49 protein-coding genes (1 of these 49 cut by a window edge) are annotated in these 46,858 nt (G+C 73.4%); 17 read left to right on the top strand and 32 right to left on the bottom strand.

Translation table 11 applies throughout. From position 1 onward, the window contains the following. On the top strand, positions 1-159 hold a 159-nt coding region (locus OO48_RS37270; protein ID WP_280842394.1), incomplete at its 5' end, for a carboxyl transferase domain-containing protein. Positions 160-215: 56 nt separating this feature from the next. Further along, complete coding sequence (locus OO48_RS08765; RefSeq protein WP_033213896.1) at positions 216-416, top strand: acyl-CoA carboxylase epsilon subunit; 201 nt, start codon at positions 216-218, stop codon at positions 414-416. A 65-nt stretch (positions 417-481) separates the two neighbouring features. On the opposite strand, the gene OO48_RS08760 is transcribed toward OO48_RS08765, so the two are convergent. The 7 genes from OO48_RS08760 to hemL all read right to left on the bottom strand — a co-directional run bounded on the left by OO48_RS08760 (position 482) and on the right by hemL (position 7,370). Beyond that, positions 482-886, bottom strand: a complete 405-nt coding sequence (locus tag OO48_RS08760) for a hypothetical protein (protein WP_033213895.1) — start codon at positions 884-886, stop codon at positions 482-484. Positions 887-940: 54 nt separating this feature from the next. After that, positions 941-2,062, bottom strand: coding sequence for a c-type cytochrome biogenesis protein CcsB (ccsB, locus tag OO48_RS08755; protein ID WP_033213893.1), 1,122 nt, complete (start codon positions 2,060-2,062; stop codon positions 941-943). Positions 2,063-2,065: 3 nt separating this feature from the next. Next, the gene (resB, locus tag OO48_RS08750; protein ID WP_033213892.1) at positions 2,066-3,802 is read right to left on the bottom strand and encodes a cytochrome c biogenesis protein ResB; all 1,737 of its coding nucleotides are present in this window, start codon (positions 3,800-3,802) and stop codon (positions 2,066-2,068) included. Between the two features lie 2 nt (positions 3,803-3,804). Next, positions 3,805-4,584: a cytochrome c biogenesis CcdA family protein gene (locus OO48_RS08745; RefSeq protein ID WP_033213891.1), complete on the bottom strand. Its 780-nt coding sequence runs from the start codon at positions 4,582-4,584 to the stop codon at positions 3,805-3,807. Then, entirely contained in the window at positions 4,581-5,180 is a 600-nt protein-coding gene (locus tag OO48_RS08740) for a TlpA family protein disulfide reductase (RefSeq protein ID WP_033213890.1), read from the bottom strand. The genes OO48_RS08745 and OO48_RS08740 overlap by 4 nt, the downstream gene beginning before the upstream one ends. A 151-nt stretch (positions 5,181-5,331) precedes the next feature. Next, the gene (locus tag OO48_RS08735) at positions 5,332-6,021 is read right to left on the bottom strand and encodes a histidine phosphatase family protein (RefSeq protein WP_033213889.1); all 690 of its coding nucleotides are present in this window, start codon (positions 6,019-6,021) and stop codon (positions 5,332-5,334) included. Next, entirely contained in the window at positions 6,018-7,370 is a 1,353-nt protein-coding gene (gene hemL, locus OO48_RS08730) for a glutamate-1-semialdehyde 2,1-aminomutase (protein WP_033213888.1), read from the bottom strand. Before hemL ends, OO48_RS08735 begins: the two co-directional genes overlap by 4 nt. Before the next feature lie 366 nt (positions 7,371-7,736). Here hemL and OO48_RS08725 point away from each other — a divergent pair, with 366 nt between their 5' ends. Together OO48_RS08725 and OO48_RS41145 are read left to right on the top strand one after the other, a co-directional pair. After that, a complete protein-coding gene (locus OO48_RS08725) occupies positions 7,737-8,225 on the top strand; it encodes a hypothetical protein (protein WP_014136448.1) in 489 nt (162 codons plus the stop codon). A gap of 401 nt (positions 8,226-8,626) precedes the next feature. Continuing rightward, entirely contained in the window at positions 8,627-8,947 is a 321-nt protein-coding gene (locus OO48_RS41145) for a DUF4262 domain-containing protein (RefSeq protein WP_425338520.1), read from the top strand. Positions 8,948-8,967: 20 nt separating this feature from the next. Here OO48_RS41145 and OO48_RS08720 read toward each other — a convergent pair whose 3' ends face one another. Together OO48_RS08720 and OO48_RS08715 are read right to left on the bottom strand one after the other, a co-directional pair. Continuing rightward, the gene (locus tag OO48_RS08720; protein ID WP_157845406.1) at positions 8,968-11,058 is read right to left on the bottom strand and encodes an ATP-dependent nuclease; all 2,091 of its coding nucleotides are present in this window, start codon (positions 11,056-11,058) and stop codon (positions 8,968-8,970) included. Positions 11,059-11,265: 207 nt separating this feature from the next. After that, entirely contained in the window at positions 11,266-11,934 is a 669-nt protein-coding gene (locus tag OO48_RS08715) for a response regulator transcription factor (RefSeq protein ID WP_033213884.1), read from the bottom strand. Between the two features lie 102 nt (positions 11,935-12,036). Between OO48_RS08715 and OO48_RS08710 the strand changes: the two genes are divergently transcribed. Then, entirely contained in the window at positions 12,037-13,437 is a 1,401-nt protein-coding gene (locus OO48_RS08710) for a DUF2079 domain-containing protein (RefSeq protein WP_051731909.1), read from the top strand. Here OO48_RS08710 and OO48_RS34970 read toward each other — a convergent pair. Further along, positions 13,380-14,945, bottom strand: coding sequence for a sensor histidine kinase (locus tag OO48_RS34970; protein ID WP_157845405.1), 1,566 nt, complete (start codon positions 14,943-14,945; stop codon positions 13,380-13,382). The genes OO48_RS08710 and OO48_RS34970 overlap by 58 nt on opposite strands. A gap of 37 nt (positions 14,946-14,982) precedes the next feature. Next, positions 14,983-15,873: a LysR family transcriptional regulator gene (locus tag OO48_RS08700; RefSeq protein ID WP_033213883.1), complete on the bottom strand. Its 891-nt coding sequence runs from the start codon at positions 15,871-15,873 to the stop codon at positions 14,983-14,985. A 64-nt stretch (positions 15,874-15,937) separates the two neighbouring features. Between OO48_RS08700 and OO48_RS08695 the strand changes: the two genes are divergently transcribed. Then, complete coding sequence (locus OO48_RS08695; protein ID WP_033213882.1) at positions 15,938-16,720, top strand: NAD(P)-dependent oxidoreductase; 783 nt, start codon at positions 15,938-15,940, stop codon at positions 16,718-16,720. 350 nt (positions 16,721-17,070) lie between these two features. Here OO48_RS08695 and OO48_RS08690 read toward each other — a convergent pair whose 3' ends face one another. Together OO48_RS08690 and OO48_RS08685 are read right to left on the bottom strand one after the other, a co-directional pair. Then, positions 17,071-18,882, bottom strand: a complete 1,812-nt coding sequence (locus OO48_RS08690; protein ID WP_033213880.1) for an alkyl/aryl-sulfatase — start codon at positions 18,880-18,882, stop codon at positions 17,071-17,073. A gap of 164 nt (positions 18,883-19,046) precedes the next feature. Further along, positions 19,047-19,805 carry a GntR family transcriptional regulator gene (locus OO48_RS08685; RefSeq protein WP_033213876.1) on the bottom strand — a complete coding sequence of 253 codons (759 nt, stop codon included), beginning with the start codon at positions 19,803-19,805 and terminating at the stop codon, positions 19,047-19,049. A gap of 168 nt (positions 19,806-19,973) precedes the next feature. Here OO48_RS08685 and OO48_RS08680 point away from each other — a divergent pair, with 168 nt between their 5' ends. Continuing rightward, entirely contained in the window at positions 19,974-20,468 is a 495-nt protein-coding gene (locus OO48_RS08680; RefSeq protein ID WP_051731907.1) for an ATP-binding protein, read from the top strand. A gap of 22 nt (positions 20,469-20,490) precedes the next feature. Here OO48_RS08680 and OO48_RS08675 read toward each other — a convergent pair whose 3' ends face one another. From OO48_RS08675 to OO48_RS08665, 3 genes are all read right to left on the bottom strand, one after another. Then, a complete protein-coding gene (locus OO48_RS08675) occupies positions 20,491-21,441 on the bottom strand; it encodes an N-acetylglucosamine kinase (RefSeq protein WP_033213874.1) in 951 nt (316 codons plus the stop codon). Between the two features lie 479 nt (positions 21,442-21,920). Then, entirely contained in the window at positions 21,921-23,585 is a 1,665-nt protein-coding gene (locus tag OO48_RS08670; RefSeq protein WP_245194562.1) for an RICIN domain-containing protein, read from the bottom strand. A gap of 243 nt (positions 23,586-23,828) precedes the next feature. Beyond that, on the bottom strand, positions 23,829-24,068 hold the full coding sequence (locus tag OO48_RS08665; RefSeq protein ID WP_033213872.1) for a chaplin: 240 nt from the start codon (positions 24,066-24,068) through the stop codon (positions 23,829-23,831). A 450-nt stretch (positions 24,069-24,518) separates the two neighbouring features. Between OO48_RS08665 and OO48_RS08660 the strand changes: the two genes are divergently transcribed. The 3 genes from OO48_RS08660 (at position 24,519) to OO48_RS08650 (ending at position 25,659) form a co-directional block, all read left to right on the top strand. Continuing rightward, the gene (locus OO48_RS08660; RefSeq protein WP_014136468.1) at positions 24,519-24,761 is read left to right on the top strand and encodes a chaplin; all 243 of its coding nucleotides are present in this window, start codon (positions 24,519-24,521) and stop codon (positions 24,759-24,761) included. A gap of 89 nt (positions 24,762-24,850) precedes the next feature. Beyond that, positions 24,851-25,162, top strand: coding sequence for a chaplin (locus tag OO48_RS08655; protein WP_033213869.1), 312 nt, complete (start codon positions 24,851-24,853; stop codon positions 25,160-25,162). 113 nt (positions 25,163-25,275) lie between these two features. Further along, on the top strand, positions 25,276-25,659 hold the full coding sequence (locus OO48_RS08650) for a hypothetical protein (protein WP_051731906.1): 384 nt from the start codon (positions 25,276-25,278) through the stop codon (positions 25,657-25,659). Between the two features lie 69 nt (positions 25,660-25,728). Here the strand turns inward: OO48_RS08650 and OO48_RS08645 are convergent, their stop codons facing one another. Then, positions 25,729-26,436, bottom strand: a complete 708-nt coding sequence (locus OO48_RS08645; RefSeq protein WP_033213861.1) for a hypothetical protein — start codon at positions 26,434-26,436, stop codon at positions 25,729-25,731. 269 nt (positions 26,437-26,705) lie between these two features. Here OO48_RS08645 and OO48_RS08640 point away from each other — a divergent pair, with 269 nt between their 5' ends. The 4 genes from OO48_RS08640 (at position 26,706) to OO48_RS08625 (ending at position 28,727) form a co-directional block, all read left to right on the top strand. Further along, positions 26,706-27,050 carry a hypothetical protein gene (locus OO48_RS08640; protein WP_033213859.1) on the top strand — a complete coding sequence of 115 codons (345 nt, stop codon included), beginning with the start codon at positions 26,706-26,708 and terminating at the stop codon, positions 27,048-27,050. A gap of 146 nt (positions 27,051-27,196) precedes the next feature. Next, on the top strand, positions 27,197-27,541 hold the full coding sequence (locus tag OO48_RS08635) for a hypothetical protein (protein ID WP_033213857.1): 345 nt from the start codon (positions 27,197-27,199) through the stop codon (positions 27,539-27,541). A 205-nt stretch (positions 27,542-27,746) separates the two neighbouring features. After that, entirely contained in the window at positions 27,747-28,004 is a 258-nt protein-coding gene (locus OO48_RS08630; protein WP_033213855.1) for a hypothetical protein, read from the top strand. A gap of 159 nt (positions 28,005-28,163) precedes the next feature. Next, the gene (locus OO48_RS08625) at positions 28,164-28,727 is read left to right on the top strand and encodes a hypothetical protein (protein ID WP_033213854.1); all 564 of its coding nucleotides are present in this window, start codon (positions 28,164-28,166) and stop codon (positions 28,725-28,727) included. Between the two features lie 22 nt (positions 28,728-28,749). On the opposite strand, the gene hemB is transcribed toward OO48_RS08625, so the two are convergent. The 7 genes from hemB to OO48_RS08590 form a co-directional block, all read right to left on the bottom strand. Next, a complete protein-coding gene (gene hemB, locus OO48_RS08620; RefSeq protein ID WP_033213852.1) occupies positions 28,750-29,730 on the bottom strand; it encodes a porphobilinogen synthase in 981 nt (326 codons plus the stop codon). Between the two features lie 68 nt (positions 29,731-29,798). Further along, complete coding sequence (locus OO48_RS08615; RefSeq protein WP_033213851.1) at positions 29,799-31,418, bottom strand: bifunctional uroporphyrinogen-III C-methyltransferase/uroporphyrinogen-III synthase; 1,620 nt, start codon at positions 31,416-31,418, stop codon at positions 29,799-29,801. Further along, on the bottom strand, positions 31,415-32,389 hold the full coding sequence (gene hemC / locus OO48_RS08610) for a hydroxymethylbilane synthase (RefSeq protein ID WP_033213849.1): 975 nt from the start codon (positions 32,387-32,389) through the stop codon (positions 31,415-31,417). The genes OO48_RS08615 and hemC overlap by 4 nt, the downstream gene beginning before the upstream one ends. 41 nt (positions 32,390-32,430) lie before the next feature. After that, entirely contained in the window at positions 32,431-33,846 is a 1,416-nt protein-coding gene (locus tag OO48_RS08605) for a glutamyl-tRNA reductase (RefSeq protein ID WP_033213847.1), read from the bottom strand. 31 nt (positions 33,847-33,877) lie between these two features. Further along, positions 33,878-34,735, bottom strand: a complete 858-nt coding sequence (locus tag OO48_RS08600; protein ID WP_051731912.1) for a redox-sensing transcriptional repressor Rex — start codon at positions 34,733-34,735, stop codon at positions 33,878-33,880. Between the two features lie 107 nt (positions 34,736-34,842). Then, complete coding sequence (locus tag OO48_RS08595) at positions 34,843-35,517, bottom strand: 3'-5' exonuclease (protein WP_033213840.1); 675 nt, start codon at positions 35,515-35,517, stop codon at positions 34,843-34,845. Between the two features lie 137 nt (positions 35,518-35,654). Next, positions 35,655-35,927: a glutaredoxin family protein gene (locus OO48_RS08590; RefSeq protein WP_245194561.1), complete on the bottom strand. Its 273-nt coding sequence runs from the start codon at positions 35,925-35,927 to the stop codon at positions 35,655-35,657. A gap of 83 nt (positions 35,928-36,010) precedes the next feature. Between OO48_RS08590 and OO48_RS08585 the strand changes: the two genes are divergently transcribed. From OO48_RS08585 to OO48_RS08575, 3 genes are all read left to right on the top strand, one after another. Further along, positions 36,011-36,916: an HAD family hydrolase gene (locus tag OO48_RS08585; protein ID WP_033213838.1), complete on the top strand. Its 906-nt coding sequence runs from the start codon at positions 36,011-36,013 to the stop codon at positions 36,914-36,916. Between the two features lie 487 nt (positions 36,917-37,403). Continuing rightward, positions 37,404-38,282 carry an ECF subfamily RNA polymerase sigma factor, BldN family gene (locus OO48_RS08580; protein WP_051731905.1) on the top strand — a complete coding sequence of 293 codons (879 nt, stop codon included), beginning with the start codon at positions 37,404-37,406 and terminating at the stop codon, positions 38,280-38,282. A gap of 303 nt (positions 38,283-38,585) precedes the next feature. After that, a complete protein-coding gene (locus OO48_RS08575; RefSeq protein WP_033213834.1) occupies positions 38,586-39,785 on the top strand; it encodes a DUF5667 domain-containing protein in 1,200 nt (399 codons plus the stop codon). An 82-nt stretch (positions 39,786-39,867) separates the two neighbouring features. Here the strand turns inward: OO48_RS08575 and OO48_RS08570 are convergent, their stop codons facing one another. The 8 genes from OO48_RS08570 to OO48_RS08540 all read right to left on the bottom strand — a co-directional run. Beyond that, the gene (locus OO48_RS08570) at positions 39,868-40,872 is read right to left on the bottom strand and encodes a lysophospholipid acyltransferase family protein (RefSeq protein ID WP_033213833.1); all 1,005 of its coding nucleotides are present in this window, start codon (positions 40,870-40,872) and stop codon (positions 39,868-39,870) included. Further along, entirely contained in the window at positions 40,869-41,924 is a 1,056-nt protein-coding gene (locus OO48_RS08565) for an NAD-dependent epimerase/dehydratase family protein (RefSeq protein ID WP_033213831.1), read from the bottom strand. The genes OO48_RS08570 and OO48_RS08565 overlap by 4 nt, the downstream gene beginning before the upstream one ends. A 200-nt stretch (positions 41,925-42,124) precedes the next feature. Beyond that, a complete protein-coding gene (locus OO48_RS36020) occupies positions 42,125-42,274 on the bottom strand; it encodes a 30S ribosomal protein bS22 (protein ID WP_425338519.1) in 150 nt (49 codons plus the stop codon). A gap of 72 nt (positions 42,275-42,346) precedes the next feature. Beyond that, the gene (locus OO48_RS08560; protein WP_014136488.1) at positions 42,347-42,556 is read right to left on the bottom strand and encodes a helix-turn-helix domain-containing protein; all 210 of its coding nucleotides are present in this window, start codon (positions 42,554-42,556) and stop codon (positions 42,347-42,349) included. A 118-nt stretch (positions 42,557-42,674) separates the two neighbouring features. After that, positions 42,675-43,514 carry a phosphatase gene (locus OO48_RS08555; RefSeq protein WP_033213829.1) on the bottom strand — a complete coding sequence of 280 codons (840 nt, stop codon included), beginning with the start codon at positions 43,512-43,514 and terminating at the stop codon, positions 42,675-42,677. Next, entirely contained in the window at positions 43,511-44,698 is a 1,188-nt protein-coding gene (locus tag OO48_RS08550) for an acetoin utilization protein AcuC (RefSeq protein ID WP_033213827.1), read from the bottom strand. Before OO48_RS08550 ends, OO48_RS08555 begins: the two co-directional genes overlap by 4 nt. A 126-nt stretch (positions 44,699-44,824) precedes the next feature. After that, positions 44,825-46,153, bottom strand: coding sequence for an MFS transporter (locus OO48_RS08545; protein WP_425338518.1), 1,329 nt, complete (start codon positions 46,151-46,153; stop codon positions 44,825-44,827). 99 nt (positions 46,154-46,252) lie between these two features. After that, positions 46,253-46,858, bottom strand: partial view of an HAD family hydrolase gene (locus tag OO48_RS08540; RefSeq protein WP_033213914.1) — the 3' portion only. Its footprint extends 48 nt past the window's final position; only the last 606 of its 654 coding nucleotides appear in the window; its start codon lies off the right edge, out of view — the gene reads right to left on this strand; it ends in the stop codon at positions 46,253-46,255.

The raw sequence follows: 46,858 nt of genomic DNA, 5'->3' as shown, positions 1-46,858 counted from the left end.
AGCGAGCTGATGCACCCGTACTACGCGGCCGAACGCGGCCTCGTGGACGACGTCATCGACCCCGCCGAGACCCGCGCCGTCCTCGCCTCCTCGCTCGCCATGCTCCGCACCAAGCACGCCGACCTGCCCAGCCGCAAGCACGGCAACCCGCCGATGTAACCAGCGGTCGAGCTCGCCGAAACCTTTCAGACTCAAGCTTGGGGGAGAACGGAACCATGAACGAACCTCTCGTCCGCGTCGTCCGCGGCTCGCTGACCGCCGAGGAACTGGCCGCGCTGACCGCGGTCCTGGCCGCCAGGGCCGCGGTGGCCGCCGCCACCGTCGCCGCCCCGGCGGTCGAGCCGGTCGCCACCTGGTCGCGCCTCGAGCGCCGCCCGGCCTACTTCTCCCCCGTCAGCTGGCAGCAGGCCGCCTGAGCGACGCGGAGGGGCCCGGAGCGAATCCCTCGCTCCGGGCCCCTCCGCGTTCCCCCGCGGGGCGGCTACGCGGCCGCCAGGGCGGCCGGGCGGCCGGCGTGCATGGTGGTGAGGTTGGCGGCCAGGCGCTGCGGGTCCTGGGCCAGCCATAGGCGCACCGCGGCTCCGAGCATGATGCAGGAGGAGCCGAGGCGGACGCCGGTGGACTGGGCGATCCGCGCCGTGGCGATGGTGAGCAGGTCGGCCAACTCGGTGGGGAGCCAGACGGTGAGCGCGCAGGGCGCGGGCGTGGTGATGGCGGCGAGCAGCCGGTGGGCGTCCGCCGGGCAGTGCAGGGTGGGCAGGACGTCCAGCAGCCCGTCGGCGACGACTTCGGAGACGTCGCTGTGGTGGCCCTGGGCGAGCCGTCGCAGCAGCGTGCGTTCCGCTGCGGTGATTCGGACGGTCATGATGACCTCGTCGCACTCCATGGTGCGGCCCTCCTCGCGGCTTCGTGGAGCGTGGGTGGTAGGGGTGGCGGGGCGTCAGACGCCGGCGTAGGAGTGCTTGCCGGTGATGAAGATGTTGACGCCGTAGAAGTTGAACAGCCAGCAGGCGAAGGCGAGCAGGGCCAGGTAGGCGGCCTTGCGTCCGCGCCAGCCGGCGGTGGCCCGGGCGTGCAGGTAGGCGGCGTAGGCGACCCAGGTGATGAAGGACCAGGTCTCCTTCGGGTCCCACTCCCAGTACTTGCCCCAGGCGGCTTCGGCCCAGATCGCGCCCGCGATGATGGTGAACGTCCAGAGCGGGAAGATCACCGCGTTGATCCGGTAGGAGAGCTTGTCCAGGGTCCCGGAGGCGGGCAGGCGCTCCATCAGGTTGGCCGCGCGGACGGTGAGGCCGGCCGCGAGGCGGTGCTCGTAGCGGTCCTTGAGCAGGTAGGCGAGGGTGGTGACGAACGCCGCGAAGAACGCGCCGCCGCAGATGGTCGCGGTGGAGACGTGGATGCCGAGCCAGTAGGAGTGCAGGGCGGGGACGAGCTGCTCGGAGTCGGTGTAGAGGACCGCGACGGCGATGCCGAGGATCAGCAGCGCGACCACGGTCACCGGCAGGCCGAGCCAGCGGACGTTCTTCTTGGTGGCGAGCAGGATGACGTAGGCGGCGACCATCATCAGGGCGAAGGCGCACGAGAACTCGTACATGTTGCCCCACGGCCAGCGCATCACGGACAGGCCGCGGGCGATCACGCTGGCGGCGTGCAGCAGCATGCCGAGGACGGTCAGCGAGACCGCCATCCGGCCGACCAGGTCGGCCTTCTCGTTGGTGCCGGCCGGGCCGACGCCGTCGGCCGGGCCCCCGTCGCCGCGGCCGCTGGTGACGGTGGTGGCCCCGGCGTCGGCGAGCGCGGTGCGGGTGAGCGTGGTGGTGCCGCCGCCCTGGGCGGCGACGGTGACGGTGACCTTGCGGACGCCCTTGGCCGCCTCCGCGGACTCGGTGACGGTCTCGGCCAGGCTGCTCTGCCGCGCGGAGCGGACGGCGACGCCGCCCTTGGCGCCGAACGTCCACTCGAAGATCTGGGCGAACATGGCCAGGGTGTAGACGGTCATCGCCGAGTAGATGAGGTAGTTGGAGATGTTGGCCAACTGGGTGTCGACCTGCGCGAGCAGCACCGTCTACTCCTTGGTTTCCGGGGCGGTGGGGACGGCAGCGGCCGGGGAGTCGGCTGCGGCGGGTACGTCGTCTGCGGGGCCGTCGGGCCCCGGGGGTTCGTCGGCGGCCGGGGCGTCGTCCTGCAGCTCGACGGCGATCTCGGCCAGTTCCTCGGCGGTGCGGGCGGACTCGCTGCGGCCCAGCCCGGCCACCTCGACCAGGGTGCGGCCGTCGGGGGCGGTCACCGCGCGGACCCAGATCCGGCGGCGCTGGATGAACAGCGAGCCGATCAGGCCGAGGATCGCGGCGACCGCGCCGAGCAGCGCGACGGAGTTGCCGGGGCGGTGCGAGACGGTGAAGTTGGCCCACTGCTGGTAGCCGTCGAAGGTGACGCTGCCGTAGCCGTCGGGCAGGTCCCAGCCCTCGCCGACCTTGAGGTTGACCGCGGCGGGCTTCCCGTCGACCTGCAGCTGGGTCATCGCCTTGTTGTCGAGCTCGTACACGTTCTGCGGCAGGCCGCTGTCGGTGCGCAGGTCTCCGACGTAGGCGCTGAGCACCAGCCTCGGGTCGGCGGCGGCGGGGAAGACCGAGATCGGGCCGGTGTGGGTGAAGTCGGAGGCGGCGGTGGGCAGGAAGAAGCCCTGGAAGGCCAGCTGGGTCTTCTCGCCGTCGGGGCCGGTGCCGTAGTCGTTGACCTTGATCACGCCGGGCGAGGTGACGTTGGAGTCCCGGGGCAGGAACACCGTCGGGCCGCGGTAGACGACCTCGTCCTTGGCGTTGCGGACGGTCACCACCGGGGCGAAGCCGTGCGCGGTCAGGAAGACCTTGGAACCGCCCACCTCCAGCGGGTGGTTGACCTCGATCTTGGCGTTCTTCTGCTTGCCGGAGTCGGCGCCCTCCCAGTAGCGGACGTTGGCGACGAACTCCTTGGCGGTGCCGGCCGCCGGGCCCGAGGTCTGGAACTCGGCGGTGAAGCCGTCCAGTTTGAAGCCGAAGGCGTCCAGGTCGTCGATGCCGTAGAACCGGGAGCCGGTGAAGTCGTCCAGCTGGGTGGTGGTGTTGGAGTAGCCCTGGCCCTCCAGCACGATCTTGGTGCCACTGCCGCTGTCCAGGCTGGCCCAGGCGAAGCCGGTCAGCAGGGCGAACAGCGCGAAGTGGAACAGCAGGTTGCCGACCTCGCGCAGGTAGCCCTTCTCGGCGGCCACCGGGCCGGTGCCGGCGGCGACCCGGAAGCGGCGCTTCCCCAGCAGCCGGCGGGCGGCCGCGTCGACCTGCTCGGGGGCGGCGCCGGTGTGCCAGGCGGCGTAGACCGGCATCCGGGTCAGGTTGCGCGGGGCGGCCGGGGGCTGGGCGCGCAGCACGCCGACGAACTGCCAGGTGCGGGGCAGGATGCAGCCGGCCAGCGAGACGAACAGCAGGATGTAGATCGCGGAGAACCACACCGAGCTGTACACGTCGAAGAGCTGGAGCTTCTCGTAGAGCGGGGTGATGCCCCGGTGGGCGTTCTTCCAGTCCGCGACCTTGACCGGGTTGGTGCTCTGCGGCACCAGCGAGCCGGGGATGGCCGCCAGCGACAGCAGGAAGAGCAGCAGCAGGGCGACCCGCATCGAGGTGAGCTGGCGCCAGAACCAGCGCAGCCAGCCGAGGACGCCTATCCCGACCGGGGCGGTGTCGTTCTCCTCGGGGGCGGTGCTGAGCCGTTCGACGTCGGGGTCGTCCGCGGCGTCGGCCGGCTGGAGGCTGGTCTTCGTGTCGCTCACGGTCAGATTCCGATCGAGAAGTTCTGGGTGAGGTACTGGAGCTGGTTGACCAGCGAGTCCCACGCCCCGGTCACCAGGGCCAGACCGACGGCGACGAGCATGCCGCCGCCGATCCGCATCACCCACTGGTAGTGCCGCTTGACCCAGCCGAAGGCGCCCAGCGCCTTGCGGAACGCCAGGGCGGCCAGGACGAACGGTACGCCGAGGCCGAGGCAGTAGACGGCCATCAGCAGCGCGCCACGCCCGGCGCTGGCCTGGCTGAAGGCCAGGCCCTGGATCGCGGCCAGGGTCGGGCCGATGCACGGCGTCCAGCCGATGCCGAACACCAGGCCGAGCAGCGGGGCACCGGCCAGGCCGATCGCGGGGCGGCGGTGCGAGCGCAGTTCGCGCATGGTGAAGCCGGGGAGCAGGCCCATGAAGGCCAGGCCCATCAGCACGGTGATCGAGCCCATGACGATCGCGATGATCCGCCGGTGGTCCTGCAGGGTCTGGCCGAAGGAACCGAACAGCGCGCCGCCGGAGACGAACACCGCGGCGAAGCCGAGCACGAACAGCAGCGAGCCGGCCAGCATCCGGCCGCGCCGGGCGCCCCTGGCGTCGGAGAGGTCGGCGGCGGAGAAGCCGGTGACGTAGCTGAGGTAGCCGGGCACCAGCGGCAGCACGCACGGCGAGAAGAACGAGACCAGCCCGGCGGCCAGCGCGATCGGCAGGGCGAGCACCAGCGCGCCGCTGCCGACCGTCTCGTTGTACCCGACGTCGGACGCTGCCGGCAGGGCGCTCACTTCGACTCCGCCAGCACCGGGTCGACCATCTTCTGCAGGTCCTCGGCGGACAGCGCGCGCATGGCGCGGGCGGCCAGCCTGCCGTCCTTGTCGACCACGATGGTGGTCGGGATGGACTGCGGGTTGAGGCTGCCCTTGGGGAACTTGAGGATCTCGGCGCCGTCCGGGTCGTAGATGCTCGGGTAGGTCACCCCGAAGTTCTTCTCGAACGCGACGGCGTTGGCGGGGTCGGTGTCCCGGGTGTTGATGCCGAGGAACCGGACCTGGTCGCCGTACTTCTCGCTGCTCTCCTGCAGGCCCTTGGCCTCGGCCCGGCACGGGCTGCACCAAGAGCCCCAGATGTTGAGGACGACCACCTTGCCGCGGTAGTCGGAGAGCTTGAGGGGGGTGGTGCCGTCCAGCGAGGTGCCGGTGACGTCGGGGGCGGCCGTCCGGCCGGCGGGGGCGGCGGTGGCGATGCCGCCCTTGCCGGTGACGAAGCCGACCCCGCCGCCGCCGGAACCGGAGCCGGAGCTGGAGCACCCGGCGAGGGCCAGGGCGGTGGCCGCGCCGAGAGCGGCGGTGAGGCGGATGCGGCGGCTGGACGTCCGTGACATGTGAAAAGTTTCGCATGGCTTCGCGGCCCGTTTTAGGGGGGTCCGGCCTTGCTGGACGGACCCCCCTTGACCTGCGGGTTTCCCGCTTATGATCGTCTTAATTCGGGCATTTCGCCGCCCGCCGGGCTTACCCGCGCGGGCCCGGTGTGAGCTACGCCCCGAAGCTCTTGCCCACCGGCTTGTCGCCCTTCTTGCCCTTGCCCACCAGGTGAGCCGGCAGCAGGTCCCGGGCCGGCTCGCGGTAGCCGATCGAGACGATCCGGTCGCCCTCGTAGGTGAAGCTGGTCAGCGAGGCCAGCGAGCACTGCCGGCGGCGCGGGTCGTGCCACAGCCGGCGGCGCTCCGCGAAGGAGCGCAGGATCCAGATCGGCAGCTGGTGGCTGACGCACACCGCCTCGTGCCCGCGCGCGGCGTCCCGGGCCGCCGCGATGGCGCCCATCATCCGCACCACCTGGTCGATGTACGGCTCGCCCCAGGACGGCTTGAACGGGTTGGTCAGGTACTTCCAGTACCCGGGGTTGCGCAGCGAGCCGTCGCCGACGCCGAAGGTCTTGCCCTCGAAGACGTTCTCCGCCTCGATCAGCCGGGGGTCGGCCGCCACCTGGAGGCCGTGCACCTTGGCGATCGGCTCGGCGGTCTCCTGGGCGCGCTCCAGCGGCGAGGCCACCACGTGCGTGACGTCCCGGTCCTTGAGGTGCTCGGCCACCCGCTCGGCCATCTGCCGGCCCAGGTCGGAGAGGTGGTAATCCGGCAGCCGGCCGTAGAGCACGCCCTCCGGGTTGTGCACCTCGCCGTGCCGCATCACGTGGACGACGGTGATGTCCTGGTTCTTCTCGGTCACTTGGCGGTCTCCTCGGTGGCCTCGGTGGCCTCGGCGGCGGCGCGGGCGGCGGCGGGCAGGGCGGCGGCGATCCGCTCGATCGCGCGCTCGTCGTGCGCGGCCGAGACGAACCAGGACTCGAAGGCCGACGGCGGCAGGTAGACGCCCTGGCTCAGCATCGAGTGGAAGAACGGGTTGAAGCGGAAGGCCTGCTGGCCGCGCGCCTCGTCGTAGTTGGTGACCCGCTGGTCGGTGAAGAAGACCGAGAACATGTTGCCCGCGGTCTGCAGCCGGTGCGCCACGCCCTCCTTGGCGAGCGCCGCGGTGACCAGGCCGGACACCTCGGCGGCCGCCCCGTCCACGGCGGCGTACGCCTCGTCGGTGCAGTGCCGCAGCTGGGCCAGGCCGGCGGCGGTGGCGATCGGGTTCCCGGAGAGCGTGCCGGCCTGGTAGACCGGGCCGGCCGGGGCCAGCTGCGCCATCACGTCGGCGCGGCCGCCGAACGCGGCGGCGGGGAAGCCGCCGCCCATCACCTTGCCGAAGGTGAGCAGGTCCGGCGCCCAGCCCTCGTTCGCGGCCTCCAGCCCGTACCAGCCGGCCTTGGAGACCCGGAAGCCGGTCATCACCTCGTCGGAGATGAACAGCGCGCCGTCGGCCCGGCAGAGTTCGGACAGGCCGCGGTTGAAGCCGGGCAGCGGCGGGACGACGCCCATGTTGCCGGGCGAGGCCTCGGTGATCACGCAGGCGATCTCGCCGGGGTGGGCGGCGAACGCGGCGCGCACCGCGTCCAGGTCGTTGTACGGCAGCACGATGGTGTCGCCGGCCTGGGCGCCGGTCACGCCGGGGGTGTCCGGCAGGCCGAAGGTGGCGACGCCGGAACCGGCGGCGGCCAGCAGCGCGTCCACGTGACCGTGGTAACACCCGGCGAACTTCACGACCTTGGCGCGGCCGGTGAAGCCGCGGGCCAGCCGGATCGCCGACATGGTCGCCTCGGTGCCGCTGGAGACCAGGCGCACCTGCTCGACCGGCGCGATCCGGGAGGTGATCTCCTCGGCCAGTTCCACCTCGCCCTGCCCGGGCGTCCCGAACGAGGTGCCGAGGGCCACCGCCCGCTGCACCGCCTCGACCACCGCCGGGTGGGCGTGGCCGAGCAGCATCGGGCCCCAGGAGCAGACCAGGTCGACGTACTCGCGGCCGTCCGCGTCGGTCAGGTACGGGCCGGTGCCGGACACCATGAAGCGGGGCGTGCCGCCGACCGCGCGGAAGGCGCGCACCGGCGAGTTGACGCCGCCGGGGGTGACGGCCAGGGCGCGGTCGAACAGCGACTGGGACTGGGGGGCTTCGTACGGGTAGCTCATCTGCTCGCTCATCCGTTGGGTCCTGGGAGCGGCCGGGAACCGCCCTTACCCGCACATGGTCTCAAATCGTGTCCTGGCGTTCTGCATGTCGGGCCCGATCATCTGGAACGATGATCCGTGTGCTGCTCCCCTCACTGGCTGTACCGAAGGTAAGGTCGGGTGACGCGCGCTCGTGTAGCACGCCGGCAGACGGGTAAGGGGCATGTTCGGGAGGGACGCCGAACGTGCGAGGGTCTGTCGATTCCGGCGAGTTCCGGTGAGGATGGTCCAGTGTCCGACAGGCAGGACGGTTTCGACGAGGCCGCAGGGCACAGCCGCCGGCCCGGCGAGACCGGCGGGGGTACGGGAACGGGCAGGGGAAGGAGGGGCGAGGGCAGAGTGGGGGTCACCTACAAGTATTTCGGCGCTCCGGACCGCGCGACCGCCGCCAGGGTTCCCACCGCTCTCGGCCCCGGTGGCCTGGGCCTGGACGCCGGCGAGCTGGGCGCCCTCGGCAGGCTCGGCGACCTGATGGAGACCAGCGGCTCCGTCAACGGCCACCTCTCCACCAAGATCAAGCCCGAGACGATGAGCGCGATGGTGCTCACCGGCATCCAGGGCGTACCGCTGCACCACGTCCCCCCGCTCGAACTGGTCGTCCTGCACCCCGACTACGCGGTGGTCCAACTGCCGCACACCGTGGTCGAACCACTGCGCAAGGCCGACGAGACCGAGCTGGGCGCCGCCGCCTTCATCTGGTCCACCGTCCCCGATCGCCGCGGCCCGCGGGACGCCTTCGTCATCTACCAGATGCTCCACGAGTGGCAGGACTTCGCCAACCGCCTGCACGAGGCCGGCCACCAGCTGTACTGCCTGGTCTGGCCCTGACCCACGGTTCCCTTCTTCCGGGTTCTCCTTGAGGCCGGTCCGCAGCGCATGGTGCACGCGCGGACGGCCCCGAGGAACATTGCCGCCATCGACCGTCATAGACCCCCCGACTGCGGCCGCCTGCTCTGCGATACCGTCGGCGACGAATCCACCTGAGACGCACGCGACAGTCGCATCTCAGCGGACATCCGCGAGCACAGCTGGAACGTCAGCGGAGTCGGCGACGGCGAACTCCCCGGCGACTGGTCCTACTCGATCGGACTCTGGCACATCCTGCGCAGCCCCGAGATCAGCATCTTCGCCCCCGCGAACCGGCGTACAGATCGTCAACGTCCTCGCCCACGAGATCCGGGCCGGGCATCCGCTCGAACCGGATCAGCGCAGCAGCAACGTCCTGGGCGGTGGCTTCTCGGTGGCGATCCGGCCAGTCCCCCCAGTTGGTACTCAGCTTCTTCGGCGCCGACGTCGACTTCTACCAGCAGCTTCCACTCCCCGTCACGCAGATGTTCTGGCCGGACAAGCAAGGCCGCTTCCCCTGGGACGAAGGCGTGGACAGGACCTGCCGCACTGCCCAGCCGCTCCTGCGGGGCCCCGGGAGGAGTCCACCGGTCCGTGGGGAACACCGAACCCGCCCGGTACCGACCTCACGCGTGATCGAAGCAGGCCAGCCTCGGCCGCACTGCCTGGTCGCGTCCGGCCCGTGCCCGAATGGTCGGACTTGATCTCAGCTTCGGTACCGGGTTCAGCTCTCGAAGAGACTGGCGAAGATCGCGTCGAACTCACAACTGTCAGTGGTCGATCCGCCGTTCAAGAGTCCCCTGATCGAGTCCCCATCCGGGTACTGCTCACAGAACCCCTGCGCCTGAGCCGGCTTGTCCGTCCCCTTGCCCTGCGGGTAGTAGCTCTCGATGTCTCCGCGTTCAAGGACATAGATTCGCTCCGTACGAAGCTGTTCGAGGAGTTGCGCCTTGAGCTCCCCCACTTGCTCGTCCGTTGGATTCTCGAGTTCAGCCCGTCGCTGCCCCCGGCTCTCGTTCCCCTCGAAGAAGGAATCCATCGCAGCCACGACCGCGTCAAGAGTTCCGTTCCCCGCGGAGTGGCTCTCCCTGGCAGCCTTCACGGCCTGCCATTGGCGCTTGATCTCACCCGACTTCTGCATCGACTGCAGTTGCTTGCGCGTCAACTCCCCTCCCGCTGAAGCCAAGTCCCCCAATCTCTTCACCAACTTCTGCTGGATTTCGGCGCTCGATGCTCCGGCCCCGAGCTTGTCGAACCCATCGGTGATGGCGTCCAGGTCAACCAGGACTGCCACACGAACCCCGAACCGCTCGAAGAACTCCCGGTACCGGGCCACCCTGGCCTTTCCCCCAAGCCGGGCAATCGCAATAGACCGCTGCTCGAAATCCCACTTGCCGTTGAGAGATTTGGCCAGATGCGGCACCAGGATATGATCGCTGTCCCCTTCCACCAGTAGGACTTCGTTGCAGAAGAAGGCGGCATCGTTGTTCTCCTGGCGGATCAGCTGGAACTGGTCCTTGAGTGCAAGGTCCGAGAGATCGATCGGATATGCCTTCGACTCAGGCGGGGAGGACGAATAGTCCTTAGTCAGCTTGACAAAGGTGCCAGTCGCCTGAGGACTGAAGAAACTGCTGGAGTGGGTGCTGACCAGAACATGATTGTCCTCTGCGAATACCTTGAGAGATTCGAACAGCTGACGCTGCGCCTGTGGATGGAGGAACAGTTCAGGCTCTTCGAACAGCAGCAGGTAGGGCCGGGGGCTCGCACTTGGGTCCACCTTCCGTTCACTCGCACGGAGGTCGGCATAGGTTCGGAGGATCGAGAAGGTGACAGAGCGGCGCAGCCCGTCCCCCTTGCTCTTGAAGTCGCTCCGGATTCCGTCGTCGATCGCGATCCGGGCGTTCGACAGGACGCTGCGGAGCTCCGGGGGCGGAAACTCGATACTGATCGATGCCCGAGGGAAAGCCTGCTGGAGGTTGCCTTCCAGCATCCCCTCGATCATCTTCACTTGGGGGAGCCGCTCATCCTTGATCGAGCCGTCTTCCCCGATCTGGAGGTTCAATGCCTTGTGGAGCTGGTTGAAAACCTCCTCCATCTGATCAAACTGACCCTTTGTTTGATTGAACAGGATCCCAAGAAGCTTTCCGAATGACGCCGCCTCACTCGTCTTGAGATCATCGCTGAGATCCTTAACCGCCGGAATATAGATCACTTCTGGAAGCAGCGCTTGCACTGAGCTGTCGATGCCGGTCGAAAGCCCGACATCTCTGAGTTCCAGCTCCGCCTCCGGCAAAGCATCAACCAGCTCTTGCACTGCCTCCTTGATGGCCTTTTGGCTTGTCTTCGATGCCAACACCTCCTGCAGCTCTGGGAATACAAAAACTGCAGCCTCCCGAAGCTCCGCACCAGTCTTCCTGGCCACTACCTCAGCGACGGCTTCCGGGCGGAACCGATCTTCCCTCGGGACCTTGGCCACCCGGCGAAGCGCCCCCTTGCCGCTCTCGCCGTACACCCTGGAAAGAATCAGCCGACCGTCCTCGACGACCTCTGTGATCCGCTGGCGATGCTCCGGGGCGAGGCGAGCCAGGTCGGCATCACCGATCTCGGTCAGGGTGACTTCGATCTGCAGGCTGCGCCTGCGATCGTAGTAATCGGTGGGCTTGAGTGACGGCCCGTTGAAGAACACGTCCAACGCCTGCAAAACGGTGGACTTCCCAGCGTTGTTCTCGCCGATGATGCACCCGAAGGCCGACATCGGCAGGGTCAGTTCCCGGATCCCTCGAAAATTCCTAATCCCCAACTGAGAGATGCGCAACGTCAGTTCCTCGCTGTAGTCCGCCCACCGTCTGCCCACCCTAGAGGATCGGATCCAGGTCGAGTGACGCCTCGTCCGCGCCCAAGACGACCTTGCTTGTGGGAGTCACATTCGAGAACTCCGCTGCCCTGCAGGACCGTTGCTCGGACCCGCCCGGCCTTTCGCGGGCCGGCCACCAGCTGTACTGCCTGGTCTGGCCCTGGCGGTTCAGGGCACCAGCCGGTAGCCGACCCCGCGGACGGTCTCGATCACGCAGCGGGCCCGGGCGGCCGCGAGTTTGCGGCGCAGCGCGGCCACGTAGACCTCGACGATGTTGAGGTCGCCGCGGAAGGCGGTGTCCCAGACCGAGTCGAGGATCTCCGGCTTGGGGACGGCCTGGCCGGGCCGCCGGGCGAGGCACTCCAGGACGCCGAACTCCTTGGCGGTGAGCCGCAGTCCGGCCCCGCCGACGGTGCAGCACCGGGCCGCCGGATCGACCGTCAGATCACCGACCGCCAGCACTGCGGAGCGGCCGACGGCCCCCCGCCGGATCAGGGCGCGCAGCCGGGCGGCCAGCACCACGTACGAGAAGGGCTTGCGGAGGAAGTCGTCCGCCCCACAGTCCAGCGCCTCGGCCTCGTCCCACTCGCCGCTCTTCGCGGTGAGGACCAGCACCGGCACCGGGTTCTCGGCTTGCCGCAGGGCCCGGCAGACCCGGTAGCCGTTGAGCCCGGGGAGCATCAGGTCGAGCACCACGGCCGCGTACGGGACGGCCGTCGCCTGCGCCAGGCCGCTCACACCGTCCCCCGCCACGTCGACCGCGTAGCCGTCGGCGCGCAGGCCGTCGGCGAGCGACTCCGCCAACCGCGCCTCGTCCTCGACCAGTAGGAGCCTCATGCCGGTCAGCCTAGAGGGGCCCCGGGCGGCGCGGCCCGGGGCTGAGAGGATCTTCAGCTTCGTTCAGGAGTCCCTCAGCGCGGCCTTCCTACGTTCACGTCCATGTGGCTGCGACGGTGGTTCCAAGTCCTGCTCCCGGCCGCCCTGTTCGGCGCGTACGGCACGGTGGCGCTGGTGCGCCAGCAGCGGATGGAGACCTCCGGGTTCGACCTCGGGATCTTCGAGCAGGGGGTGCGCGGCTACGCCGGGCTCGGCGCGCCGGTCTCCGCCCTCAAGGGCACCGGGTTCAACCTGCTCGGCGATCACTTCAGCCCGGTCCTGGCCGCCCTCGCGCCGCTCTACCGGCTCTTCCCGGACGCCCGGACGCTGCTGCTCGCGCAGGCGGCGCTGTTCGCGCTGTCCGCGCTGCCGGTGGCCCGGCTGGCCGTGGACCGCCTCGGCCCGGTGCCCGGGGCTGCGGTGGGCTGCGGGTACGGGCTGTCCTGGGGGCTGTGGACGGCGGTGGAGTTCGACTTCCACGAGGTCGCGTTCGCGGTGCCGCTGACCGCCTTCGCCGTCGAGGCGCTGGCCCGAGGGCGGTGGCGGGCCGCGGTGGGGTGGGCGCTGCCGCTGCTGCTGGTCAAGGAGGACCAGGGCCTGCTGGTGGCGGCGGTCGGGGCGTACGTGTGCGCGCGCGGGCGGCGGGCGCTGGGTGCGGCGACGGTGCTCGCCGCGGTGGGCGTGACGGCGCTGGCCGTCTTCCTGGTCATCCCCGCGCACAACCCGGGCGGCGTGTACACCTATGCGGCGAGCGGGAGTTGGCGGGGCGGCGACCCGCTGGCCCGGCTGCTGCTGCCGGGCGGGAAGTGGCGGACGGTGCTGGCGCTGCTGCTGCCCACCGCGTTCCTGGCGCTGCGCTCCCCGCTGGTCCTGCTGGCGGTGCCCCCGCTGGCGGCCCGCTTCTGGTCCGAGACGCCCGCCTACTGGGGCACCGGGCAGCACTACAACGCCCCGCTGATGCCGATCCTCTTCCTGGCGCTGGTCGACGGCCTGGGGTGGGTGCGCCGCCGGGCGCTGTCCGGGCCGGTCTCCGGGGTGCTGTCCGGGCGGGCGTCCGAGGTGGTCTCCGGGACGCTGTCCCGGCCGGTGGCGGCGCTGGTGCCGGCACTGGCCGTGCTGCTGCTCCCCGCGGCCCCGGCCGGCACCGCTCCCCCGCGGCCGGCGGACGCCCGGGCCGCGCTGGCGGTCGTCCCGGACGGCGCCCGGGTCGCCGCCGCCAACCGGCTGGCGCCCCAGCTGACCGGGCGCTGCACCGTCTCGCTGTTCCCCTACCTCACCCGCCCCGACCGGGTCGCGCCCTGGGACCGCCCGACCGCGGAATGGGTAGCGGTCCTGGACCGGCCGGGCGACTTCCCGCTCCCCGAGGCCGAGATGCGCCGGGCCCGCGCCGACCTGGCCGGCCAGGGCTACCGGGAGGTGGCCGCCGGGGGCGGGGTCACGGTGTACCGGTGGTCGTCCGGCTGACCGGGGTCCGGTTCCGAGGCGACGAGCGGCAGCCGGACGACCAGTTCCGCCCCGGTGCCGGCGGACGGCTCCACCGCCTGGGCCGACCCGCCCAGCCCTTCGGCGATGCCCCGCACCAGCGACAGGCCCAGCCCTGTACCGCCGTCCGTCCTGGACCTGGCCTCGTCCAGCCGGACGAACCGTTCGAAGACCCGCTCCCGGTCGGCGGCGGGGATGCCCGGACCGTCGTCGGCGACCGTCAGCACCGCCTGCCCCCCGGCCGTCCGCAGCGAGACCGTGACCTGCGCCCCGGCGTGCCGACAGGCGTTGTCCAACAGGTTGTCGACCACCCGTCCGAGCAGCTGCTCGGTGCCCGGGACGGTGGCGGGTCGCAGTTCGGCCACCCGGATGCGCCGCTCCCCGCCGAAGGCCCGTTCGGCGAGCTGCTCCGACAGCAGGCCGTCCCACTCGACGGCGCCCGCCTGGCCGGGCCGTTCCTCGCCGCGGGAGAGCAGCAGCAGGTCGTCGGTGAGCCGGTGCAGCCGGGCGGTGTCGGCCAGGGTGCGTTCCACCACGGCCCGCCAGTCGGCCCGGTCGGGGTGCGCCAGCGCCACCTCCAGGGTGCTGCGCAGCACGGCGACGGGGGTGCGCAGTTCGTGGGCGGCGTCGGTGACCAGGCGGCGCTGCTCGACCAGCGAGCGCTCCAGCCGGTCGAGGGTGCGGTTGGTGGTCACCGCCAGCTCGGCGATCTCGTCCCGGGTCGCCGGCACGGGCACCCGCTCGTGGAAGGCGCCCGCCCCGATCCGGGCCATCCGGCGGCGGATCGCCTCCACCGGCCGCAGCGCCAGCCCGGTGACCGCCCAGGCCACCAGCGCCACGAACAGCGACCCGGCGGGCACCACGTACCAGCCGAGGATCTGGCGGACCCTGGCCCGGGCGGCCTTCGCCTCGATCGGGTTGACGATGATGTAGGTGGTGACCCACTGGTCGGCCAGATCGGTCCGGCCGGTGAGCGCGTTCAGGTCCTGGCCGCGCTGCGGCTCGGTGCGGCGCAGGAAGGTGGCGGTGCGGTCGGTGGGGTTGGGGCCGACGGGCGTGCTGATGTCGTAGCCGACGTCGGGGGGCAGGTGGATGCGCACCACCTCGGCGTAGCCGTGCACGTGGACGGCCAGCGGCGGGAGGAAGCCGACCTCCGACTCGCCGATCCGGTCGTGGACCGCCCAGCTGCCGTCCTCCAGCACGAGGGCGTACGCCGACTGCTGGTAGCCGCCCTCGATCAGTCGGCCGATCCAGTCGTTCCAGGGCGGGGCGCCGGGGTACTTCGGTCCGGCGGGGCGGTCCTCCCGCGGCCTGACCGCGTCGTCCAGCAAGGTGGCCTCGCGCAGCGCCTTCGCCTCCGCGTTCGGCATCCACTGCCGGTACGCCGCGTCGCCGACCCAGACGGTGGCCAGCGACAGGGCGATTACCGACGACGCCGCCGCGCCGAGCGCCGCCCGCACCCGTACCGAGACCCTCCCCCGCAAGCGCACCGCGCCAGGATAGGGGGCGTCCGCCTTCGATGCGGCGTCAACTCCCGGCGGCGGCACGCAGGAAGGGCAGGAAGGCGGCGACGGCCGGGACGGGGAGGTGGCCCCGGCGGGTGGCGGTGTGGACGTGGCGTACGGGGGTGTCCTCCGGGTGCAGCGGGACGAGCGCGAGGTCGGGCCGGGCCGCGCGGGCGGCCAGCGAGGGGATCAGCGTGATGCCCAGCCCGGCGGCGACCAGGCCGAGTTTGGCCGTCCAGCCGGCCACCTCGTACTCGACCCGGGGCTGGAACCCGCTGCGGACGCAGGCCGCGAGCAGGGTGGCCTCGGGGCGGCGGCTGGCGGCGATCCAGGGTTCCTCGGCGAGTTCGGCCAGCCGCAGGCGGCGGCGCCGGGCCAGCCGGTGGGCGCGCGGGACGGCCACCAGGACGGGGTCGTCGACCAGCCGGTGCAGCTCGAACAGCTCGGTGTCGTAGGGGTGTTCGGGGTAGGCGGCGACCACGGCGAGGTCGATCGAGCCGTCCGCGAGCAGGCCGAGCAGCTCGCCCGAGAGGCCCTCGGTGAGGGTCGGCGCGATCGCCGGGTGGGCGGCCAGGAAGGCGGCCAGCGCGGCCGGGACGAGTGCGGCGTTGGCGCTGTCGAAGGCGCCGAAGCGCAGCCGTCCGGCGCTCAGGCCGGTGAGCGAGGCGAGGTCGCGCCGGGTGCCGTCGAGCCGGTCCAGCATCGCTTCGGCGTGCGGCAGCAGCGTCCGCCCGTGCTCGGTGAGGCGCACGCCGCGGGGCAGCCGGTCGAACAGCGGAGCGCCCAACTCGGCTTCCAGCGAGGCGATCTGACGCGATACGGCGGACTGCGTCCAGCCCAGCCGCTCCCCCGCCGCGGTGAACGAGCCGAGTCGGGCCGCGGTGCGGAAGACCTCCAGCCAAACCATGTCCATCACGCATGGCTACCATGCCGGACATTCGTTTGTCGCCTGCCTCGGGCGCGCCTAGCGTGGCCGCATGGAGATCACGGAGCGCGTGGCAGTGCTGGGACTGGGCCGGATGGGGCTCCCGATGGCCCGTCGGCTGAGCGGTGCGGCAAGGGAGTTGACGGTCTGGAACCGGACGCCGGGCCGGGCCGGGGGCCTCGCCGAGGCGGCCTCGCCGGAGGAGGCGGTGCGCGGTGCGGGCGTGGTGGTGACGATGCTCGCCGACCCGGCGGCGGTCGCCGAGGTCGCCGGCGGGTTCCGCCCGGCGCTCGCCCCGGGCGCGCTCTGGATCGAGATGTCCTCGATCGGCCCCGACGCGGTGGCCGAGCAGCGCCGCCTGCTCCCGGACGGCGTGTCCCTGGTGGACGCGCCCGTGCTCGGCAGCGTGGACGCGGCGACGGCCGGTTCGCTGGTCGTGTACGCGGGCGGCGAGGACGCCGCGCTGGACCGCGCGCAGCCGGTCCTGGAGCGCCTCGGCCGGGTGGTGCGCTGCGGCGGGCCCGGCGCGGGCGCGGCCCTCAAGCTGGTCGTGATGGGCGCGGTGGTCACCTCGGTGACCGCGGTCGGCGAGGCGCTGGCCGTCGCCGAGCGCCTGGGCGTCCCCGCCGCCCGGGCCCGCGGCGCACTGGCCGCCGGCCCGCTGGCCGGCGTGATGGCGCGCGTCGACAGCACCACCGCGGACTTCCCGATCCGCCTCGCCGCCAAGGACCTCGCCCTCGCCGGCGGCGGCCCGGTCTTCGCCGCCGCCCTGGCCGCCCTCCGCGCCGACCCGGCCCGCGCCGAGCTCGACCTCGCGGCGGTGGCGAACGGCTGAGGCGTGCCCGGCCGCCCTCCGGGCGCGGTCGCGGCGTCAACCGTCCCGCCCCGCGACGGCGTCCGGCGATCCGGGGACCTGCCGCCGGGACCGCCAGGCACCGACCGGCCTCGCGAGGGGGAACCCGCCGGTGACCACGCCCGCCAGGCCGCCGACGGCACCGATGCCGCCGGCGTCGGCCGGCTCGGCGGGGGCAGGCGCACGGGGGCGGCACCCGCTCGCCGCAGCTCGACCGGTCCGGCTTCCCGCCGGAGACCGGGAGCTCCGCGGTGACCTGCTTCGCCCCGGACGCGCCGGCCGGCCCGGACGCGTGGGCGCGCCCGGGCCGGCCGTCCGTGCCGGAGCGGCGGTCAGGGGGTGACCACCGCGAAGGAGGGGTCGGGTTCGTCGAGCACCGCGAACAGCCGGCCCAGCACGGCGGCGTCGCCGTCCAGGCCGAGCCCGTCGGCGCCCCGGCCGGCCAGCAGGCCGAACAGCTGCGGCTTGGTGAGGGTGACGGTGAGGTCGGCCTTCCCCGCCTCGCCGGTGACCTCGGCGTGGACCAGTACGCCGTTGCGCAGGGTGACCCGGTGGGTGGTGCCGAGATCGGTGAACTTCCAGACGGTGCTGAGCCGTTCGTCCCACGCCTTGGGCCCGTTGACCCGGATCGCCAGCGAGTCGAAGACCTCGTCGACGGAGAGCGCCCCCGCCATGCTGCCCGCCGAGATCGGGGTGGGCCGGACGCCGTGCCGCAGCTCGTGGGCGCCGACCAGGTAGCAGTTGCGCCAGGTCGCGCACTCCGCGCCGTAGCCGAGCCGCTCGAAGACCTGCGCCAGCTGCTCCTTGGCGTCGGCGCGGTCGGGCGCGGCGTACACCGCGTGCTTGAGCAGCTGGGCGGCGAACCGCAGGTCTCCGGCGTCGGCGTACTCGCGGGCCTTGGCGAGGGTGGCGTCCAGGCCGCCGAGGCAGTCGACGTAGCGGGTGGCGCTCGCGGTCGGCGGGTGCTCCCAGAGCGAGGCCGGGTTGCCGTCGTACCAGCCCATGTAGCGCTGGTAGACGGCCTTCACGTTGTGGCTGACCGAGCCGTAGTAGCCGCGGGCGTGCCAGGCGGAGGCCAGCGCGGGCGGGAGTTCCAGCTGCTCGGCGATCTCCGCGCCGGTCAGGCCCTGGTTGAGCAGCCGCAGGGTCTGGTCGTGCAGGTAGCCGTAGAGGTCGCGCTGCTCGGACAGGAAGCGGGTCAGCCGCTCGGTGCCCCAGGTCGGCCAGTGGTGCGAGGCGAACACCACGTCGGAGTCGGCGGCGAACAGCTCGATCGCCTCGGTGAGGTAGTGCGACCAGATCCGGGCGTCGCGGACCACCGCGCCGCGCAGGGTCAGGATGTTGTGCAGGTTGTGGGTGGCGTTCTCGGCCATGCACAGGGCCCGGCGCTCGGGCAGGAAGAAGTTCAGCTCGGACGGGGCCTCGGTGCCGGGCGTCAGCTGGAACCGGAACAGCACCCCGTCGAGGCGCTCCTCCTGGCCGGTGCGGGTGACCTCGACGGTCGCCGGGACCAGCGCGGCGGTGCCCTCCGAGGCGGCGAAGCCCAGGCCCATGCCGACCTTCCCGGTCGGCCCGGCGGTCAGCGCCATGCCCGAGTAGTAGCCGCCGCGCCGCAGCATCGCGGTGCCGGCGTAGACGTTCTCGGAGACCGAGTGCTCCATGAACCCGGCGGGGGCGACGATCGGGACGTCCGTGCCCGGTTCGACGACTCCGAACACGCCGCCGAAGTGGTCGATGTGCGAGTGGGTGAACAGCACGGCGGTGACCGGGCGCTCGCCGCGGTGCTCCCGGTACAGCGCCAGGCCGGCCGCCGAGCACTCGGCGGACACCAGCGGGTCGACCACCACGACCCCGCGCTCGCCCTCGATCAGCGTCATGTTGGAGAGGTCGAAGCCGCGGATCTGGTAGACACCCTCGGTGACCTCGAACAGCCCGGCGCGGGCGGTCAGTTGGGACTGCCGCCAGAGGCTGGGGTGCACGGTGTCCGGGCACTCGCCGGCCAGGAAGTCGGTGGCCCGGAAGTTCCACGCGACCCGGCCGTCCGGGCCCGCGACGGTGTCGGTGGCGGGCGGGGCGATCAACCCGCGGTCGGCGTCCTCGAAGTCGGTGCGGTCGGAGTGGTCCAACTGGTCGTGGTGGGTCACCGTGGCGCCTCCCGGGTCGCGGGCCGCGCCCGCGCCGCTCGCGGGCGGACCCTTCCCCCACCCTCCGCCGTCGCGCACCGCCCCGGCCCGGGCTGCTGCTCCGAACCGGTGAACGGGGGCGCGGCGGTTTTCCACAGGTCTGTGGAAAAGTCCGGGCGCCGGGCTCAGGCGTCGAAGTCGTACTCCAGGATGTACGAGGCCGAGTCGAGCACCATCTCGTTGACCTCCACCACCTGCCCGTCCTCGGCGAACGCGGTCCGGTGCACCAGGAACACCGGGGTGCCGGGCGCCAGCGCCAGCCGCTCCGCCTCGTCCCCGGTGGGCATCCGGGAGCGGATCTGCTCCTGGAAGTGCACCGGCTTGTGGCCCAGTTCGGCGAGCCTGGCGTACGTGCCGCCGGGGCCGGTGTCCTGGTCGGTGATCCGGCTGCCCGCCACCAGCGCGGCCGGCAGGTACGAGTCGGAGAGCAGCACCGGTTTGCCGTCCAGCACGAAGCGGCGGCTGCGCACGCAGGCCGGCTCGCCGCCCTTGAGTCCCAGCACGGCGGCGATCCGCTCGGGCGCCTCCCGCTCGGCGACGCTCAGCTGGTCCACCGTCAGTTCGCGGGAGGCTATGTCCGCCGACCAGACCGAGGCCCCGCCGCCCCACGACCGGCCGGAGAGCCGCTGGATGCCCCGGCGCCTTATCGGCCGGAACTCCCGGACGAACACGCCCACTCCCCGGCGGGCCTCCGCCGTCCCCTCGTCCTTCAGCACCCCGAGAGCCTGCCGGGCCGTCATCCTGGCCACGCCGTACGTCGCCATCAGGTCGTTCTCGCCGGGGAGCCGGTCGCCGGGGCGGTAGCGCCCGGCGTCGATCTCGCGCTTGAGGTCGTCGGCGATCCGCTGGTACTTGGGCTGCGTGGCGCGTGGATCACTGGTCATGGCGGCGGACATCCTTCCCCTCTTCTCTAGACATCCTACGCAGGGACGGCCCCTGACGCATTGACATCTCTAGAGATTTCAGCTTGTCTAGAGATGTTGGGATCTGACATACCCTCATATCGGCTGCCGATTCTCCGCCCCCGGGCGGAACCGCGTGAGGAGCCCGCCATGTCCGTCCACCGTCGATGGTTCTCACTGCCCCGCGAGCCCGCCACCGTCGCCGCCGGACGCCGCCGGGTCCGCGACCTCCTCACCTCCTGGAACACCCCGCTGGACGAGGACACCCGCTTCGCCCTCGACCTGGTCACCTCCGAACTCCTCGGCAACGCCGTCCGCCACGCCACCGGGGACGCCGTCACCGTCGGCGTGCACGCCGACCCGGTGCACCACCGCGCCGTCATCGAGGTCTACGACTCCTCCCCCGCCCTCCCCGTCCCCGGGCGCCCCGCCGAGGACGAGGAGTCCGGCCGCGGCCTGCTCCTGATCGCCGGGCTCGCCCTCGCCCACGGCGTGGTGCGCAAGCGCGGCGGCAAGTGGGTCTGGGCCGAGATCGCCCTCCCCGGTGCCGCCGCCCGCCCGGCCGGCGACGCCGCCGCCGACGGCCCCCCGCCGCGCAGGGCCCCGCACGGCGGGGTCGCCCCGTGGGCGATGACCTGCCAGTAGGAGGACCGCCGGCGCCGGGGCGTCAGGCGGTCAGCGCCCGGTGCAGCTCCGCCGTGCCGCGGCCCAGCGACCGGGCCGCCAGCCAGGCCGCCGCGCCCGCGCCGTCGCCGGCCGGGCGGAGCGGGGCGCCGGGCCAGCGGGCGGCCAGCAGCGGGCCCAGGCGGGCGGCGAGCGGGGTCGGGGTGCTGAGCAGGCCGCCCGCCAGCACGATCGGCAGGACGCAGTCGCGGGCGCGCAGCAGGGAGAGCGTGTCGAGCAGGTGGTCGGCGGCCCGGGCGACCAGGGCGAGCGCCCCGGGATCGCCGAGCCCGGCCCGGTCGAGGACCACGGGGGCGAGTCGGGCCAGCCGGGCGGGGGCCTGCGCGTGGACGGCGGCGATCAGCGCCGAACGCGGGTCCGCGCCGAGGCCGTCCGGGCCGGTCAGCGCCTCGGCGACCGCCGCGTCCAGGCCGGTGAGCGGCTCGTCCCGGTCGATGGCGGTGAGCGCGGCGGAGACGGCCTCGCGGCCGAGCCAGACGCCCGAGCCGCGGTCGCCCAGCAGCCAGCCGTGCCCGTCGGCGGTGCGGCGCAGTTCGTGGCCGCGGATCTCGGCGGCCATCCCGCCCGTGCCGCTGAGCACCACGTTCCCGTCCGGCTCGGCGGTGCCGGCGGCGTGCGCCAGCAGCACGTCGCTGACCAGCACCGGGTGCGCGCCCAGCCCGAGGCCGTCCCAGAGCGGCCCGAAGTCCGGGCGCGCCACCAGCCCGCCCGCGAGCCCCAGCACACCCGCCGCCACCCGCCCCGGGTCCACCCCGGCCAGCGCGGCCCGCACGGTGTCCCCGATCTCCTTCGCGGCGGCCTCCGCCCCGTGCGCGACCGGGTTCCCCCCGGCCCCCCGCGCCTGCCCGACCACCCGCCCGTCCAGCCCCGCGACCAGGGCACGCGTGCTCGTCCCCCCGACGTCCAACCCGAGCACCAACGCCGCACCGGCCACCGCGCACCTCCGGCCCCATGCTCCCACCGACCGGGGGTGGTCAGGGGGCCCGGGGGGACGGCGGGGCGTGCTGCTGACGGCCGGAGCCCGTCGAAGGTCGGTGCCGCCGCGAGCCTGTGGACAGAACCGGAAGCGGCGGCACGCACCGGCAGTGCACCGTCAGCAGCCTGGACCTCGCCGTTCCCCGAGCCCCTGAATGCGCTACCGCCCGTGCACCCGACGGGTTGGCATGGCCGGATGGAGCAGACAGCGAAGCGACAGGTCCGAGCCCTTGCGGCGACGGGGCCGTGACGGCCCACCAGGCGTTCCGGCCGGAGAGCGCGGGGCCCGCGGCGAGTGGCTGGTGCGGATCGAGGACCTGACGCCGCTGGCCCGTGAGTTGCACGCCACGCGGGACCGGGGGCTGCTGCCGCCGGAGCGGCCGTACCCCGTGCCCGCGGGTGCGGCCGTCCGGCTGGGGATCTCCTGACGGTCCGGTCTCAGCCGTGCAGGTAGACGATGCCGAGCTTGGTGAGCCGCCAGTGCTGGGCGGCGGAGCCGTTGCCGGTGGCGAGCTGGACGAGGGGGTTGCCCTGGCCGTCGGTCTGCGGGCCGGCGGTGGCGAGCTTGGTCGGGTCCTGGGAGTCGGCGAGCTCGTAGGTGCCGTCGCCGACGGGCTTCAGCAGCCAGTGCTGGTTGCCGCCGCCGTTGCAGCGCCACTGCTGGATCCTGGTGCCGGGGGCGGTGGCGCCGCCGGCGGCGTCCAGGCACATGTCGCGGTTGCCGCTGGAGTCGAGTTCGTAGGTGCCGCCGGCCTTGGCCTCCAGGACGAAGGACTGGTTGAGGCCGCCGGTGGCGGGATAGGTGAGGGCGGCGCGGCCGTTGGTGGCGTCGCCGTAGCTGCCGCCGCCGGCCAGGTCGAGCGCCTTGCCGTCGGCCTGGTTGGTGAGCTGGTACCAGGCGCCGTCCTCGGGGGTGTCCGGGAACGGTTGCCCGGGGGTGAGCGCGGTGATCGAGGTGCCGTCCTGCTGGTTGAGCGAGCAGAACGCCTGGTCGAGCGCGGCCTGCTGGTAGAACTGCCGCAGGCAGGCGGCCTCGGCGGCGTACCCGGCGACCCGCAGGTGGTACGACTGGCGGACGTTGTTCATGCACAGGCCGGGGATGGCGATCGGGGTGTCGCAGCCGTTGCGGGTGGTCTCGGACAGGTCGATCACGTCGCCGTTGGTGTACTCGTACGGGGAGGTGGTCCACTCGGCGCAGACCTCGTGGCCGAAGGCGACCCGGCGCTGGTCGAGGTAGCGCACGCCGGGGACGCCGGCGGCGGCCTCGCGCAGGGCGTCGCTGAGGGTGGGGACGACCCAGTTGTGGCCCCAGGCGAGGTCCTCGGGGAAGGCGGGGCAGCCGTCGGCGACCTTGCCGGCGTAGTCGTTGCGCCGGATGTCGGGGGTGATCGGGTTGAAGTACGACTGGTAGACCAGCTGGTAGGAGTCGTCCGAGTAGCCGGCCGCCCGCATGGTGTTGCGGACGCTGGTGAGCGCGGCGGCGACCTTGGGCTTGACCCCGGCGGCGCGGCGGGTGATCTCGGCGCTGCCGATGGTGTCCCGGCAGCCCTTGGACTGCGGGATCGGGAAGTACTGGGCGAGGCAGTCCATCATGATGTTCGCGAACTCGAAGTCGTCGTTGGCGCCGATCGTGACGACCACCATCTTGACGTCGTACTGGCGTGCGGTGGCGGCGAGTTGGACGTCCTGCTTGGGTTCGCCGAAGTCGCCGCTGCCAGGGCCGGTGATCTTCGCCAGCCCGGGGTCGCTGACCAGGTCGCCGGTCTGCGCGCCGGAGCAGGCCAGGTCGATCGGGGTGACGCCGGGGAGCCGGGTCACGAAGATCTCGGACTTGGTGGAGCGGTGGCAGTAGTTGGTGGGCGTGTCGGTGCCGGGGACGTAGTCGTCGCCGGTGTCGGTGCCGGCGCCCTCGCCGGAGATCGCGCTGTCGCCGAGGGCGACGATCGCGGCGGGCTTGCCGGGGCTGCCGGAGGCGGCCCGCGCCTCGGTGGTGCCGAGACCGGTACCGAGACCGGTGCCGAGGCCGAGGGCGGCGAGCAGGGCGGCGGTGGCGAGCAGGGCGGGTGGACGGCGCCGGACGGCGGAGCGCGGTTGCCTGGACACTCATGACTCCTTGCGGGGGTGGGGGATCGCCCGGCGGCTGCCGGGCGGCGCGGAGCACGGGGCCGGGCGGCCGGCCCGGCGAACATGAGGCAGGCTCACATGCTAGGTACTGACAGGTAACACAACAAGACTCGCGGCAGCATGACGCTCCGTCGGCGGACGCCCCCGGAAAACGGCCGAGCCGCCGCCCGCTCCCTGCCGGGCAGGGGCGGACGGCGGCTCGGCCGACCAGGGGACCGCGCGTCAGCCGACGTTGGCGCAGGAGTTGCCGAACGCCGGGTTCAGGGCGCCGATGACGTCGATCGAGTTGCCGCACAGGTTGACCGGGATGTGGATCGGCACCTGGATCTGGTTGCCGGAGGCGACACCGGGGGAACCGGCGGCGACACCCTCGGCGCCACTGCTCGCCATGGCGGAACCCGCACCGGCGGCGACGATGCCCACGACGGCGGCGCCGACGGCGGCGGCCTTCTTGATGCTCATGCTGAGTCTCCTCGATAAATCAGATCTTCCAATTGCCGCGCCGGGGGCTGCCGGTAGGAAGCACACGGGACGTGCACCAGGCCAACGAAGCCGTCCCGGCGCGGTTGCGCACGCCCCCGAACAATCACCCACTCGGCGTAATGCGCCGCATTCGGGTGATCGGCGGATCCGCCCGTTTCCCCGGCCGCGCCGGCTCGTTCTTCCTCACGAACACCGCTCCACAGGCAGCCCCGGGCCGCCCTGGACGCGCCGCGAAGCGACCGCTCCCCGCCGTGAGCGAGCAGTCGCGGGCGCACCCCGACGCGGCACGTGTCACCCAAGCCACGGGCGACACGAGGGTGTTGGGCCGCGTGAGTGACATTCACGGCGCATCCGGAAAACCCCGGGCGATGATGCCAATCGCCCGGCACCCGACCATCCACAGTCGGGCAGAACGTGAGGAAGAAAGCTATGCGCAACTTCAAGAAGGCCGCGGTCCTGTCCGTCGCCGCCGCCGGCCTGGTCCTCGGCTCGGCCGGTCTGGCCAACGCCTCCGCGGGCGCCGAGGGCGTCGCCGCCGGCTCCCCCGGCGTGCTCTCCGGCAACCTGATCCAGGTCCCGGTGCACGTCCCGGTCAACGTCTGCGGCAACACCGTCAACGTCATCGGCCTGCTGAACCCGGCGTTCGGCAACTCCTGCGCCAACGTCGGCTGAACTGCCTGACGCAGCGCCCGCGCCGCACCGCACGCCCGTCGTGCGGTGCGGCGCACCAACTCCCTGTGTGATCTAGGAGATCAACCCCCATGCAGAACGTGAAGAAGGCCGCCGTCCTGTCGGCCGCCGCCGCCGGCCTGGTGCTCGGCTCGGCCGGTCTGGCCAACGCCTCGGCCGGCGCCGAGGGCGTCGCCGCCAACTCCCCCGGCGTGCTCTCCGGCAACGCCGTGCAGGTGCCGGTGCACGTTCCGGTGAACGTCTGCGGCAACTCGATCAACGTCATCGGCCTGCTGAACCCCGCGTTCGGCAACTCCTGCGCCAACGTGGACCTGCCGGCCGAGCACCACGAGCACCACGAGAACCACGAGCACCACGAGCCGCCGGTCGACGAAGACTGCTGAACGGCCCCGGCCGATCGGCACCCCGTGCAGACCGCCCCCCGGCCCCGCGGCCGGGGGGCCGCTCGCGTTCCTCCCCCGGAGCACCGCTCCGCTCACCCCGTAAGGATTGGCCGATGACCCGGAAGACCACCGGCGCCGTGGCCGCGCTCGGCGCCGCGATGCTGCTCGGCGGCGTCACCGCCCAGGCCGCGCACGCCGAGACCGAACCGCTCGGCGGGCTCCCCGCGCCCACCACCCACCTGCAGAACACCGACGCCCAGCAGGCCGTCGGCAGCACCACCAGCGCGCTGGGCTACGCGATCGCCCCGGTGAAGGAGCTGCGGCTCGACCCGTGGGCCGGCTCCGGCGCGGACGTGCTGAACAACGGCGTCGCGGTCGTCCCCGACAACGGCGTCGCCCCGGTCGGCACCGCCCCGCTCACCGCGCCGCTGTCCGGCGGCGGCGGCCCGGAGGACCTGCCGCTGGCCGGCCCGCTGCTCGGCGTGCTGCCGGGCTGAGCGCGCGCGAAGCGGCCCGGGCTCCTCCCCCCGCGAGGAACCCGGGCCGTTCCGCTTCCCGGCGGGGCGTCAGCCCCGGGTCTGGTCCAGCCCGCTGGCGAGGGTGCCCACCGGGTCGGCCTGGTTCAGCATCTCGCCGGTGGTGGCGGTGGTGGTGGCGGCCAGGTTCCGCACCGAGTCGGTGATCGAGATCTGGTCCTGCTCGCCGCCGAGCGAGGCGCTCGCCCCCGGGACGGCCTGCACCGGCGCGGTCACCAGGTGCGGGTCGACCTTGTCCAGGGTCAGCGCGGCGTCGGTGAGCCGGCCGCCCTGGCCCTCCACGAAGGTGACCGGCTCGCCCAGGCCCACCGCGGGGCCGCCCAGGTTGAGCGGGGCGGCCGGGGCGTCCAGGCCGAGGGTGCCGAGCTCGGCGCCGCGGTCGACCTCGGGCAGCGGCAGCACCGCGCCCAGCGAGGGGCCGGCCTTGCCGCCGTTGATCGCGGGCAGCACGTGCTCCGGGATCGGCCGGGTGGGGCTCTGGCCGGTCTCGGTGGGCGGCATCAGCGGCGAGGTCGGGATCCCGCCGTGGACCTCGCCGCCCTCCGGCAGCAGCGGCAGCGGCGCGGTCACCGCGCTGAGCGGGATGCTGAACGGCACCTCCTGGGTGGCCAGGCCGTTCTCGATCGCCGCCACCTCGGCCGGGGTCTTCGGGGCCGCCTGGGCCACGCCCTGCGTCGCCGCCACGCCGGCGCCGACCGCCAGCAGCAGGGCACCGGTCGCCCGCTTGGAGAGCTTCATCGTGTTCGCCGTTCGTTCGGGAAATTGGTTCGAGTGCTTGGTGGGCACCCTGGCGAACGATCCAGCGGCCCCTCGGATAGCGGGGGTTAACCGGAACGGCTGAATAATCCGATCTCCGCACGGTCGAAAATCCGACCGGCGCGCGGGCGAAACGGTGATCGCCGACGAATTTCCCGCCGAGCCCGTAACTTTCCGAGTCGCCATTCTTTGATCCCGACGACGACGGGGCAGCACCCCTCGAACGGCATTTCAGAGAGGTATCTCCACTCATGCTCAAGAAGACTTTCGCTACCGCCGGCCTGGCCGCCGCCGCGTTGGCCGCGGTGTCCACCCCCGCCGTCGCCATCGGCAACGCGGACGGTTCGGCCGGCTCGATCCAGGGCAACGGCGGCACCAACGCCACCGGCACCTGGGGCAACCACAGCCCGAACTTCCACTTCGCCGACAACCCGAACCTCTGCCTCCCGGAGATCCACAACATCGGCGTCGCGGTGCTCGGCGTGGCCGTCCCGGTCGAGGTCGACGCGCTCAACAACCAGCCCAAGCAGACCTGCGTGGTCGGCCAGGGCACCCTCGGCAGCGGCGACGGCGGCGTCTCCCACCTGGTCGGCTGACGCCCCGTCACTGCCCCCGGCGCGGAGCCCCACGCTCCGCGCGGTACGACCCGCCGGGTCCGCTCCCCCGGCCCGGCGGCAGGACCCGGCGCGAGCCACGCACCGGTCCGCTGCTCCACTCCATCAGATCCGAAAAGGAAAACCCAATGATCAAGAAGGCTCTCGCCGCCGCCGGCCTCGCCGCCGCCGGTCTCGCCTCGATCGCCTCCCCGGCGATGGCCATCGGCGACGCGGACGGCGCCGCCACCTCGGTGCAGGGCAACGGCGGCACCAACGCCACCGGCACCTCGGGCAACCACAGCCCGAACTTCCACACCCTGGACAACCCGAACCTCTGCCTCCCCGAGGTCCACAACATCGCCGTCGCCGTCATCGGCGTCGCGGTGCCGGTCGAGGCCAACGTCCTGAACAACGAGCCGTCGCAGACCTGCGTCGTGGGCCAGAACACCGTGGGCAGCGGCGACGGTGGCGTCTCCCACCTGATCGGCTGACCTTCCGGTCGCGTCCGGCCGCCGGGTCCGGGGGGAGCGATCCCCGCGGGCCCGGCGGTTCCACGTCTCCGGCCGCTCCCGGAAACCCGTTCGTCTGCGGCGCGATCGGGTGATCGGAGCACCGGTGGGCGCGTGCAGCGCCGCTCCAGCCGCACCCCTGTGCTGACGTAGAGACCGCACCACCTGACGCAGAGAGGAACTTCCCATGAAGAGCAAGCTGGGCAAGGCCGTCATCACCTCCGTCGCCGCGCTCGCCCTGGCCGGCATCGGCGCGCCCGCGTACGCGCACGTCGCCGTCGGCGGCGGCGCCGAGGGCGTGGCCACCGCCGACGAGCCCTTCGTCGCCGGCCACTGGGCGGGCTTCGCCGAGACCTCCCACATCTTCACCGCGGGCGGCGGCTACGGCTGGGCCACCGACACCGCCGTCGGCGGCGGCGAGGGCGGCATCGTCGCGATCGACTGACACAGCGTCGGCCCGCCGGGGCGCGGAGGCCGTTCGCGGCGTCCGCGCCCTTCGCGCTGCCCGCGCCGATACTCCGTTGTGCCGACCGGCTCCGCGCGGAAAACTGGCCGACCGGGCCCGGGGGGCCGATCGGCACGGGTACGGAGGGGGAGGACGGCCGTGGAGAAGATTCCGACACTGTTCGAGCGGGACGGCGGGTTCCGGGTGGTGGACCGGCCGCGCGCCGAGTGCGCCTGGGTGTTCGCCGGGGAGGGCGCGGCGACCGAGAAGCTGGACGGCACGAACGTCCGGCTGACGGTCCGCTCGGGGCGGCTGGTCCGGGTGGAGAAGCGCCGCAACCCGAGCGCCGCGCAGAAGGGGCTCGGCATCGTCGACGGCTGGTACGCGGACACCGCGGAGGACGCCGCCGGGGACAGGTGGATCCTGGCCGCCGCGCACGGCACCGACGTGAGCGGCTGGCCGGACGGCGAGCACCCCTGCGAGGCGCTGGGCCCGCGGATCCAGGGCAACCCGCTGGGGCTGGAGCAGCACCTGTGCGTGCCGTTCGACCGCGAGGCGCCGGTGTACGAGGGGGTGCCGCGCAGCTACCACGGCCTGCGGGAGTACCTGGCGGAGCTGGAGAGCCGGTTCGCGCCGGGGGCGCTCGCCGAGGGCCTCGTCTTCCACCACCCGGACGGGCGGCGCGCCAAGATCAAGCGGAAGGACTTCCCGAAGTCCGCCTGAACCCGGCGCGCCCGGCGGCGCGTCAGCGCAGCAGGCCCGCGACCTCGACCGCCCAGTAGGTGAGGATCTGCTCGGCGCCGGCCCGGCGGATCGAGGTGAGCGTCTCCAGGATGGTGCGCTCGCGGTCGATCCAGCCGTTGGCGGCGGCGGCCTCGACCATCGCGTACTCGCCGGAGACCTGGTAGGCGGCGACGGGGACGGGCGAGGCGTCGGCGACCTGGCGGACGATGTCCAGGTAGGACATCGCGGGCTTGACCATCACCAGGTCGGCGCCCTCGGCGACGTCCTGGGCCAGCTCGCGCAGCGACTCGCGGGCGTTGGCCGGGTCCTGCTGGTAGGTCTTGCGGTCGCCCTTGAGGGAGGAGCCGACGGCCTCCCGGAAGGGGCCGAAGAACGCGGAGGCGTACTTGGCGGTGTAGGCGAGGATCCCGGTGTCCTGGTGGCCGGCGGCGTCCAGCGCCTCGCGGACGGCGGCGACCTGGCCGTCCATCATGCCGGACGGGCCGACCAGGTGGACGCCGGCGTCGGCCTGGACGACGGCCATCTCGGCGTAGCGCTCCAGGGTGGCGTCGTTGTCGACCGAGCCGTCGGCGGCGAGCACGCCGCAGTGGCCGTGGTCGGTGAACTCGTCCAGGCAGAGGTCGGACATCACGACCAGCCGGTCGCCGACCTCGGAGACCACGTCGCGGATGGCGTGCTGCAGGATGCCCTCGGGGTCGGTGCCCGCGGTGCCGGTGGCGTCCTGCACCTCGGGGACGCCGAACAGCATGATGCCGCCGATCCCGGCCTCGGCGGCCTCGACAGCGGCCCGGCGCAGGGTGTCCCGGGTGTGCTGGACGACGCCCGGCATGGAGCCGATCGGCCGGGGCTCGGTGATGCCCTCGCGGACGAACGCGGGCAGGATCAGCTCGGCCGGGTGCAGCCGGGTCTCGGCGACCAGGCGGCGCATCGCCGGGGTCGAACGCAGTCGGCGCGGGCGGACGGACGGGAATTCGGCGGACACTTCGAAGGCTCCCTGAGTCGCGGAGGAACGCGCCGGGGGAGGCCCGTCGGCCTCCCCCGGCGTGCGGGTCAGCGCGCCTTGCGGCGCGAACCGGGGCGGCGTTCGCTCGGCCGGTAGACCGGCTCGCCCGCCGCGGTGGCGGCGTCCCGGCGGGTGGCCCCGAAGTCGGCGAGCGCCTGGGCGAGCGCCGACGCGGACGGGGCCGGGGCCATCACGTCGACCCGCAGGCCGTGCTCCTCCGCCGTCTTGGCGGTGGCCGGGCCGATGCAGGCGATGACGGTCACGTTGTGCGGCTTGCCGGCGATGCCGACCAGGTTGCGGACGGTCGAGGACGAGGTGAACAGCACCGCGTCGAAGCCGCCGCCCTTGATCGCCTCCCGGGTCTCGGCCGGCGGCGGCGAGGCCCGCACCGTCCGGTACGCGGTCACGTCGTCGACCTCCCAGCCGAGTTCGACCAGGCCGGCCACCAGGGTCTCGGTGGCGATGTCGGCGCGCGGCAGCAGCACCCGGTCGATCGGGTCGAACACCGGGTCGTACGGCGGCCAGTCCTCCAGCAGGCCGGCCGCGGACTGCTCGCCGGAGGGCACCAGGTCGGGCTTGACGCCGAAGTCGACCAGCGCCTGCGCGGTGGTCTCGCCGACCGCCGCGACCTTGATGCCGGCGAACGCCCGGGCGTCCAGGCCGTACTCCTCGAACTTCTCCCGGACGGCCTTGACGGCGTTGACCGAGGTGAAGGCGATCCACTCGTAGCGGCCGGTGACCAGGCCCTTGATGGCCCGCTCCATCTGCTGCGGGGTGCGCGGCGGCTCGACCGCGATGGTCGGCACCTCCTGCGGCACCGCGCCGTACGAGCGCAGCTGCTCGGACAGGCCGTGGGCCTGCTCCTTGGTGCGCGGCACGAGGACGTTCCAGCCGAACAGCGGCTTGGTCTCGAACCACGAGTGCGAGGCGCGGTGGGCGACCTGCTCGCCCACCACGGCTATCACCGAGGTCGCCGGGTCGACCGGGGCGGAGACCGGCGAGGGCAGCACCCGGGCGGCCTTCAGGTCGGCGGCGATGGCGGCCAGCGTGGAGGTGAAGGTGCGCTGCCGGGTGGTGGTGCCCGACAGCGTCGCGGAGAGCGCCGCGTCGGGCTTGCGGCCGTGCGCCACCAGGGAGTTGGCGGTGGCGGGCAGCTGGCCCAGGGTGGTGCGCACCACCAGGGTGGTCTCCGGCGCGCCCAGGTCGACGACCTGGCCGGCCAGCAGCGCCTCGGCGTCCACGAAGCGGACGTCGGCGCCCTGGCCGCCGCGCAGCGGCACGCCCGCGTAGGCGGGCACGCCCACCGACTGGGCGACGCCGGGCACGACCTCGAACGGCACGCCGGCCTGGGCGCAGCGCAGCATCTCCTGGGCGGCGCAGCCGTCCAGGCCCGGGTCTCCGTCGACGGTGCGGACCAGGTGCCGGCCGGCCTTGACCGCGTCGGCGGCCAGGTCGGCGAGCTCCCTGCCGGCGTCGGCCGGGTCGAGGACCTGGACACCGCTGGGACAGTGGGTGCGGACCGCGGCGGCGGTCAGCGGGTCGGCGACCAGTACGTCGGCGGTGCCGAGCACGTCGACGGCGCGCAGGGTGAGCAGTCCCGGGTCGCCGGGGCCGGCGCCGAGGAAGGTGCAGCGCCCTGCGGGCGGGTGGAATCCGGCGGCGGTCATCGGGCGCGCTCCCCCATCAGGTCGGCCGCTCCGGTGTCGAGCAGCCTGGTGGCCAGGGCGCGGCCCAGGGCCGCGGCCTGCTCCTCGGCGTTCTCGTCGGGGACGAGCGGGCCGGTGGCGGACATCTTGAGCAGTTCGACGCCGTCGGTGGTGCCGACCACGCCGTTCAGGCGCAGTTCGGTGCCGGCCCAGGTCGCCAGCGCGGCGACCGGGGCGGAGCAGCCGGCCTCCAGGGTGGCGAGCAGGGCGCGCTCGGCGACCACGGCGGCCCGGGTGGGGCGGTGGTCGAGCCGGGCCAGGACAGCGGCCAGGGTCGGGTCGACGCACTCGACGGCGAGCGCGCCCTGCCCGGGGGCGGGCAGCATCAGCTCGGTGTCGAGGTGCTCGGTGATCTCGGCGGAGCGGCCGAGCCGGTTGAGTCCGGCGGTGGCCAGCACCACGGCGTCGAGTTCGCCCGAGGTGACGTAGTTGATCCGGGTGTCCACGTTGCCGCGGATCGGCACGGTCTCCAGGTCGGCGCCGCGGGCGCGGGCCCAGGCGTTCAGCTGGGCCATCCGGCGGGGGGAGCCGGTGCCGACCCGGACGGCGCGGCCCTCCGTCCCGGCGACCAGCTCGGCCAGGGTCAGGCCGTCGCGGGCGACCAGCGCGTCCCGGGCGTCCTCGCGCTCGGGGACGGCGGCCAGCAGCAGCCCGGCGGGTTCGGCGGTGGGCAGGTCCTTGAGCGAGTGGACGGCCAGGTCGATCCGGCCCTCCAGCAGGGCGTCGCGCAGGGCCGAGACGAACACCCCGGTGCCGCCGATCTGGGCCAGCGACTCGCGGGAGACGTCCCCGTAGGTGGTGATCTCGACCAGTTCCACCCGGCGGCCGGTGACCTTGGCCACCTCCTCCGCGACCATGCCCGACTGGGCCGTGGCGAGGGCGCTGCGGCGGGTGCCGAGGCGCAGCGGCGTCACTGTCTCTTGACCATTCATGAGGGGATCGTCCTGGTCGTGCTGGGGGGCTGACGGGGTGTTCATCTGGTTGCTCCGGCGGGCGGGACTGCTGCGGCCCGGTCGGTGGGGGCCTGGGCGACGGCGGCCTGGGCGGCGGGGATGCCGCCCGGCGGGATCGAGGACCCCGCCTGGGCGCCGATCGGGGTGCCGGAGACAGCGTGCACTGCCGCCGGGTCCAAGTCGAACAGTTCGCGCAGGGCTTCCGCGTAGGAGGCCCCGCCGGGTTCGGCGGCGAGCTGCTTGACCTTGACGGTGGGGGCGTGCAGCAGTTTGTCGACCACCCGGCGCACGGTCTGCGAGATCTCCGCGCTGGAGCGCTCGTCCAGGTCCGGCAGCCGGGAGGTGAGGCGGGCGAGTTCGCTGCTGACCACCTCGGAGGCCATGGCGCGCAGGGCGACCACGGTCGGGGCGATCCGGGCGGCGCGCTGGGCCTGGCCGAAGGCGGTGACCTCGTCCGCGACGATGGTGGCCACCGCGTCCACGTCGCCGGCGCCGGGGGTGGCGGCGTGCGCGTGCGAGAGGCTCTCCAGGTCGACCAGCAGGGCGCCGTCCAGGGCGTGCACGGCGTGGTCGACGTCCCGGGGCATGGCCAGGTCGAGGAAGGCCAGCGGCCGGGGGGAAGTGCGGGCGGCGAGCGCGGCGGCGACCTCGGGGGCGTCGATCACGGTGCCGGCCGCGCCGGTGCAGGAGATCACCAGGTCGACGCCGGCGAGCGTCCGCGGGACCTCCGCGAAGTCCAGGGTGCGGGCGGCGCCGCCGAGGATCTCCACCAGCCGCTCGGCGCGGGCCGGGGTGCGGTTGGCGATCAGCAGGTCGGTGACGCCGGAGCGGACCAGGGTGGCGGCGGCCAGCGAGCTCATCGAGCCCGCGCCGACCACCAGGGCGCGCTTGCCCGCGATCGGGCCGGCGCCGGCGGCGACCTGCTCCAGGCCGAAGGTGACCAGCGACTGGCCGGCCTTGTCGATGCCGGTCTCGCTGTGGGCGCGCTTGCCGACCCGCAGGGCCTGCTGGAACAGCTCGTTCAGGCCGCGGCCCGCGGTGTGCTCCTCCTGGGCCTTGGCCAGCGCGTCGCGCAGCTGGCCGAGGATCTGGCCCTCGCCGACGACCATCGAGTCCAGGCCGCAGGCCACCGAGAACAGGTGGTGGACGGCGCGGTCCTCGTAGTGCACGTACAGGTGGGGGGTGAGCTCGTCCAGGTCGACGCCGCTGTGCCCGGCGAGCAGCTGGGACAGCTCGGCGACGCCCGCGTGGAACTTGTCCACGTCGGCGTACAGCTCGATCCGGTTGCAGGTGTTGACCAGCGCGGCCTCGCCGACGGTCGCCGAGGCGGCCGCGTCGTGCAGCACCCGGGTCGGGCTGTCGCCGGTGAGCGCGGCGCGCTCCAGCACGCCGACCGGTGCGGTCCGGTGGCTCAGACCGACTACCAGAAGACTCATGCCCCCACCTCGTCGTGACGGATGTTCGTGCTCACGCCGGCATCACCGCGGACAGGTCGTCGTCCGGACCGCCCTTGGCGGCTGGCGCGGTCTTCGCCTGCTCGGCCTTGCCGCCGGCGGCCCGGCGCAGCTTGGCGGCGGCGGCGCGGACCGGCCCGGGGGCGCGGTCGAGCACCGAGTCGCCCGCGGCCGGCTCGTCGCCGGCCTTGCGCTGCTCGTGGAAGGCGAGGATCTGCAGCTCTATCGACAGGTCGACCTTGCGCACGTCCACCCCGTCCGGCACGGTCAGCACGGTCGGGGCGAAGTTCAGGATGCTGGTCACGCCGGCCTCCACCAGCCGGTCGCAGACCTGCTGGGCGGCACCGGGCGGGGTGGTGATCACGCCGATGGAGACGTGCTGGGAGGCGACGATCTCCTCCAGCTCGTCCATGTGCCGCACGGGCAGGCCCGCGGCGGTGCTGCCGACCACGTTGGGGTCGGCGTCCAGCAGCGCGGCTACCCGGAAGCCCCGGGAGGCGAAACCGCCGTAGTTGGCGAGGGCGTGGCCCAGGTTGCCGATGCCGACGATGACGACCGGCCAGTCCTGGGTGAGGCCCAGCTCGCGGGAGATCTGGTAGACGAGGTACTCCACGTCGTACCCGACGCCGCGGGTGCCGTAGGAGCCCAGGTAGGAGAAGTCCTTGCGGAGCTTCGCGGAGTTCACCCCGGCCGCGGCGGCCAGCTCCTCGGAGGAGACGGTGGGGACGGAGCGCTCGGAGAGCGCGGTCAGCGCCCGCAGGTAGAGCGGGAGGCGGGCGACGGTCGCCTCCGGGATGCCCCGCGCGCGCGAGGGCCTGCGCGCGGCACCCGGGTCGGGCGTCTGCGAACTGCTGGGTGAGGGTCGGCCGATTGCCACGTTGCTCCTGCGGGTGAAGCTGGGCTTGGACCGCCAGGCTATGCGTTTGTGAACGTGTGCACAAAGATGGTGCCCGATTTGTCCCCGAACAGTGACACGCATCACTCGTAACCCGCCGAACCGATCAGCGCCCGCGGGCCCTCCACCCCCGCCGGCCAGGGCCCCAGCGGTGCCAGCCGGCGCAGCAGCGGCACCCCGCTCCGGGAGCGCTCCGACCGGGCCGGGGCCAACCGGGGCCACGGCACCGCGGGGCGCTCCGGCAGCCGCACCTCGGAGCAACCCGTCCGCCGGCAGTGCCGCAGCAGCTCCACCGTCGCCAGCGCGTCCCCCAGCGCGGTGTGCGCCGGGAACCAGCCCAGGCCGGCCGCGTCCACGCACGCGGACAGCCCGAAACCGCCCGCCTCCGGCAGCAGCCGGCGGGCCATCCGCATCGTGCACAGCAGCGGCACCGGGGGCAGCGCCACCCCGATCCGCGCGAACTCCCGCTCCAGGAAAGCCCGGTCGCAGGTCACGTGGTGGCCCACCAGCACCCGGCCGGCCAGCAGCTCCAGCAGCCACGGCGCGATCTGCCGGAACCTCGGCGCCCCGAGCACGTCCTCCTGCGCTATCCCGTGCACGTGCGTCGGCCCGACCGGCCCGCCCGGGTCCACCAGCGTCGCGAACTCGCGCTCGATCCGCAGCCCGGCATCCAGCTGCACCACGGCCACCTCGACCACCCGGTGCCGCCAGGGGCTACGACCGGTGGCCTCGACGTCGACGACGGCGTAGCCGCTCATCGCGCCCTCCTCTTGGACAGCCCCCGGCGGACACGGAAAACCGTTCGATCGTAAGCCGAGAAGTGAGGAACTCCTAGGGCGATCTTCATCGAACGTTCACGAAGCAACGGTTCCCGAGAGGTCGCGCGTCCAGGAGCTCAGGCGCCGAGCGCCTTGCGCAGGCGGGTCTCGTCGATCCGCCAGAAGTCGTGCTGGCGGCCGTCGACCAGGGTCACCGGGATCTGCTCGGCGTACTCCGCGTACAGGGCCGGGTCCTGGAGGACGTCCTTCTCCTCGAAGGAGGCGCCGAGTTCGGCGGTGACCCTGAGGATCACCTCCCGGGCGTCCTCGCACAGGTGGCAGCCGGGTTTGCCGATCAGGGTGACGGTGGTCTCGGCGGGGTTCTTCTTCGCGCGTCGCAGCAGGCTCACCGGTTCATTGTGCCGCCGCCCGTTCACTGCGCGGGCACCCCTCGGACACGGGGTCGGACGGCCGCGCTGACTATGCTCGTCGCATGGCCGCGCTGCGAAGGCTCACCCAGTCAAAGCGTCCCACCGACGACCGGACCGCCCTGGCGGGCGAGGCCGCGGCCGACGCCGCCGAGGCCCGGCTCGCGCCGGAGGGGGACCACACGCCGGAGCCCGGGGACGTCCGGGCCGCCGCCTTCTTCGACTGCGACAACACCATCCTGCGCGGGGCTGCGATCTTCTACCTCGGGGTCGGCCTGTACCGGCGGCGCTTCTTCTCCCGCCGCGACCTCGCCCGGTTCGCCTGGCAGCAGGCCGCCTTCCGGCTGCGCGGCGCGGAGAACCCGGACCACATCGCCGACGCCCGGGACAGCGCGCTGGGCCTGGTGGCCGGCAAGCGCACCGCGGACCTGGAGCGGATCTGCGAGGAGATCTTCGAACCCGTGCTGGCCGAGAAGGTCTGGCCGGGGACGCGGGCCCTGGTGCAGATGCACCTGGACGCCGGGCAGCGGGTGTGGCTGGTGACGGCCGCCCCGCTGGAGGTGGCCCGGCTGATCGCCCGCCGGCTGGGCATGACCGGCGCGCTCGGCACCGTCGCCGAGACCCGGGACGGCGAGTACACCGGCCGACTGGTCGGCGGGATGCTGCACGGCCCGGCGAAGGCGGCCGCGGTGCAGGCGCTGGCCCGGCGCGAGCAGTTGGACCTGGCGCGCTGCGCGGCGTTCAGCGACTCCGCCAACGACATCCCGATGCTGAGCCTGGTCGGCCACCCGTACGTGATCAACCCGGACGGGGCGCTGCGCCGGCACGCGCGGGCGATGGGCTGGCGGGTGCGGGACTTCCGCACCGGGCGGAAGGCGGCCCGGATCGGCGTCCCGGCGGCGGCCGGACTCGGCGTGCTGGCCGGGGCGGCCGCGGCGGCGGTCGCGGTGCACCGGCGGCAGCGCGCCTGACGCCCCCGGGTGCGCCGCGGGTCCGGCGCGGCGCCGCGCCGGGCCGACGTCAACCCGGCGCCGCCGACACGCCCGCCGGCGGGTGGTCCTGCACGTCAGCGGGGGTGAACCCGCCCGGAGCGCCGGATGGTTCGAGAACGTCCGGGCCTGACCGGAACTGATCGTTCGCCAGTCGGCCAAAGTCATGGGTTGGGACCGCGGATGGCGGGGAAACCCGGCCCGCGCACCGGTGTTCGGTCACCCGATGCGCACAAGTGGTCACATTGAGCCGGGCGGACGGTGCCAACTCCGGTCACCGACAGGTGAATATGCGCAAGAAGTGGACCTCAACCGACCACTTCGACCACGCGGTGTAGCTGTCATTGCACAAAGCGTTATTCTCTCCTGGATGCACCCCACCCGGACGTCCCCGTGACGGGTGGTCAGTGCGGCGTGCTCTCCGCACAGGCGGAGGTGATCCGTCCACAGTTCTGCCTCTGGGAGTCCCGTGTACCCACCCGTCCGGAACGACGCGCCAGCCACCTCCCGCCCGTCGACCGCCACTCTGCGCCGCGGTGTGCGCCTGGAACGGCTGTGGGCCGCGATCCGCGAGTTCGAACTGACCGTGCCGCAGCCCGCGGTGGCCGGTCCAGCGTTCGCCGCGCCCGGGTTCGCCGCGCCCGCGCCCGCCGCGTTCGTCGCGCCGCTGCTGCGCTCGACCACCACCGGCCCCGCCGCCGGCAGCGCCCCGGCCGGGGGGGCGCGCGGCCGCACCGTGCCCGCCCCCGGCACCCGCGGCCGCGCCCGCAGCGCCCCCGCCGGCCCCGGCTACGACACCGAGCACAACCCGGTGGTGGAGCTGGTCGAACGGGCCCAGAACGGCGAGAGCGAGGCCTTCGGGCGGCTCTACGACCACTACGCCGACACCGTGTACCGGTACATCTACTACCGGGTCGGCAGCCGGGCCACCGCCGAGGACCTGACCAGCGAGACCTTCCTGCGCGCGCTGCGCCGGATCGGAACCTTCACCTGGCAGGGCCGCGACTTCGGCGCCTGGCTGGTGACCATCGCCCGCAACCTGGTGGCCGACCACTTCAAGTCCAGCCGGTTCCGGCTGGAGGTCACCACCGGCGAGATGCTCGACTCCAACGAGTGCGAGCGCAGCCCCGAGGAGTCGGTGCTGGAGTCGCTCTCCAACGCCGCCCTGCTGGACGCGGTGCACCGGCTCAACCCGCAGCAGCAGGAGTGCGTCACGCTGCGCTTCCTGCAGGGCCTGTCGGTCGCCGAGACGGCCCGGATCATGGGCAAGAACGAGGGCGCCATCAAGACGCTGCAGTACCGGGCGGTGCGCACGCTGGCCCGCCTGCTGCCGCCGGACGCCAGGTGATCCGCCGACCGTGGACGCGACGGCCCGCAGACCGCCGCCGGCGCCCCCGTTGACCGACGGACCGTCAACCCGGGCCCGGTGCAAGCCCGTCCGGGTGAGTGGGCGGTCATCTGCTCTGCTTAATACGCCAGGGGGGTCGTGCGTAACCGACTCCCGACACCGCTCGTTGGCCAGCGTGCAATCCGCCACCGGGCCCGCAGTCAAGTGGGAACCCAAGCTGTCACCCGATGGTGTGGTTTCGGCCTGCCGGGACAACCAACCGGCGGGCCACGGTGTCGAAAACGACGAAGGGAGGTGTGGCCCGTGACGGCAAACGTGCTGGAGCACCGGCGGGCGAAGTCCTTCGCCGAGGCGCTGGAGGCCCACCAGAGTGACCACCGGAGCAGCGGCTCGCACCGGGCCGGCTCCGCCGCCATGACCGAGCTCCTCGCCATGGCCGAAGCGCTCGGTGCGATCCCCGCCCCCGAGCTCGCCGCCGAGACGCGGACGGTCCAACGAGCCCAGCTGATGGCCGCGTTCGAACAGGAGTGGGCCGGCGGCGCCCCCACCGCGGTCCTCCCCGCCCAGCGCGGCCGGCGCCTGCGCGGCACCCGCTGGGGCCGCCGCCTCGCCATCGGCGGCCTGGTCGCCGGCGTCGCCGTCGGCGGGCTCGCCGGAGCCGCCGCCGCCTCCACCAACGCCCTCCCCGGCGACACCCTGTACGGCATGAAGCGCGGCCTGGAAGGGCTGCGCCTCGACTGGGCCGACAGCGACACCGAGCGCGGTGCGCTGCTGCTCCAGCAGGCTTCCACCCGGCTCGACGAGGCGCAGACGCTGCTCGGCCGCGCCGACAGCCCGACCGCGCTCAGCCCCGCCACCGTCGACCAGGTCCGCCGCGCCCTCGACGACATGCACACCGAGGCGCTGCGCGGCCGCGACCTGCTGCGCGCCGTCTACCGCACCAACGGCTCGCTCACCCCGATGCGCCAGCTCGCCGGCTTCGCCGGGGAGGACCAGCGCTGGACGGCCCTGCAGTCCAAGCTGCCGTCCGGGCTGAGCACCGAGGCGTCCAAGGTCGACCGGCTCTTCGACGACATAAGCGAGGACGTCGCGCCGCTCCGGCTCGGGCAGACCCCCGGCCAGGGCGGCAGCGGCGGCAGCACCGGCGGGTCGCCCTCCGGCGGGGCGAGCGGCGGCACCGCACCGGGCACCGGCCGGCAGCCGCTGCTCCCGGGCACCGGCGCCTCCGGCGGCGCGAGCGGCGGCCACGACCCGGCCACCGCCCCGTCCGGCCGGGCCACGTCGGCGCCCAGCGCGCCCACCGCGGGCGGGCTCGGCGACCTGCTGGGCGGCCTGACCGGCACCGGCGCCTCCCCCACCGCGACGGGCGCCCCGGCGGCCCCGGCCCCCGGTGCCTCCCCCGCCCCGTCCGGCTCCCCGGCGGCGCCCCCGGCGGGCGCCGGGCAGGGCATCACCATCCCGCCGCTCGTCCCGGGCCTGCTGCCGGGGCTGACGCTCAACTGAGGGGGGCGCCCCGTCCGGGGGCGGGGGACCGCGCGGCCGACCGGGCCCGCGCGGTTCCCCGCCCCCGGTCCCGGCGGGCCGCTCAGCCGAAGACGGAGCGCCGCTGCACCAGCAGCTTGTACAGCGTGTGCTGGATGGTCTCCCGGACTTGGTCGGTGAGGTTGAAGACCAGCATCGGGTCCTCCGCCGCGTCCTTCGGGTAGCTGTCGGTCGGGATGGGTTCGCCGAACTGGATGGTCCACTTGGTGGGCAGCGGGATCGCGCCGAGCGGCCCGAGCCAGGGGAAGGTCGGCGTGATCGGCACGTAGGGCAGGCCGAGCAGCCGGGCCAGCGTCTTGAAGTTGCCGATCATCGGGTAGGTCTCCTCGGCGCCGACGATCGAGCAGGGCACGATCGGCACGCCGGCCCGCAGCGCGGAGGCGACGAAGCCGCCGCGGCCGAAGCGCTGGAGCTTGTAGCGGTCGGAGAAGGGCTTGCCGATGCCCTTGAAGCCCTCGGGCCAGACGCCGACCACCTCGCCGCGCTCCAGCAGGGTCTGGGCGTCCTCGTTGCAGGCCAGGGTGTGTCCGGCCTTGCGGGCCAGCTCGTTGACCACGGGCAGGACGAAGACCAGGTCGGCGGCGAGCATCCGCAGGTGCCGGTCGGCGTGGTCGTGGACGGCGACCTGGGTCATCAGCGCGTCCAGCGGGATGGTGCCGGAGTGGTTGGCGACGATCAGCACGCCGCCCTCGGCGGGGATGTGCTCGGTGCCGCGGACCTCGATCCGGAAGTACTTCTCGGCGAGCGGCCGGAGCAGCGCGAGGAAGACCTCCTCGGTGAGCTCCTTGTCGAAGCCGAAGTCGTCCACCTCGTAGTCGCCGGTGAGCCGGCGGCGCAGGAAGCCGAGGCCGTTGGTGGCGCGTTCCTCCCAGCCCTTGCCGAACACCCGGGTGGCGGTGGCGCCGAGCTGCCCGGCGAGGGCGGCGCCGACGCCGTCGGCGATCCGGTCGGCGAGGGCGGGGCGGGGTTCCGGTCCGCTCCAGCTGGGGGCGGACTCGATCGGGATGACCTTGGCCGCCGGGTCGGCGGACTCCCGGGCGGCTGTCATCGCGGCCTCGTTTCCTGGTTCCGGGTGGGGTGGTGGCCGTCGAGCAGGCCGGTGAGCCGGTCGGTGACGGCGGTGAGCCGCTCGGGCGGCAGCGGGCCGGGCGCGCAGTGCGCGACGAAGTCGGCGAAGGTCTCGGAGGTGGTCCAGCGCGGGGTGTGGCCGAAGCCCTCGCGCAGCTGGGCGGTGTCCACCACCCGCCCGTGGGTGAGGAGTTGCAACTGCTCCTGGGAGAACGCCCGGTCCGCGGGGGCGGCCAGCCGCCGGGCCAGCTGGGCGACCAGGCCGAGCGCGGGCCGCAGCAGCGGGACGGTGGGGCGGCCGAGCCGGCGGGCGCACTGGGAGAGCAGCAGGACGCCGTCCCCGGCGACGTTGTAGGTGCCGGGGGGCGCGCCGAGCGCGGCCAGCCGCAGCACCTCCAGGGCGTCCTCCTCGTGGACGAACTGCAGCCTGGGGTCGTGGCCGAAGGCGGTGGGCAGCACGGGGAGCCGGAAGTACGCGGCGAGCGGGGTGTCGCCGTCCGGGCCGAGGATGTTGGCGAAGCGCAGCACCGTGACGGCGACGTCGGGGCGGCGGCGGGCGAAGCCGCGGACGTAGCCCTCGACTTCGGCGGCGTCCCGGGCGAAGCCGCCGGGGGGCAGCGCCTTGGGCTGGGTGCGCTCGCCGATGACGGCCGGGTCGCGGGGCGCGGAGCCGTACACGGCGGTGGTGGACTTGACGACCAGGCGGCGCAGTCCGGGGGCCTGTTGGCAGGCGCCGAGCAGCTGCATGCTGCCGATGACGTTGCTCTCCTTCACCGCGGCCCGGCCGCCGTGGCCGAGCGCGGTGACGTTGAGGTGCACCACGGTGTCGACGCCGTGCTCGGCGATCACCCGGGCGATCGCCGGGCGGCGCGGGTCGACCTGGGCGTAGCGGACGCCAAGCGGGAGTCCGGCCGGCGGCGGGACGGCGTCGACGCCCACCACCCGGTCCACGTCGGGGTGTTCGGCGATCCGTTCGGCGAACCGCGCGCCGAGCGGGCGCGCCACGCCGGTGACGAGCACGACCTTGCCCACGTTGCCCCGACCTCCCTGGATGCCCACCCTGGTGTGCACCGTACCGCGCGGAGGTCGCGGGGGCTGAAACGCCACTGCCCGCCCCGGGGATTTCTCCCTGGGACGGGCAGTGACTACATCCTCGGCGCCAGTTCTACCTGCGTCGCTGAACGCGTGTGCGGGGTGGACCCCCGCGTGAGCGAGGATGGCGCCGAACGGTGTTACTTCTTGTTGCGACGCTGGACGCGGGTCCTCTTCAGAAGCTTGCGGTGCTTCTTCTTGGCCATACGCTTGCGACGCTTCTTGATGACAGAGCCCACGGAACATTCCTCGCTCACTCGGACCCGCGCCCGTGAGAGACGGGAGTCCATACGACTGACGGAGGGCCTAGCCTACCGTCCACGTCGCGTTTGCCGTAATCGGTGCCCCTGCGGGGCTCCGGCCTACGCGCTTTCCAGGCGCACGTAGGACTCCTGGAGGTACTCGTGCACCTTCTGCTCGGGCACCCGGAAGGAGCGTCCGACCCGGATGGCCGGAAGCTCGCCGCTGTGCACGAGGCGGTAGACCGTCATCTTCGACACCCGCATCACCGAGGCGACCTCGGCCACGGTCAGGAAGACGACATCCTGCAGGGGACGTTCGCCGGAACTCATGACCCATCACCCGACCCTTACCCGTGTGCAAGGCACCGGCTTCCCCTCCGGTGACTCCACCGGCACACGTGTATCCCCAGAGTAGTTATGCATGGTACGGGTGGGAAGAGGGTGGCCGTCACCTGTTGTACGGTGCGAGATCCGCCCGTTGCAGTACGTAGTCGCTCAGCGGGACGTAGCAGCTCGGCGCGGAGCCGTCCTCCAGCGGGACGACCGCCTCCACCAGGCCGTCCGCCTCGGCGGCGAACGGGGCGACGTCGTTGCAGTCGGCGACGCCCCCGGCCGGGATGCCGAGGCGGCCGGCGCCGCAGAGCCAGCCGTGGTCGCCCAGCACCAGGTCGGGCGGGCGGTGCCCGGCGTCGGCGAGGGCGGTCAGGGCGAGCCGGACGGGCAGCGGGGAGTGGGTGTGCGCGAGGTCGCCGGGGCCGGGGCGGCCGGGGCCGTCGGGGCCGTCCAGGGCGCGCGTCACCAGGACGCCGTCGAGCACGTCGAGGTAGCGGGGGCGCTCGCCCTCGGGGGTGGGCTCGCGGAAGCGCGTGCCCCGGGCGGGGGTGTGCACGGTGCAGCCGGCCGCTTCGAGCGCCTCGGCCAGCGCGCGGTGGAAGCCGGCCAGCTTGGTGGGGTGGCCGGTGCCGGCCAGCACGCTGCCGCGCCGGTCGGCGGTGCGGCGCAGCAGGGCGGCGAGGCGGTCCAGGGCGTCGAGGGTGAGGTCGGGGTCGATGGAGTCCGGGCCCTCGGTGCGGCGCGGGTCGGGGTCGACGCCGGCCCGTTCGGCCATCAGCCGCAGCACGGCGGCCTCGTCGCGGCGGGGTTCCGGGTCGAGGCCCATCAGCGCCTTGGGGTCGCCCTGGGCGAACAGCCGGTAGTGCCGGAGGCTGTTCTGCCGGGGGGTGGGGACTTCGGGGCCGGCCAGCCGGTGCTTGACCAGGTAGGCGCGCAGTTCCTCGCGGGCGGTCACGGGATCAGTCCGTGGTGCGGGAGGACGGCCCGGCGGGTGGCCAGGACGGCCTGGTCGAGGCGGTCGGCGGGGTCGTAGCCGCCGTCGTGGAAGTCGGACCAGCGCGGGGTGGCGCCGTCGGTCATCCGCAGCGGGGCGGGGCGGCGGGTGAGCCGGTAGACCTCGGCGCGCCACTCCTCGGGGGTCTCGGCGGCCGGGTCGACGGGGTGGCCGGCGGCGGTGGCGACCAGGTGCGTCCAGGTGCGGGGCACCACGTCGACCACCGCGTACCCGCCGCCGCCGGTGGCGATCCAGCGGCCGCCGGCGTGCTCGTGGGCGAGGCGGTGGATCTCCTCGGCGACCACCCGCTGGGCGTCGACGGTGACGGCGAAGTGGGCGAGCGGGTCCTCGACGTGGGTGTCGGCGCCGTGCTGGCTGACGATCACCTGCGGGCGGAACGCGGCCAGCAGCTCCGGCACCAGGGCGTGGAAGGCGCGCAGCCACCCGGCGTCGCCCGTCCCGGCGGGCAGCGGGAGGTTGGCGGCGGTGCCCTCGGCGTCCGGGCCGCCGGTCTCGGTGGCCCAACCCGTCTGCGGGAACAGCGTGGTGGGGCTCTCGTGCAGCGAGACCGTCAGGACGCGCGGGTCGTTCCAGAACGCCTGCTGGACGCCGTCGCCGTGGTGGACGTCCACGTCGACGTAGGCGACGCGTTCGGCGCCGAGTTCGAGCAGCCGGGCGATGGCGAGGGCCGGGTCGTTGTAGACGCAGAACCCGGACGCCTGGCCGGGCATCGCGTGGTGCAGTCCGCCCGCGAAGTTGACGGCGTGCGGGGTCTCGCCGCGCCAGACCGCCTCGGCGGCGGCCACCGACTGCCCGGCGATCAGCGCGGACGCGGTGTGCAGGCCGGGGAACGCCCAGTTGTCGTCCGTCCCGAGCCCGTGCGCGGCGTCGACGGCCGAGGGGTCGGCGGCGGCCCGCTTCACCGCCGCCACGTACTCGGCCGTGTGCACCAGCCGCAGGGTGGAGTCGCCGGCGGGCGGCGCCGAGCGCACCGTCACCGAGGGCTGCTCGGTCAGCCCGAGCGACTCCACCAGCCGCATCGTCAGCGCCAGGCGCGTCGGGTCCATCGGGTGGCCGGGCCCGAAGTCGTAGCCGGTCTCTGCCTCGTCCCAGAACAGGTGCAGGCCGCAGGTGGTTTCCGCCATGCCCCACACCGTATCGGGCACGGCCCCGGAGCCCCGTCCGGCGCCCTCGGGAAGCGCCCCGCGCCCCCGCCCGGGCGGGTTCGGGCCGTGGAGCGCGCGCACCGGGCGCGGTCGGCGGCGTCGCGGTCAGGCGGGTCCGGCCGCATCGGTCGTGGGGGCGGACACCGGGGTGCCGGCCGCGCCGGCCCGGCTGTGCGCGGACGACCCGGGCGTGTCGGCGGGCCGGTGCTCAGGCCGGGCTCTTCGCCAGGTCGGCCTGGTCGGCGGGGCCGGGGCGAAGTGGGGGGCGAGGGGGAGGACGGCCAGGACGAGGAGCATGGGGGCGCAGAAGGCCCAGCGGTAGTCGGAGAGTTCGGCGAGGGCTCCGACCAGGGGGGAGCCGATCAGGAAGCCGACGTAGTTGAAGAGGTTGAGGCGGGCGACGGCGGCGTCACTGGCGTGCGGGAAGAGGCGGCCGCCGGCGGCGAAGACCTGGGGGATGATCGCGCAGATGCCGAAGCCGAGGACCGTGAAGCCGAGGATGCCGCCCCAGGGGCCGGGGGCGAGGACGGCGATCAGGAAGCCGGCGGCGGCGACGGCGGTGCCGGTGCGGACGACGGGCAGGACGGTGAAGCGCTGGACGGCGCGGTCGCCGACGGCGCGGCCGAGCAGCATGGCGACCATGTAGCCGAGGTAGGAGAACTTGGCGAGGTCCTCGGGGCTGTGCAGGCCGTCGGTGAGGTACTTGACGCTGTAGTTGGAGACGGAGGCGTCGGCGATGTAGGCGAAGGCCATCACGGCGCACAGCGGGAGGAGCGGCTTCCAGGGGATGCGGCGGGCGGCGAGGGCGGCCGCTTCGCGGACGGCGTCGCCGAGTTCGGCGGGGCCGGCGAACCGGCGTCCGGCGACGAGCGCGGCGGGGACGAGGACGGCCGCGGCGCCGCCGAACAGCAGGGGCAGCCCGGTGTCCCAGTGGGCGCCGATCGCGGCGAGCGCGGCGCCGACGATGCCGCCGAGGCTGAACGCGGCGTGGAAGCCGATCATGATGCTGCGGCCGTAGCGGTGCTGGAGGCCGACGCCGAGCATGTTCATGGAGGCGTCGAGGGCACCGACCAGCAGGCCGAACAGGCCGAGGGCGATGGCGAGTTGCCACAGCTGCGAGCCGAGGCCGGTGAGGGCGAGGGTGAGGCAGAGGGCGGGTTGGACGACGCGCAGGACGCCGCGGGCGGTGGTGCGCCCGACGAGCGTCTCGGAGGCGATGGAGCCGACGCCGGCCAGGATCGGGACGGCGGCGAGGAAGACCGGAAGCAGTCCGTCGCTGAGGCCGTAACGTTTTTGCAGATCGGTGATGCAGGTGACCAGCAGGGCGAAGGTGGTGCCCTGGAGGAAGAAGGAGACGGCCAGCGCGGCCCGGGCCTGCCGGAGCCGGGGGGTGGGTTCGGCCGGGGCCGTGACCTGCATCGGGACCTCGCTCACCACCGACGCTACCGGCCGGTACGCAACTGTTGGGCAGAGCGTAGGCGGTCGGCGGCGCCGACGGGAGGGGTGCGGAGGGGCCAGTTCGGCGGGGCCGGGTCAGTTCCGCAGCAGGGCGGTCGCCTCGTCCAGCGCGGTGAGCAGCCCGGTGGCGCCCGCCGCGGTGAGCTTGACCGGGTCGGTGAGTGCCGCGTACCCGTACACGTCCATGCCGGCGGCGCGGGCGGCCAGCACGCCGTTGGGGCTGTCCTCCAGGACCAGGCAGCGGGCCGGGTCGGCGCCCATGGCGCGGGCCGCGTGCAGGAACAGGTCGGGGGCGGGCTTGCCGACGCCGACGTCCTGGGCGGAGAACAGCAGTTCGTCGGTGAAGTGGCCGGACAGGCCGGTGAGGCGGTGCGCGGTGCGGATCCAGGAGTGGTGGGCGGAGGAGGCCACGCAGTAGCGGACGCCGTGCTCCTGGAGGTGGCCGAGCAGCTTCTCGGCCCCGGCCACCGGCCGCAGTTCGCGCTCGAAGGCGGCGAACACCCGGGCGTGGAACAGGTCGTCGAAACCGTCCGGGAGCTCCGCCCCGTACCGCTCGGCGATCACGTCGTGCACGGTGTGCGCGGCGGTGCCCATGAAGTCCCGGTAGGAGTCCTCGGTGCTGGTCGGGTAGCCGAGCTCGGTCAGGTACTCGGCGAGCACCCGGTTGGAGATCGGCTCGCT

The organism is Kitasatospora phosalacinea (genome assembly GCF_000716545.1).
GTDB lineage: Bacteria > Actinomycetota > Actinomycetes > Streptomycetales > Streptomycetaceae > Kitasatospora > Kitasatospora phosalacinea.
This window is presented reverse-complemented; position numbering and strand designations above follow the sequence as displayed.

Bases quoted from the DNA above. Each gene is read 5' to 3' on its own strand.
- OO48_RS08765 (WP_033213896.1), top strand. From the start codon at position 216: ATGAACGAACCTCTCGTCCGCGTCGTCCGCGGCTCGCTGACCGCCGAG.
- OO48_RS08760 (WP_033213895.1), bottom strand. From the start codon at position 886: ATGGAGTGCGACGAGGTCATCATGACCGTCCGAATCACCGCAGCGGAA.
- OO48_RS08740 (WP_033213890.1), bottom strand. From the start codon at position 5,180: ATGTCACGGACGTCCAGCCGCCGCATCCGCCTCACCGCCGCTCTCGGC.
- hemL (WP_033213888.1), bottom strand. From the start codon at position 7,370: ATGAGCGAGCAGATGAGCTACCCGTACGAAGCCCCCCAGTCCCAGTCG.
- OO48_RS08715 (WP_033213884.1), bottom strand. From the start codon at position 11,934: ATGAGGCTCCTACTGGTCGAGGACGAGGCGCGGTTGGCGGAGTCGCTC.
- OO48_RS08710 (WP_051731909.1), top strand. From the start codon at position 12,037: ATGTGGCTGCGACGGTGGTTCCAAGTCCTGCTCCCGGCCGCCCTGTTC.
- OO48_RS08700 (WP_033213883.1), bottom strand. From the start codon at position 15,873: ATGGACATGGTTTGGCTGGAGGTCTTCCGCACCGCGGCCCGACTCGGC.
- OO48_RS08695 (WP_033213882.1), top strand. From the start codon at position 15,938: ATGGAGATCACGGAGCGCGTGGCAGTGCTGGGACTGGGCCGGATGGGG.
- OO48_RS08685 (WP_033213876.1), bottom strand. From the start codon at position 19,805: ATGACCAGTGATCCACGCGCCACGCAGCCCAAGTACCAGCGGATCGCC.
- OO48_RS08680 (WP_051731907.1), top strand. From the start codon at position 19,974: ATGTCCGTCCACCGTCGATGGTTCTCACTGCCCCGCGAGCCCGCCACC.
- OO48_RS08665 (WP_033213872.1), bottom strand. From the start codon at position 24,068: ATGAGCATCAAGAAGGCCGCCGCCGTCGGCGCCGCCGTCGTGGGCATC.
- OO48_RS08660 (WP_014136468.1), top strand. From the start codon at position 24,519: ATGCGCAACTTCAAGAAGGCCGCGGTCCTGTCCGTCGCCGCCGCCGGC.
- OO48_RS08655 (WP_033213869.1), top strand. From the start codon at position 24,851: ATGCAGAACGTGAAGAAGGCCGCCGTCCTGTCGGCCGCCGCCGCCGGC.
- OO48_RS08650 (WP_051731906.1), top strand. From the start codon at position 25,276: ATGACCCGGAAGACCACCGGCGCCGTGGCCGCGCTCGGCGCCGCGATG.
- OO48_RS08645 (WP_033213861.1), bottom strand. From the start codon at position 26,436: ATGAAGCTCTCCAAGCGGGCGACCGGTGCCCTGCTGCTGGCGGTCGGC.
- OO48_RS08640 (WP_033213859.1), top strand. From the start codon at position 26,706: ATGCTCAAGAAGACTTTCGCTACCGCCGGCCTGGCCGCCGCCGCGTTG.
- OO48_RS08635 (WP_033213857.1), top strand. From the start codon at position 27,197: ATGATCAAGAAGGCTCTCGCCGCCGCCGGCCTCGCCGCCGCCGGTCTC.
- OO48_RS08630 (WP_033213855.1), top strand. From the start codon at position 27,747: ATGAAGAGCAAGCTGGGCAAGGCCGTCATCACCTCCGTCGCCGCGCTC.
- OO48_RS08615 (WP_033213851.1), bottom strand. From the start codon at position 31,418: ATGACCGCCGCCGGATTCCACCCGCCCGCAGGGCGCTGCACCTTCCTC.
- hemC (WP_033213849.1), bottom strand. From the start codon at position 32,389: ATGAATGGTCAAGAGACAGTGACGCCGCTGCGCCTCGGCACCCGCCGC.
- OO48_RS08605 (WP_033213847.1), bottom strand. From the start codon at position 33,846: ATGAGTCTTCTGGTAGTCGGTCTGAGCCACCGGACCGCACCGGTCGGC.
- OO48_RS08595 (WP_033213840.1), bottom strand. From the start codon at position 35,517: ATGAGCGGCTACGCCGTCGTCGACGTCGAGGCCACCGGTCGTAGCCCC.
- OO48_RS08585 (WP_033213838.1), top strand. From the start codon at position 36,011: ATGGCCGCGCTGCGAAGGCTCACCCAGTCAAAGCGTCCCACCGACGAC.
- OO48_RS08570 (WP_033213833.1), bottom strand. From the start codon at position 40,872: ATGACAGCCGCCCGGGAGTCCGCCGACCCGGCGGCCAAGGTCATCCCG.
- OO48_RS36020 (WP_425338519.1), bottom strand. From the start codon at position 42,274: ATGGACTCCCGTCTCTCACGGGCGCGGGTCCGAGTGAGCGAGGAATGT.
- OO48_RS08560 (WP_014136488.1), bottom strand. From the start codon at position 42,556: ATGAGTTCCGGCGAACGTCCCCTGCAGGATGTCGTCTTCCTGACCGTG.
- OO48_RS08550 (WP_033213827.1), bottom strand. From the start codon at position 44,698: ATGGCGGAAACCACCTGCGGCCTGCACCTGTTCTGGGACGAGGCAGAG.